This window comes from Shewanella sp. SM55 (assembly GCF_025654025.1).
In the GTDB taxonomy this organism is placed as follows: Bacteria; Pseudomonadota; Gammaproteobacteria; order Enterobacterales; family Shewanellaceae; genus Shewanella; species Shewanella oncorhynchi.
In genome coordinates, this window is sequence record NZ_JAKKRS010000005.1 from 57,672 (window position 1) to 115,342 (window position 57,671).

Consider the following 57,671-nt stretch of genomic DNA (forward strand, 5'->3'; position numbering starts at 1 on the left):
ACCTTTGTTTTTTATTTAAAATTCATTCCCAAATATCTCAAAGTTCAAGATCCAAAGTAATATCTTGTGCTAAATCAAATATTCGCAGTGGTATTTCTACGCCCTCTCCAATCCTTTTAAACGAGCTGCCTAAAAATTTCTGACTAAGTACGGCATCGAACAGACACTCGAAGGTTAAGGTCGCAGAATAATGCATTCAAAGTCTGTTCGTTGAAAATAGCGTTAAGACAATCATCTGCAATTATCATCACCGCTCAATAGTGAGCGATCCTATCTGCATTTAGCGAGGAAATCCCAATGTCGAATGAAGGTTATCATGAACCCATTACTGAACTCACAGATAAAACCAAGGACATGCACCGTGCACTTACATCACTGATGGAAGAGCTTGAAGCAATAGACTGGTATAACCAAAGAGTTGATGCGTGCAAAAAGAATGAGTTGAGAGAGATACTCATACATAATCGAGATGAAGAAAAAGAACATGCTGCAATGCTACAAGAATGGATAAGGAGACAAGATCCGAGCTTTGATAAACAGCTAAAACATTACCTTTTTACAGATACGCCTGTTGCTCACACAGCTATTGTTCACAAATAAGTATTCAATCTGGCTGTTTGAGTAAGCCATTTTCGTGAGCAAACGCCTTTAGTCACTAAGCTGCCGTTCTTATAATACAAACCTCTGTATGTGTTATTGCACCATTTAGCTCATCTCATACAACCTTGCTGAATACTAGCGTGCAAACTGTAATGCTTCGGACTTAGTGACTTTCATTTTTAGCGTGAAGGACTTCACCTAATGCTACCTTAACGAAATATCTTGCGTGTAAACCATATCTCGCGTGTAAATCTTAGGCGTACAGGACCTTTCAATCTCAGTATGGCGAGCACTGCCGTGCAAGAAAAACGAGCGATGTCAGCCATTTTTGAACGACTAAAAACATCACTCACTATTTTTAGCTACCTACGGCAATTAGAAATGACGACTCAATATTGAGGTCATACATGACTTAGGCTTTATCACTCAAATTTTACCGAGTAGAAGGAGTATAACGAGGATCAATACTACCAAACCTAATCCACCGCTCGGGCCGTACCCCCAGCTCTTACTGTGTGGCCAAGTCGGAGCCACACCGATCAGCATCAGAATCAAAACCACTAATAATATTGTTCCTATACTCATGAGAGTCTCCTAGACATTATGGATATAACTCGAACTAGAAATCTTAATCAATATGACTAAGATCCTTTTAAATACCCACATTAAGCTGCCAAACTTTATGCTTAAGGTGCTTACTTAATTGTAAAAGCCGCTGACATCAACTGTGTTTGTCGGCATCCTTAGCAGCTTCTTTTACATTACCAATTGCTTTTTGAGTTTTACCTTTTATCTGTTTCTGAACCCCTTTCATCTGCTGTTTCGGGTTGCCAACGATCTCACCAATTTTTTGCTGCACTTTGCCTGCTGCGTCTTTTATTGAACCTTCTATCTGGTCTTTGTTCATGGTCAATTTCCTTTTGTTGTTGATATAACATCTAAATAATAATGAGCGCTAACAATCAGCTATGAGCTATTGTTCATTTTTAGTAAATAGCGTTTAGTAAACATCTAAATATTTTTAGTAAAAATCTTAGTTGGTAAAATATCAGTAAAGCGACATAGAAATTAGGCTAAAATTAATTCCGCGGTGTTTTCATAAAATTGTGTGACTGGCTCCACATCAATCATACCGTGTCAACTTAGGTATTAATGCTACAATATGACATTGGTTTAAATAGGAAAATATTTTGTAGCAATCTTGAATTTTATCTTAAGTATAAATTGTGGCGATCATTTTATTTACTGAAATCTAGTATTAACCATGACTGAATTCCATTATTTAATTACCTAGTGATTTTCCAACTAAACGACATCATAATGATGAGCCACAACATCAATATAAATAACATAAAATATCTTATTAAGATAAAGCTTACCCATTAAAGGCATATCAATCTAAACTCTGTATCCAATTTATAATTTATCTAAAAGTGTGTCTGTGCGATAGCGTACACATTATAAATATTTTAATACATAATTTAACTTAAAACATCATCTGATACCTAATATAGCTACATTTGCGTATGTCATAGATGCCATTAAAAATATGAATATGAGTATTCAGTGGCTAAACTAAGAAGGAACTAAGAGGTATAACTCTAAAAACGTTAAAATGGTCTAGAGGTGTTCATAGCATCTTGTAGAACTTAGAGAACCACAGTTGGTAGTCTAAGGTTTTTAGCACCAACTAGCCTCGACTGCTGATTTTTACAATAATGCTTCTATATTCGCAAGAAGAACACGATAACCTACGTTACCATAAAATATTTGTCTACCTTCGTCGATAATATAGCTTGGACTGCCTTGTAGGTTTTGTTGTGCTGACTTTTGGTAGTTGCTCATTAATGCGGCTATAGCAGAACCATCATGAACGCTTGAGGTGATTTTTTTCTGTTCCAGCCCATAGAAATCAACCAGATCATAAAGTATTTCAAGCTTACCAATATCCAATGCGTCGATAAAAAATGCACTCCGAAATTTCAATGCCATATTGATACTGGTGTTTTTGTCATAGATAAGTTCAATGGCTTTAAGCACTAAATGAGCATTGGCCGACGTTGTCGGTCTGACTTCTGTCCATATTTTTGAGTTTGTGGGAACGTCATCACGGATAGATGCAGATTTATGTACATGCTCTGCAAAACCATTATATTGACCTTTCTGTTTCCATTGCGTCTCAATTTTTGTTTGAACATCACCAAATACATCAAGATAATGATATTTAAAATAAATTTTATTTTCTAACTTTTGATTTAACTCATCAATACGTTGTTGTGCAACCCAAGCCCACACACAAAGAATATCAGAATAGTAATCAATGATCAGGGGTTGATTCATGTTAATCCTTAATAAGGTGGCAGTTTAAGTCATTCACTCTAGTTTCAAGGCTAATCAATAATTATTGTGATGGCAGATCTACTTGTTACCCACATGAAGTCAAGGTTTCAATATCTAAACTACAGAATAAATACCGAAGCTACACTGAGCAATAGGTACAAGGATGTGATTTTTAGCAGACATACTAGAAGTCATCAATTTGTTTCATATTACGTGCCAGTAATCGCTTTTCAGCTTCTTCAAGGGACAGTATATTGCTAAGAAATTCTGTTACGGAAGGTGCAGAACTGCAGTTTTGTAGATATTCAAACAGCCCTACAATATTTTTATGATACTCAAGTGTGGCCATCGCTATTTCATCCGTATCCATCCTCTTAAACGGATGTTCACCTATGGTGTTAAAAGGAATAGCGGTTTTTTCATAATAATGCCGACAATAAGTGTTAAGTGCATTGCTATTGCCATTATCTTCGAACTGCCTGATAACCAGTGCCATTTTTTGCTCGTGGGCTGAAATATACTCCAACAGTAATCCGCTTCTTTCGCTATCATTTGTAAGTGCGCAATGTGCCGCAAATGCATGCAGCCGTTGGTGTATATTTCTAGTCCATTGCATAACATCATAAAGCGTTTCTATTTGCATATTATTCTCCTCAAAACGGGAGTCCTTGGTCTTTACTGTGAAAAGTGAATCACTTTTCTATGCATTGATGAAAGTAAACTTACTAAACAAGCCCATATTTACTATGACATTATGTCTCATTAAAAGTGCAGTTTTGAAATGATTATTAACTAAATAGTCAAACGCTGATGTCTATTATTAATGATATGAATTATTGACAACTTGTCATCAACATAAAATACTTTATAGGTCCAACAACGGCTTAATCTATATAACACCTGGTCTTTAGCTTAAAAAGCTGGCGATAAGCCACAACCTTGTAATAAGGCTAATGGCATGAGTATACCTATATTTTTCTATTGACTCTGTTCGTTGCCGCACTGATTGTTGACAATACAATGCGCACAAGAAAAAGGGTAAACTACCAACACAATACGTTGCCATTCCATAACTAGATTGAAGGGCATCATCTTCCCGCTTTCAGTTAATAACAGTATTATATTTTGGAACGAACCATAGGTGAGTTAGCCCAATATTTACCGATATCAGTACTGAGTCGTTAATACGCACGAAACAAGCCATCAAAATATTGGGAATAACAATAATAGAAGATAAAAAAGGAGTCGCCGATAACGCGGCTACTCCTTTTATTTAGCGGAAAATTTAAAAGCGGTAATTAAAGCTCAGGGTCACATTACGTGGGGTTCCGTAATGATACACGCTATATGCTTCGGACATTGAGGCAGAGGCAGACATATAAGCATAATATTTTTCATCTAATAGGTTCTCTACGTTAAGTTGCAGATCCATATTGTCAGTAAGGTTATAACGAGCCATCAGGTTGACTAAAGAGTAAGCATCCTGATCGATTTTTACTGTCCCCCCTTCAGAGTAACTATCACTCTGCCAGTTAATACCACCACCCACGGTCAATTCAGGCAGGTAATCAACAAACTGATAAGTTGTGAATAGTTTAAACTGTTTGCGAGGGCTAGTAGCCGCCACTTTTTTTCCGTCAGCATCTTCCGCTGTAAACTGCGAGTAGCCAGCCGTGATATTCCACCCATCGATAAACTCCCCCACCACTTCTAACTCAAAGCCTGTACTCTCAGTACCTTGAGCAGCTTTGTAATAAGTGGTTGGAGTACCGTCAACAATGATAGTCCCAGCGGCTGTTGCCAGATTATCCTGTTCAATCTTAAACAGTGCCACAGCAGTGTGCAGACGATCATCTAGATAAGCGCTCTTTAAACCAATTTCATAGGCTTTACCTTCGAGTGGATCTAAATAATCACCGTTAATATCCTTACTGTTCTGCGGATTAAATATTTCGGTATAACTGGCGTAAACACGATGCTCTTCGTTTATGTCATACAAGGCGCCAACATAAGGAACGAACACGCCATCATCACCAAAGTTAGTATCAGTACCATAACTGATCCCTTCGCGGTTCCAACTAGAAATACGGCCACCGGCAATCACTTTTAAATCATCGGTAATTGTCAGCCGCGTTGCTGCGTAGAAACCTTTCTGCTCGGTATCCATATTTAACTGGCGATTGGCATTTGTTGACCATTCAGGCTCTTCAAAGGCGTTGCTTTGCCAATCATAAAAGTTTTCAACTGCCTTTGAGTCCCAGCCCGTCATATTCTCACGGATGGGTTCATAGGTATCTGCATAGGATTTCTGTTTGCTGTATAAGGCACCAGTCACAAATTGATGCTCACGGTTAAAGAGTTGGTAATCGCCTTTCAACTGAAAATCGAAATTATCAGAGTTACTTTCACCATGGCTGTGATAACGCTGGCCGCTCAATCCTGCACCGGTTTCTTTATTCAGCAAGCCAGACATATAGATCATTTTGGTGGTGGTTTCATATTCCATGCGATTATAGTTCGCCACCAACTGCCAACCATTGCTGAAATAATGGTTCAAGTTAGCAAAATAGTTGATGTTAGTCGTTTCCCAACGGCTCCAATCTGCCGCTGTTGTAGTAGAAACATCCCAATCAGTAACTGAACCATCGCTGAATACTGCTGGTAATGCACCCCACATCGCTCCTTTGGGGTTATTGTTATTGTAACTACCGCCGACGCGCAGCATAGTGTTGTCAGTAATGTCTGAATCAATTACGCCGTAAAGAATGGTCTTACGGTCTTGATAAAGATCCTGATAAGAATCGCTATTGACATATTTCGCGACCATGCGACCACGTACACTGCCACTGTCGTTGAGGCCATTAGAAACATCTGCGGTAACTTGTTTTTTATCCCAGCTACCCGTAGCAACATCAACATAGCCCTTAAGTTCGTCACTGTCGGCATGTTTGCGCACTAGGTTGATTGAAGCAGAAGGATCCCCTGCTCCCGTTAGTAAGCCTGTTGCACCACGCACCACCTCTACACGCTCGTACAGAGAGATATCTGACACAGTCTCACCTGCATCGCCCCCCAAACTCCAAGATAAAGGTACGCCATCGATCTGGTAATTCTGAACCGCAAAACCACGGGCCATAAAGCCATTTCGAACGTTATCTGTTTTAGATGAAGACAAACCTACTGTGTTATTAACCACATCAACAACGGTATTGAGTACCTGATCCTGGATCCGTTCAGCGGTCAAGATGCTCACTGACTGTGGCGTTTCCTGCAGTGACAGCCCTAAACCTGTGGCGGTATCAATGGTTCGACTCACAGTGTACTTGCCCATCACTGTGATTTTTTCAATATTTTGATCATTTGCATCTGCTGCAGAAGACGGCTCTGCAGCCAAAACTGACAAAGGGTTTAATGCCAAAGTAATGGCAGACGCGAGAGGTAGTAGATAAAAGCGCATAGTAATTTAGGGAGTTTATTTAGGATGAACATACGGTAACACTATTGCGAATCACTTTCATTTGTATTTTGGTGATGTATATAACAAATTCATCATTTATTAATGAGGAATAAACGTCCCCGTTGTGTTTATGCCTTCAAAAGTGAGCGTTTACGGTGAAAAAGGTTATTCTTTACCCGTATTCGGTTAATCATTCTTAATCTACGCCACTAAAAGCGACCCTGAGATTATTACTCCATAGGATCGCCATTAGTGTTTAGTTTTTATCTCATCAGTGTGTCTGTACTATTAGCTCGGCAGGCAGAGGCCACTTTGCCACTTGCCACTCACCTTGCCAATTCTCTATCAATATCCACAGACTATCGGCGGAGGTTAGCGTCTTAGTTGCGATGGCGTGTACGTGTTGGCCATGCTTATTACCGTGTAAAATACCATTCTCGCTGCGCTGTAAATCTGCTATTGGCAAAGCCTGCGTTCCAATATTGGCATAGCCTTGGCGTATATTGCCTACCTCACCTTTTTCAAAAACCAACATAAAATCTTTCACATAGTCATCATGATGCACATAGGGTGCTTTTAGATCTAAGGGTAAAGGGGCTATTTTAAATTCACCTAACTCTTGAGCCTGCCAGGCCGGTGGAAATGTAGGTGTTAGCGACTGATACAAAAACAATAGGGGGAGCAATAGAATAAACCCACTCAGTTTATATTTATTTTTTTGCCAAAAAGTTGAATGAATGAAAGCCATTAACGTACCTCCTCTAACCTATCTGCCACAGTACTGGGGGATTCCATTTTTTTAATTGCACGCACATTACGCAGTCCCCACATCATAAATCCCGTGATTGACATACCCGATAGGATCACCCCAAAAATAAACCAAATGATTTTTGTCCAGATACCACCTAAGGTACCGTAATGCAAAGGATCTGCGATATGCATTAGCGTTTGTATTCCTGTCATCGTCTCGGGTGATGTCGCTCTTGCAATCTCCCCCGTCCAAGGGTTAATGCTGAGGTTGTAAGAATACTGATCATAAAAAATGTGCTCGCCGCTACCGCTCAGATGATACATGTCACGATTATGCTCGGGTTTCATCACATAGCTTGGTTGAAAGTCTGGAAAGTGCGTTTGCGCTAATGTTAAGGCTTGTGCAAATGACACGCTTGGATCTGCGGGATTCACATCACCCTTTTGGATAAAGGGCAATTGCTCAGCAGCAACCAATGGCGCATGTGGCTCGATATCAATATCTGCATGCCAAAAAATGGCTTGGACTAAATACCATAATCCGGTAACGGCCATAATCGCGATAAACCAAATAGACCACACACCAGACAATTTATGCAAATCGGCCAATAGTGTCTTTTTACCTTGACTCACTCGCAATTTCGGAGCAAAAAAACTTCGCCAAAAACGTTTATAAACAATGAGTCCCGTCACTAAAGACGCGAGCATAAACAGCGCCATCGAACAGACAAGGTAATAGCCCAAGCTGTAACCGCTTTGCCAAGGAAATAATAACCAAGCATGTAAAGATCTGATAAAGCCGGCAAATGTCATGCCTTCATTAATCTGTTGGATCTCACCAGTGTATTGATTGACATAGGCCATGGCATAGGGTTTATCCGCGTCACTGAACATGATCACATTGACCATATACGGTTCTAAGGTCATAGCACCAGAGACTGCCGCACTTGGGTAGGCTTCCTCAACAATCGTCATTAATTCACTAACCGGTTTTACGGGTAAATCATTAGGGTTCAACGCCCTCGATGCTGGATTCGTTAACCAAGTGATCTCATGACTCAGTACCGCAATCGTCCCCGTCAAGCAGATAAAACAAAATAACAACCAAATTGGGAGCGACACCCAACCATGCAACATAAACCAGAATCGGTTACTGATCTTCGCCATTTGTGACTTTCCTAACACTTATCGTATTTCGCGAGTGTAAAGGTAATGCAAATTGTTATCAATACGATGTACTGGGAATTGTTTTCAATTAGAATGCCGATCACAAAATACTATGATGGGGAATCATGATGGATAAAACCTTGTTAGCAGCGCTCATTTCGAGCCTATTGTTAGCGCCGAGTTCCTACGCCGACGAAACTCAATCAGACGCAGACGCCAATATCGAAGTGATCAGTATTAAAGGTAGTCGTTTAGATAAAGCTGCTACAGCAACGGGCTTACCCTTAACACTGAGAGAAACGCCGCAGTCAGTGACGATTATAGATCAAGAATTTATTCAGAGTTTTTCTCTTAACAATGTTGCTGACTTAATGTTTTTAACACCGGGTATTTCTGCACAGAAAGCAGAAACTAACCGCTACTTTTTCAGCGCCCGTGGTAATCCAATCACTAACTTCCAATTTGATGGTGTGCCCGTTAACTATTCTAGTTTCTTCAATGATGCTTCGACCGATACGGTTATCTTCGATCGAGTAGAAGTGGTTCGTGGTGCAACCGGATTATTAACGGGTGCAGGAGAACCCTCGGCCGCCATCAACCTCATTCGTAAACGTCCAAAATCTTCACCAGGAGGTTACCTCAGTGCAAAAGTAGGTTCATGGGACAGTTATCGTGTAGAAGGTGATAGTTCAGTGGACATAACAGAAGATGCCGATGTCCAAGCACGTTTTGCCGCCGCCTATGAAAAATCAGATAGTTTTACCGATCTAGCCGAAGATGAAAATCTGCAAATTTATGGCGTCGTTACTGCAAGATTAAGTGATAGCACATTATTCACTTTGGGCGCGGACTATAGTGACCGCGATCCTAAAGGCTCCACTTGGGGAGCGCTGCCACTGTTTTATGCCGACGGCAGTTTAGCGAGTGACCTTCCCCGTTCGACTACCACTGCAGCATCTTGGTCTAGTTGGAAACGCCATGGTGCGAACGTTTTTTCTACTTTAGAACACAACTTCGATAATAACTGGGAACTCAAACTCGACATAGAACATCGTGAGGATAAGATGGATGGACACTTGCTATATTTATATGGCTCCCCAGATAAAACCACAGGTTTGGGGATGAGTGCATTGCCTATGATCTACCAATCAACCCGTAAGCAAGATGCGGCGCGAATATTTGCTTCAGGGCCATTCGAACTATTGGGTCGAGAACATAAGCTAACAACCGGCCTACTCTATTCAAAACAAGATATTAGCGCCGACTCTTTCTACACCACAGATGTTTTAAGCGTAGGCAATTTCTTTGAGTGGGATGGCTCGATTGCAGAGCCAAATTATCCATCGATTCCCACCAATGAAGAGACTGAAGAGATCCAAAAAGGTGCCTATATTGCTACCCAACTCAATCTGCACGATCAGATCACACTGCTGTTAGGTAGCCGTATCAGCCAATATAAAGTCGATCCAGGTTATGAGCACAATGATGTCATTACGCCGTATGCAGGATTGATTTACGATATCAGTGACAGTGTGTCGATTTATACCAGTTACACTGAGATTTTTCAGCCTCAAGATGCCAAAGATGCTAATAACAAACGCTTAGACCCGACAACTGGCAATAATATTGAACTTGGCAGTAAAGCCGATTTTTTCGACGAAAAACTCACCGCCAGTGTTGCAGTGTTTAAAGTTCAAAAGGAAAATGTGGCGGAAAAAGATCCTAACATTAAAGACCCACTTCCTGATGGTAGCTTTCCAATGCGCGCAGTGGATGGCACCAGTAACCGTGGTTTTGAAATGGAACTAACGGGTAGACCCACAGAGGATTGGGATCTGTACTTCAGTTACACCTACAGTGAATCTGAAAAAGCCGATGGTTCGGCCTTTGGCACACATTTGCCTAAAAACTTAGTACGATTATCTTCGCTCTATCACTTTGATGGCGCTCTAGAAGATATCACATTAGGTGGCAACTTAAGCTGGCAGAGCAAGATTTATGTAGAAAACGCGGGGCCTAACGGCGAAAGCTCTGAACAAGCCAGTTATTTCCTTACCAATCTTATGGCAAGTTATCAACTCACTGATGATGCGATTGTTCGTTTGAATATTCGAAACTTGTTTGATGAAAAGTACTACTCGAGTATCGATTTCTACAATCAAGGTTTCTTCGGCGAACCGCGAAATGTCGAACTTAGCCTGAGTTATAATTTTTAGTCTAATTGTTAATCGCCAATACCGCGCATCACTTTTATGCGCGGTATACCTAAAGCTAAACTATCCTGCGTTAAAACAGCATCCGGTAAACTTCAATGGATTAACCCTTTGGGCTCAGTGGGATAATCCATTACAATGAAGTCCATTTTGAGTTCGTAAAACAGATGTTCCGCCTATGCCTAAGTCTCACACCCACATGCATCAACATTTGCAGATGCCACATGCTAAATTAGATCTGCAAGCTCTAGTGGGCACTCTTGCCTTTGAGCAAGTGACCATTATTGGTAATGCTTCCGGCGATTGGCAGCCTGCGACCACAGGTACGACATTTATTTTTAACGGTACTCAATGGGCTGAAAACAGCAATGTAAATAATCAGATAGTAAATATCGCCAACGGTGGTTTTGCTGAATCAAAATATGCCTTTGTGGTACAAGGTCATCCACAAAGTGGTCTGCTTACGCAAGCCTTGACACAAGTTGCGATTGAATTAACGCCTCAGCTTGGCTGCTGGCCTTCATCTGGCTTAACCACAATAGTATTGATGCAGCAATTGTCTCAGCATGTGCAAGTGCAGCGGATGTCGCTGTTTCCGAGTTTATCAAGACCCAATGATTTACCGCCTGACGATCACTTACCTTGCATGGTGCATAATTGGTTAGGCGAACGGCGGATTGCCCAGGCTTTGGTACCATCGCTCGACTGGCCTGAATTTAGCTTAGCGTCCGTATTTTTACCTCGCCTATCCGCAATAAACCAAATGCAACCATGCCAAGTCGCACCTAGGATAAACGCAGGTAATCCCTTTGATTTACTTGAGCGTTTACAAGAGTCGAGCTTATTAATCGCAGATGCGCTAAATCCAGCCACGCGGCAGATGCAACTTGAATGGCTAATCACACTGGCGCATACACCCATCAACATTTGGCAGCAATTTGCTCATCCTAGCCAGCTCATCAATACTGAAGCTTTATTTTTCAACCACATGCCAGAATCAAAATCCAGCAATTGGTATTTAATGGATACTCAGGCATCTCAATATCTTGATGCGATTCGCCATAGTTTGGCCTATTGTTGGCAAACGTTGTCGACTAAGCACGCGAGCTTGTGATTGGCAATCAGTCTTCAAACGGCTCGTGACCCTCCCCCCTGTCCACTGCCATTCGCATTCAAAACACATTCAAAATACCTAAGGCGAATGTCGTTTTACCTTTTACCTTGCCCTCTACCGACGCTAAACCAACCTCTGTTTAAATGCATGACTCAAAACGTCAACACGCCCTAGTTAAGGGATTTTTACCCAATGCGATCCCCAACGGTTCAAAGTAATTGATCAGCGCCTGAAAAATCACTTGTCTGTGGGTCTCATCGGGATAAGCCCCCTCCTTTGCCATTGTTGAGAAACGGGTTCCCGACACTAAATACGGATTCGAAATATCAGTATAGGATTCAATACAGGCTTCAAATGCTCGCGCCATCATCTCCGTTGGCCGAGAGAAGTACTGCATCCCATGTTTTTTATCTAATGCAATCGCTCGGCGAACATAATCATGGGGCTCATCACCCTGTCCACTCAACAATGTCACTTTGAAGATCTCAGATAATCGAACATTTAATGGATGCTCTATAATGGGCAGATCGGATAGCCAAAGATCGCTCGCACACTGAAACCGCTTATTAGTAGGTTTGAATGATTTAGCGGCAATATAATGGTCAAACGCATGCCAAAACTCATGGGCTAAAGCACCTGCACCTGCATTTTTAGCTAATGCCAACTCTCGGGTCGCGGGTGCATAATGGGCCTGAACGCCCTTTTGGCCGCCATGACCAAAGGCCAGGCTGACGGTTTCTCGCAGTCCTAAAGTCAAAGGTGGCAATTTTAAGATAAAGGCCAGATCGGCGAGCGAATCAAACACTAAATCTGCAGCAATGCGCGATTCATCTCGCGTCACCCAGCGGCCCACACGCACATGGCTAAAACCAAAGGTTTGTTTAATATCAAGAAAAGTGACTTGCTCACCAAATCGATAATCGGGTCCATGGCGGTTATATTGCTGATTGATTAACACGGCTTCCCTTGAACCCTTTGCAGTGAGAGACACATTAAGCTGGCTATTTTAGGTGAAAATGCACAGGAACAAAACGCTGCATTAAGTGCAATATCAAGTTAAGAATAGGAGCCAAGCAGCGCTTACCCTTGGTTTGGTATCGCGATGCTTAGATTTCGTCAACCACAGGGTTCGTTAAGTTTTAGCCGTTAATATCACATCATCCCAAACCACGACACGATTTCGCCCCGTAGTTTTAGCGTGATACAAGGCTTTATCGGCCTCGGCCACCAGCTTTTCAGCATCTGAACGGCACTGACTCCCTATTTCAATCGGTGAAGGCACAGACTGAAGCGCTAAAATACCGCTGTTTTCTTCGATGGCATGATGAGTAATTACAGGTGTTAACGCACTCACTCCTGCCGAAAATTGATAGTGAAAATCGGCGACTATCGCTGAAATATTTTCATTCGCAAGCGCTGACATCATACGCGTCACAATTTTCTGCGCGACATCGATCGATGTTTCTGGCAGTAATAGCGCAAATTCCTCACCGCCGAAGCGACCAAAGATATCGTATGGGCGCGTGCGAGCACTGATAAATTGGGTAAAATGCTGCAGTATCTTGTCACCCACTTGATGCCCATAGCGATCATTAACGAGTTTAAAATAATCGATATCCATCATGACAAGGCACAAAGGTAACTGTAGACGACTCAAGCGTTTGATTTCATGCTCTAACTGCTGGAAAAAATGCCGTCGATTGGCAATACCGGTTAATTCATCGGTGAGTGCGAGTCGATTCAACTCAGTCTGCGCATTCCTTAGGGCAAATTCGACCTGTTTTAACTGGGTAATATCGGTGCAAACAATGACCATATCGCCATTGTGATAGACCTGCTCAGAAAGTTGCAACCAGCTACCGTCGACCAGATCCACTTCAAAACGTCGAAAAGCTGATTTACGTTGATTCGCATGAATAAGTTCAAGCCATTCCTCTATGGTTTCATGATCAATTTTAGGCCCTTGCTTATGGGTAAAGGCAAAGTGCATCATGTCGTCAAAATGCCGGCCAGCCATGTCTTGATCAACAAAACCAAACATTTTCGCAAAGGTATGGTTATAAAAGATAAAATGATTGTGCTTGTCCAAAACAGCGAGGCCATTCTCGCTTAGCCGTAAGGCTTCAGTTAAAAAGGGGTAAACAGACTCAAGAGATTCTTTTTCCATCGATTATTCCTAGCAATGACGCTTTTAGAGAAGATCTCCGACATGTTTAGATTAGCAGCGTTCTACACTAATCACAGCGTCTTTGTCTTTACCCCCATATTACCGCAACGGGATTGGCTCTACCGCGATGTAAATCCCACACATTCGGCAAATAAGCTTTAAAAACCAGATCCAATGCTTTGATAATTTACGATTTTACGGCCAATTTACTGAGAAATATTTCAGCACTAAAAGGTTTCTGCATGAAATGTACCTCAGGGAATAATGCTAACTCAGGAATATCATCGCTATCATTAGCTGAAAGCAAAAAGAAGCGACAGTGATGCTCAAACTGGGTATCACTGGCAAGGTTTTGTAATGTTTGTTGCATCTGTTTGATAAGTTGCAAGCCATTCATATCTTGTAAACGGTAATCCACAATAACAATATGTGGCAATGAGTGAATCAACATCTTAAGTGCTTGCGCTGCGTTATCAACACTGAAGGTTTGAAAATGATAGTGCTCTAGCATGGCTTTGCAAATCTCAAGGTTAAACAGATTATCATCTATGATTAACACTTTTTGTTGATCATATTGAATCGTTAATCGTTCTTTCACCTCGGTAAGTTGGCAGGGAAAATGTAACAGCACTGTGGTGCCTTTGCCCTTTTGACTGCGCAACATAAACTTACCGCCAATTTGCTCAAGCAATCGATTACAAGTATAGAGTCCTAATCCCATGCCCGATGTTGTTGTATATGAGTTAGATGCGTGCATAAAGGGATCAACTAAAGCGCGCTGTGCTTCCTTTGACATTCCCTCGCCAAAATCGCGGATCAGTACCCTAAGCATAGGACTATGGTCTTTATGGTTACGTTTAAGGCGTAAGTCCATATAACAATGCACTTCGCTACCCGTACTGTATTTAAAGGCATTATTGATAATGTTAGTCATGAGTTGGAATAACTTAGTCCCATCGAGCTCGATAAACTTCGGCAGAGACTCATTCACGACAACCTGTAAACGTTTACCCGATGTCGCACTAAAAGCACGATAGTAATCCTCAATATTGCTCAGATATTCGTGCAAATTGACTAAATGCCGATTCAATTTTAACTGCCCAGCTTCAGCCTTACTGTAATTCAACGTATTTTCGGCAACCGAGTAAAGTAAGTTAGCTGACCAGGTCATTTTATCGATAATTTCGTCCAGTTTTTGTGGCTGTGAGCGCGCTTTTTTTAACATGCGACTGTAGCCAAGAATGGCATTGATAGGAGTGCGGATCTCATGATTTATGCTGGAAAGTACTGCTAATCTAGATCGATTATCGAGCTTAATCTGCTCTACAATATGCTGATTTTTAGACTTAAAGTACAAAAGAAAAGACAGAGTAATACCAAGAGAAGCAATCAGTAAGATAATCACGATTAGCTCGACAACCTCTTTTTGTGGCACTTGATATTCTATGCGTAAATCTACACGGGTTTGGTATCCAGGAATATCCAAAGTTCGGCTATCTGAGTAGCTAAACATTGAAAATATGCCTGTGGAAAACTCATGGTTACAGGATGAACTTTGCAATAACGATTGTTCAAATTGATAGCTAATACATACACCCTGCTCCTGCTCAATCCGCGCTAATATCCGCTGATGAGAAATGGCATAGACTAAATAAAGCATATTAGGCCCATCGATATTAACAACCGCTAACGTGTAATCGGCAAGGCTAGCCTGAAGTTCCCCTTTACTATTCTTGACTAATTTAAGTGGCTTAAGTTCTGGCGCCATTGTCTGATCAGAGATATAGGCCAGTTCAAGTTCGGGGGTCAGTGTAAAAGCGACAGCAGATTTGATCTTCAGTAAGTCCTTTGCAAAAACCTCAAATTCCTGTGACGTTACCTCACTCGAAGCATAAAAAAACGATTTTAGCGCATCCAACATAATTTCATGTTGTAAGAACATATCCCGTGAAGAAGTAAAAACCGCTTCTGCTTTTTTATTGTAAATGGAGTCAAATTCATAACGTGAGTGGGACAAGGTTAACCACAGCACCAACAGAGTGACCCATAAACCACTGAACATATTGATACAAGCGCTATATTTAAAGCTCATTAGCGTAATCCATTACGGCCTTTAGCAAGCTGCATAACTGATATTCAAACAGCTCTCGCTCGCAAACATCCATGACAGACAGCATATCTTTAAGCTGCAAGTAGCGCGCAATACCCGTAAATTGATGTTTCAGGCCTTCGATACTGTCAGAAGATTCATATTGTTCTAGCTCAAGTCGCATTCGCTGTAATTCAGCAATCAGTGTCAATCGCAGTCGCGATTGCTGTTCTTGGCTGTATTGCTCAAAGAATACAGATAAGGCCTTGGGTAACTCAATATTAGCATTCATACATTAGGCACTCCTATTATATTGAGCAATCCAATCAATAAGATAACGACCTTCAATCGGGGGACTGTACAAATAACCTTGGGCAACATCACACCCCAACTCAGAGAGAATTAACTCTATTGCACTTGTCTCAACGCCTTCTGCAACCACCTTTACGTGCATCTTCTGCGCAAGCGCGATGGTGGACTCTACGATGAGATAATGTTGGTGATTGATATCCATATCGGAGACAAAACTTTTATCAATTTTGATCTCTTTAAAGGGAATGGCATCAAGACGATCATAAGTAGAATAACTTTTACCGAAATCATCAAGGGAAATATCAATATTATTGATGATCAGCCGTGCAATTGAGTTAAGTACTCTATCTTGGTTAATGATTTCCTGTGATTCGGTGAGCTCTAAAATCAAATGGATTTGTTTATACTCACGACCACATTCGATGATGTACTCAATGAGTTCATCACAGGTCAAATCATCTGCGGTAATGTTAATCGACAGGGCAAACGCCATTAATAACGGTTGGCGCGACCAACATTGCAATGCTTGGGAAATAACCATCCGCGAAAACAAGCTATTTAGCCCCTGCTGATTCACCAGTGGCAAAAAAACGTCGGGATAAATATAGCCATTGGATTGATCGCAAAGCCGCGAAAGCACTTCAAAACCGATGATCTCCTTTGTTTTAAGGTTAATCTTAGGCTGATAACACAAAATTAATTGTTCATTTTTGAGCAATTGCCGCACATTGATATTCGCCGCCATGTCTTGCACGATAGACTCATCTTGATGGACACGGTTTCTATCGTCGGAGGCGTCTAGCAATGGCGTTAAAATGTCATTCACATTGATAGGTTTAGCAAATACGCCAAGCAAGTTGAGTTTCAAACCCGTGATAATGCTATCCACCAGTTCTAAAGTCCGTTTATCCGAGGAGCTTATCACCGCAATCGGAATGACTGTAAATCGGGGCTCGGAGGCCAACATATTAATCACCGCAATACCGTCACCTTGATCCATTTTTAAATCTAAAATGACTAAATCAAGTTTTGCTTCTACAGCTAAGATCAGTTCAATTCCGTGATTACCATTACTGGCTTCATAGATCTCCACATTGTCCTCTGCTAAGTACTTATGGATATCAGCTTTCATGGTTTCTCTAATAAAGCGTTGATCATCTATGATGAGAATATTCATATATTGGTCTCTAACTGCATAAAGAAAATGGGATCGATCGTCTGGGATTTGGATGTAGGGATAACAGAAAGCTTGAGTAAATTACGATTCGCCATGACTTCTGTGCGACTGGAGAAAAACGAATAGTTTTTGACTGGTTTGAAGCCGCCTTCTATCGTTCTTACTTTAAATATGGGCAACTTAAATTGCGTCAATTTTCGTTTTAGTGACTCATCACAGATATTAAAACTCAAAAACTTAAGTGAGCGACTCGTGGCCAATTCATTGAGATAAACAGACATCATATAATTTTCAATATAAGGCGTTACGCCAAAGGAGGAGAACACCATTAAGGTATCTGGCAAAGCTTGACTGTTATGGTTAATGACCTCAAACAAGTCCACCTCATCATTCATAAATTCGAGGGCAATTTTGCCTTGAGTGCGGCAGAATAGACTGTGTCCAATGATTTGATCGCCAAAGCTAAAAGCCACCACCAATGAGAGTCCACGAAAAAAAGGTTGAGACAACTTACGGCTCACAAAGGATAAACGCGGGTTACTTTCATAAACCAAGCTAAGTTGCAGCAGGGTCATAAAGTTTTGATGGTGGCTTTCGATAAACTCGACACGATAAGGAGTATTACGGTAGTACGGATGATCACTGCGTTCTATGGTCGATTCAAAAAGGTTAATTAACGCTAAACCTTCGTTGATGAATTTTTTGTCCTCCCGATAAATATCAAACAGTTCAGAGCCAAATATTTCAACGATTTCAGACTGTTTAGCTAGGGATGGAATGTTAACTCCCCGCTCCCAACGGCTAATAGTGATGGAATCTAACATATCGAACAGGCAGCTTTTTTGCCTGAGCAGACTACATAAATCTTCTTGAGATAAATTATTCTCACTGCGGGTGTGTTTTAAGAAATTGGAGAATGTCTGTGCACTTGTTTTGCTTTGATAGGAGATAGGTGTACAAATCATATCGCGTTCCATCTGAATTTTTTATTTTATCTAGCAGCTCCATATACGTCTTATGGTCGATGTCATCTACTGGCTCTGGATGTCTAAATGTAAAAGTAATCCAAATGCGTTGAAGTTTCTCGATGAAATAAAGTCCAGTGATTTTTTCGTCACTCATCACTCAGTTCCTCCATCTCAGCCTTTTATTCACCACGTTTTTTGCAATAGGAAAACGAGTATAAATGCCATTGTTTATCTGAGACCATGGCACAGTCAAAAAAGCGATGGAAAAAAGTGTCTAGTTATTCGTTCGGTTAAATCATTGCATCATAGATAAAACCGCAATCAACAGACCCCCCTATAAAACCGCATAAAATATAAGATTCACCAGCAATGGCCACAAAACGCCAAATTGATTATTTATGCGCTAAAAATTCAAAATACGGGATATAACTTCGGGGTTTTTCTCACTGAACCACGTTTTTCACGCATGGTTATTCACGTTTGGAATAGGCAAACCGCGACAGTATCAGCTTAGAGATATTATTAGGATAGTTTTTAATAGCTTATGGCTTAAGCAAGCCAGCTGCGAAAAAGTGGGGAATTGGCCAAAGGAACGCCTATCATCACTGGCGTCGCAGAAGGATAAAGAAGTGGCAATACTGTCGCTAAGTCATAGCGTGCTTTGATTAAACGGGTCTCATCGGCAAGTATCAGCGAGTTGGGCAAAGTTTAAATCCATCTCGGCCAAACAACGTTTTAAGGTGGCTGGGCTCATTGTCAGTTTTTCAGCTATGTCGGGCAAACTTAAGTTATCCCGCATTAGACACAAAAGAATACCAGCCGCTAAGCCTAACCGCAGTTCGAATATAGTAGTGATTGACATATCCCTTGGCGCTGAATGACGGCAGCGCCGAAACCTATGGTTTGACCGTTACGCATCTGCAAGTCGGCAGCGGCGTTTGGCAACAGGGAATGCTGGTGGAGCAAGACGGCTAAAACTACTTACCCAATGATAATCAAACATTTAAATGGTTACCTTGGAGCTGTATCGTCAAACACCTTGACGTTAACTCTGGACATTTAAGCGACGAAGATGAACAAAAGGCACAAAGTATAAAGCACAGGAGTTAGAGAAGGCGCTGGTATTGGTCGTAAACATGAGCAACCGGCACCATCTGATTGCAAATTGATGAATTAACTGGTTATGCACATGATATGCAAATCTAAAACTATAATCCCCGGTATTTTTCTCACCTCAATGCAATAAAGTGAATAGTTAATCATAAAAAAGAGGTTGGCTGTATTCAACAGCTAACCTCTTCTCTTTAAATCAGGCGATAAATCAGATGTTCTATCATACAACTAGAGCCATGACTTCAAAACGACTCTTACAAAAGCTAACTCATACCAGAGCTAATTTTTTACGGGTACGAAAATAGCAAGCTGAGGTTAGTCACTGTAAATAACGAATGTAAAACTAACGCCTGTGAAAAACCATGCCCACTCAATCCGACAGACGTGAGATTAGCCGCGTTTAGTGCCCCACGGATCGTTGTCATCCGTCGATGGGCTTGGTCCTGAACGTTCAGCCATTCTTGAATCGTTTCTTGGCTCGTTTCTGGGTTCGCTGCGGCGCTGTGAGTTGCTATTCGATGAACCATATCCAGAGCCGGTGCCACGTCCACCCGTAGGTTTTTTGCCTGAGCTTTTACCTGAACCATTACCAAAGCTCTTACCTGAGCCATAACCAGAGTTGGGACGTTTATTACCCGCTTCGTACTCGGCGCTGGCTTGTGCCTGCATTTTAGCGATAGATTCTATGGTGAGTTCCATCGGTTTACGCGGCGCGATACCTGAGGCAAAACCTCGTTCGCGTGGCTTAAGATCAAACTGCTCACCGACGGCTTTAGGCATACGCTTGAATCGATACAGGTAAAAGTTTTCCACTTTCTCCCGCGCCCACTCAGTCTTCTTGAGGAAAATAATACAGGCCTCAATGGTCGGGTTGGTGTTAAAGCAACCTAGCTTTAATGCCGCGTATAAAATTTTCCAGCCATAAAAATCGACTAACTCAGTGATCATTGTCTCGAGTTTGAGGCCGTGTAATGGGTTGTTCTGTTGCTCTTCAATCATGGGAATTCCAAGTTCAGCCCTATTGGCTGATTTTACTGTATTAGTTTACGGTTTTGAGTTGTTAAACGAGTGACTCAATTTGCTACTAAAATTCGCGATTAGAGAAATCACTCAAGTTATGAAGTCATGAGCCACTGACGTTGTTACGGCAATAGCATAGGGCGTTAAGCCTTGTTACTTGTAATGCTTAGATCTTAAATCTTACGGACCTAAAGCCTCCAAACTGAGCCATTAAATATTAGCCGTAAAATCTGCTGCTCGACAAAACTGCGGGAATAATAACGGTAAATAAGCTAAACGCCTTCTTTTATTTGCGCTAGCGAGGTTTGGCATCGGCTTTAGGGCAAAGAAAATACGCCGCAGCTGACAGTTTTAATCTACATATCCGCGATATCACGCTAACAGGTATGAACTCAGCATCAAGCTCAAACCCGTTTCTAAATTTTACCTATGATCCGCTGATGCCTTGGGTCAGCCTCAAAATAAACGCAACTGAAACGGCTCGATTTATAGCTGCGCATCACATCCTTGCTCGCATCTTTAGCCCTTAGTCTGTATACTCCGCGACCTTATTATCCCAACTTTAATGTTTTGGCTTAGAGTGGGTGAAGCGCATGTTTCATTTTGAGGCTTGTTTGTCACAATCCCCGTTAGCAAATACCTAGGAAAGCTCCTTTGATCTCTACCGCGAACATCACGATGCAGTTTGGCCCTGAGCCATTGTTTGAAAACATTTCAGCGAAATTTGGCAACGGTCACCGCTATGGTTTGATCGGCGCGAATGGCTGTGGCAAATCGACCTTTATGAAGATCCTCAGCGGAGCGTTAGCGCCAACCTCTGGCAATGTGTCCATCACGCCCGGCTTAAAAGTCGGTACCCTAAGCCAAGATCAGTTCGCGTTTGAACAATACAGTGTGATCGATGCGGTGATCATGGGGGATGTTGCCCTGTGGAAAGTCAAACAGGAACGTGATGCAATCTACGCCAATCCGAATATGACCGAAGAAGATGGCATGCGCGTTGGCGATCTTGAAAGTGAATTTGCCGAAATGGATGGCTACAGCGCCGAAAGCCGCGCCGGTGAAATTCTGCTCGAAGCGGGTATTGAAGAATCTTTCCATTACGGCTTAATGCAACAAGTGGCACCGGGTTGGAAACTGCGGGTATTGTTGGCACAAGCACTATTTGCCAACCCAGATATTTTGCTGCTCGACGAACCAACCAACAACTTGGACATACATACCATTAGCTGGTTAGAAGCCGAGTTGAACAAACGCAAATGCACCATGATCATTATTTCCCATGATAGGCATTTCTTGAATGCCGTATGTACCCACATGGCCGATATCGATTACGGCGAACTGCGCATTTACCCTGGTAACTACGAATACTTCCTCGCCCAATCATCTTTGATCCGTGAACAATTATTATCGGGCAACGCCAAGAAGAGTGCTGAAATCGAAGAACTGCAAGACTTCGTTAACCGCTTCGGTGCCAACGCATCTAAGGCAAAACAAGCCAGCTCGCGCGCGAAAAAAATGGACAAGATCAAGCTTGATGAAGTGAAATCATCAAGCCGTATTCACCCTTCTATTCGTTTCGATGCTGGCAAGAAAATGCATCGCCAAGCACTGATCCTCGAAGATTTGGCCCACGGGTTTGATGGTGAGCTGCTATTCGAAGGCGGCGACTTAATCCTCGAAGCCGGTGCAAAATTAGCGATTATCGGCGAAAACGGCGTGGGTAAAACCACTTTCCTACGCTGCTTAGTCAATGATTTAGAACATAATAAAGGCGTGATCAAGTGGTCAGAAAACGCATCAATCGGCTACTGTCCACAAGACAGCAGTGACGAATTTGATAATGACTACACGTTAATGGATTGGATGTCACAGTGGCGCCAACCTAAGCACAACGATCTTATGGTACGCGCCATGTTAGGCCGTCTGCTGTTCACCGAAGATGACGCGAACAAGAAAGCTCGTAACTGTTCAGGCGGAGAGAAAAACCGCTTGTTATTCGGTAAGTTAATGATGCAAGACATCAATGTGCTGATCATGGACGAACCGACTAACCACATGGACATGGAAGCCATCGAAGCACTCAATAATGCGTTGAAAGACTTTGAAGGCACTTTGATATTCGTCAGTCATGACCGTGAGTTTGTATCGTCACTCGCAACACGTATCATTGATATTAAAGATAAAAAAGTGATTAACTTCCAAGGCACTTTCGATGAGTACCTTTCAAGCCAAGCAGAAATGGAAGCGAGAAAAAGCGCGTAATGTTGTGCTTTGATAAACCTTAATCGGCTATGTCAGCTTGATTAAAAGAGTCGTCATTGGAGAACCTACTGACGACTTTTTATCGATATCTAAAGAGCGATATGATTGGTAAAACATGAAGTATTGCTGCTTTGGGCCTTGGATACACAGCTGTCTATTCGTTATCTAGAGTGCTATAATTCATGCACTTAATTGAGGTTGATCCTATGAAAACTAAATCAAAAAACACACAAGTGACTCAAAATCGACTCTATCGCGCTGTGGCCAGTTCAACCGCTATTGAGACGGGTAAAACTACGGCTGAAGTTGAAGCAAAATTGAAGGCCAAAAAAAGCCGTTTCAGTCATTTGACCTTAGCCTAAACTTCATTCGTTTTTAGCGCTGAGCACATCGTTTACCAAACGAGCCATATGTTGATAATCCCCACCCAACCCTGCTTGAATTGACTTAAAATAAAAATCTCTATTTTGTTCCCAAATCCCATAATCAAGTGGGAGATAACCCGCCTTTACTGCCATCACATCGAGTATCAAACGTGACAAACGTCCATTTCCCTCTCTAAATGGGTGAATTAGGATAAATTCCACATGACTTTCAGCCAAGTAACTCACAACTTCGTCTCTAGAAAACGAATTTAAACCATTGAACTTGCTTAAATATTCCTTTTCAAACTGAGTGAGAGACTTAAGTATTTGAGCCGCTGCCGTAAATTCGAAACCACCTTTTCCCATATTGACTGTACGCCGCTCACCAGCCCAGTAATAAACATTACCGAGCCATTTTCGATGCCACTCAAAGAGCATACCAACCGATAGATGCTCGCTTTCAATAACACCAGATTGAAACACGTACTCATAAAGCTTTAGTAACAACTGAGTCTCTACCTCTGCCATATCCTCTTCATCGGTTATCGCGAGTTTGTTACGAAGTATATGGCCGCCGGAACCGGGTTCGAATTCATCCTCGGTAGTGCCAATATGATATTTCGACATGATAATAGACCCGCTAACTGTAATAACTAATAGAAAAGCAAATATCCGAGTCACAGACAACTTAACACAACTACTCGATGAGATTGACCACACAAGTCTTTGAAATAGGTATGTAGAAACTATGGGCTATAAATTAGCTTATTAATTTTTTTAACCAATATCTCACGATTTTTAGCCAGTTTAAAAATTGTCGGCAAATGTCGAATGACTATCGGCTCAGACTCGAATACCGCATCGCGATCTTTGGCCTGAATATAATCACGGATCTGAAGCATCATCTGTTTATTAAATGCCCAAAGTGAATGACCTTTAAACTCAAGGGAATAAAATGCGTCATTGGGCCATTCAAGTCGATGTTTCTGTTTTGCCATACACTGATAACAACAAATAAGACCAAGATCTGTACCATCTGTAAAAGCACTGTTTGCCCTATGTTCCCAAGTCGAAGTACCTTGGTATTTTTCTGGCAATTTTTCCCGCCAAGAAGCATCCAATAGCGGAGGGAAAAACAGCACACCTGGCCATTTATGGGCAAACCTTTGATTAAACTGCTTGATCTCAAACTGCCAACCCTCAAATAAATGCACATCTTTTTTCTCTAAACGAAAAACATGGGCAAAGGTAAAAGTGGCGCAGCCAGCACAATGGGGGCAAGTAACCTCAACTCCGTTTGGCAGGCTAAAAAACTCATAAAATCCTGTCATTGATACGACATTCCAAATGATTTAGAGACTAATTTGGAGCTCATCAATTTTCCAACCACCTTCATTTATCATGCTAATTCTTTGTTTTTCATTCGCCTCCGATGCATTACCACAGAGATCTTTTTGTGCATATTCAAGAACGGCCGTATCCCCTTCTATCATCTGCGACACTAAGGTGAGTGCTTTGCACTTGGCAGCCGCTTTTGAAAATGAAAGATAAGATGCGATCACTTCATCGCGGGACAGCTTCATCTGCTGCATATACTGTGGGAACTTAGACTCAACATCCGCTTGCTTACGTTGGGTATAGTAAGCCTTGTCCTCTTGATAACTCATCCCCTGCTGTACCTTAGCATTGTACTCGTCATACACTTCGCTCGGCGATTTAGGCGTTGTACAACCTATCAGCACAAGGACAGATATGGGCAGTAAGAAAATCGATTTCATCATCGAACCTCCAAAACTAGACATGTATTATCAATAAATTCCATGGTGCATTCATCTGCTTGTTGTCACTGAACGAGTGCGCCATATATATCCACCAAATACTCCTTATTCTCTTTGAAATCAATTACCTTGGCAGGAAGTAAACCTTTACTATCAACAGGTAACAAAATCAATGAAGATAAAATGTAATGCCACCAAGATAACATGTAAATAGTTCATTGATTACTTTAGCTTGGCAGCGTTGCTCATTCAATTGCAGCACAGTTGCTTACCTTGGCGAGTGCTAAAAATAAGTGCCATAAAGCTGTGAGCATGCTCTAAATTGCAGTATTTGACAGGTCATTGTCTAATGCATTAAAAGGCACAAAGGTCTTTTTATCGAACCAGAGAGGCGAGCGATTTTGTCCTGCAAGCTGATAAGCCCAAGTAGTAATGGCTTCAGAGCGATCACTCTCACAGACGAAATATCGACTGAGTTCAGAGTGTAACGTTTGGCCATGCCGGATAATATTTTGCTCATACCAGTTATCTTTATGGTGCTGAACGGCAAGATGATCGCGTTTTTGATTATTACAACTGCTATGTGCGAGGACAAAATTATGGCCTAAATCATTAGGATATCGTGCCCAAGGGATAAAATGATCCACTTCGCCTGTTTCTTTTAATGATTTTTGGCAATAGAAGCATTGGCCTTTTTGGATATCAAGCAGTACAGGTCTAGCATGGGTGATCGTCTGTCTGTCGCTACCAAACAGAAACTCACTTAAATTGCCTTTACTGCCTATAATCACTTGATTTGCTGGAAACTCGGCGATTTTTTGTACCCATTGAGTACGAGCCAATGACACCACTAAATCGTGAAATCGCCTGAAGCAAAATGCGATACCCGGATTCAACTCGATGTAATTTTTCGTTTTATCATGGGGATAAAGAAAACATTCTTCATTACGTGACAAGTTTTGTAAGCGCCATAAGGGGCCATCTTTAAACGTACCGCGCGTTTTACGCAATAAAGCTGGATAACTAAGATGCGCTTTTAACTGGGATAGACTGTTAACACCTTGATGGCGTAGTTCAATCAAACTGTTGATCAAGGCTGATTGCTTTCCACTATTTTGGATCAAGACAAAATACCCATCATTGGCACCAAAAGGCAAAGAGTGTTGCCAGTAAAGTTCAATAAACTTCTCTACCAAATCATCAATACTGATGGCGGTTTTCAGCGCAGGATCGGCATTGAGTATTAATGGCCGTTCGATACAGATATCGGCGATCGCATGCAGTAAGGCAAATTTGTAAGTTGCAACGAAATCCCCTTCAACTAACAGACGTTGTAAATAGCTAATAAATTCAACTTGTCTTCTCGCATCAATCGGCATTCAGTCGCTCCTGAATAATAACGCTTGCTTCAGGTGCATTTACGTTTGGCATCAGTTTGGGTGTAAAAACTAACGTCTGCCAATGCACTTGTGAGCGACCGAGTTTATCGGTTTCATCTTGGCTCAAATCTAAAAGTCGTAGCTGACAATCTGCAGCAAGTGTGAGCAGTTCATCGGCACTGACTGGGTGCATAACGCGCGCATCGGGGCTTGGGCCATGGCGCAAACTGATGACTAAAAGTCCAGTCGAATTGAGTAAGCGTGAGAGTGTTGCTAGTGCAAGTGGGCGCTCTGAGGGAGATAAATGCATCCACACAGCGCTGAGTAAAATCAGATCAAACTGTTGCGCTAGGCCAACCACTTTTTGCAACTGAGGTAAACCATCCTCAATCCAACGCACGGGTAGATCCCGAGTTAACACCTGCCCCATTTTCGCTAAAACAACCGCAGGTTCGACTGCAATAATTTGTGTCTCTTTGCCCTCTGTTTTTCGGCTAAATAATGCACATCCCGCCCAGAACCTGCTCCCACATCCAATATCGACAATGTATTTTTGGTAAGTAGAGGCAAAAGATGATGCAACCAACTCGAATGCACTTCTTCAAAGGTTTTAGACAAATACTGTGCCGCGAGTATTTCGGCGTGGTCATTATAAAACACTGTGCTCACTGACAACGATCCTTTTGCAACAAGTGATTGTTTTTACAGACGCTAACTTATCACAGTCGTATTTGATAAAAAATATATGTCATCATTATCATGCTGTTTTGCATAAAATATTTAGCATTATGTTGTTCGCGATCACTGTGCTGATTTCGGCTATTCGACCCAAAATTCTTATCAATACCTATGCAATCTCAGCATTTCCCCGTCGTTTTTGTCGCAGTGGTTTACACTCTATGAGTTAGTGTAAAGATAAGTGCAATTGATTGAATCTGTTACATGCTTCTCCAGAGCAGTTTCCATTTCAGTGTTGGAGTGAACGGGTTTTAACGTCTTGGCGTAGCGTCTACATAGAGATTAAGACCTAGGGCTCAATTATTTAGGATATCTATTGCCTATGAGTTTTGAAGATTCGTTAGAGCAACTTAAACGACAGTTTTTACATGCACTGCCGGATAAAAAGAAACAAATCATTACCTTGTGGATTTCATTGCGTAAAAATTGGGACGCACACATGCTGTCTGCCGTGTACCGAGAGGTGCATAACTTAAAAGGGTCGAGCGAGACCTTTGGGTTATCAGATACCAAACACATAGTCGATAAACTGGAGTTGCTGCTTAAGGGGCTGCTCAATGCGCCAGCCCCCGAACTTCCTACGATCAAAGGCTTAGATACCCTCTTCCACCAGTTGTTACAAAACAATATGCGCGGCCAACCGTCGGCGCCAGTAGTAGAGGCGCAAATGCAGCAAAGCCCCTATAAACCGTCAAAGGCGCGCCATGAGCACCATATTGCCATCATAGAAGACGATGGGAATGTCGGCGCTATGATCACAAAGCAGCTGCGAGAGTTCGGTTTTAGTGTGCAGCATTTTTTGAATTTCACGAGCTTTCTGGTGGTGCAAAATAAAACGCCCTTCGATCTGATTTTATTAGATTTAATTCTACCAGATTGGACTGAAGAGGCCTTGTTCGAAGCTGCCACTGAGTTTGAGAAGAACAATACCCGAGTATTTGTTTTATCCTCGCGGGGGGATTTTGACATGCGGCTATTGGCCATTCGTGCCAACGTCAGCGAATATTTTGTTAAACCTGCGGAAACCACTTTATTGGTGCGCAAAATCCATCAATCTCTCAAGATGTCAGAGAAACAGCCGCTTAAGGTGTTACTGGTGGATGATCAACAATCTATGGTGGATTACTTTTCAAGCCTGTTACGCAGCCATGGTTTGATGGTAAAAGGGTTGTCCAGTGCCGAGCAAGTCTTGCCTGCCCTTGAGCAATTTGAGCCTGATTTGTTTATCTTCGATTTGTACATGCCCGAAGTGAACGGGCTTGAGCTGGCAAAGATGATCCGCCAATTGGATAAATACACCTCGAGCCCAATTCTCGTGTTGAGCTCTGATGATACGATGCAGAATAAAGTCAGCATCATACAAGCGGGATCAGATGACTTAATTTCAAAGCAAACCGCGCCGAGTTTATTCGTCGCGCAGGTGATTTCCCGTGCGCAACGGGGTCATGACATTCGCAGTTCGGCTAGTCGCGACAGCTTAACTGGGCTGTTAAACCATACCCAAATTCTGGTGGCTGCGAGACGCTGTTTTAACGTAGCGAAACGGATTAACTCTCAAGTTTGTATCGCTATGTTCGATTTAGATCACTTCAAAAAGGTCAACGATACTTATGGTCATTCCGGTGGTGATAAGGTGTTGTTGGCATTTGCCCATCTGCTACAACAATCCTTACGTCAAACTGACTTTACCGGCCGCTACGGTGGTGAAGAATTTATGTTAGTGCTGCCAGATATGCAAAAACCACTGGCGATTGCCAAGTTGAATGCGATCCGTGAAAGCTTTAGCCATATCGTATTTGTTGAAGATGGCGTCGAATTTAAGGTGACGCTCAGCGGCGGTTTAGCCTTTTCGGATCAATGTGAGGAATTTCAAGATTGCCTGTTACTGGCAGATAAAAACCTTTACGAAGCTAAGCGTTTAGGCAGAAATCAACTCGTGGTTTCTACGACTGACTAACCCTAAACAGAATGCGCCACTGCAGCGCACAAATCAGTTCGGCGTAATGCTCTTCCTGCGAGACTCACGCTCTATTCGTCACTTTTGAATCCCACTCCGCGTGGGCGGTCACAGTGAGCTTAAATGGTTAATGAGCTTGCTCGGCATCTGCGATAACTCCACCACATAATCTACTGCACGGCACTTTATTGCTTCTCGTGGCATGCCAAATACCACACAACTTTGTTCATCTTGGGCAAATGTAGTGACTCCTTTTTGGTGTAGCGCCACCATGCCTTCGGCGCCATCTTTGCCCATACCGGTTAAAATCATCGCGCTGATATTGGGCGCGGCACATTGGGCCAAGGCCGTAAACATCACATCGACCGAAGGTCTGTGGCCACTGACCTTTTCATCTTGGGTTAATTTGACTTTATAACTGCCACCCACTTTGATGATCTCAAGGTGATGATCCCCTGGTGCAACATAGGCATAACTGGGTAAGAGTCGTTCCCCATGCTCGGCTTCTTTGACAGTGATCCGTGACTGTCGGTTTAAACGTTCAGCAAAAGTGCGGGTAAACCCCGCGGGCATATGTTGGGTGATCACTATCGGCGGCATAGCCGCGGGTAAATGTTGTAATACATAAAGAATGGCTTCAGTACCGCCAGTAGATGCGCCTATCGCGACTAAATGCTGTGTCAGGGTTGTATTGGCCAATACTGGCCGCTTACTTGAAACTGGGCGTACTGGCTCAACAAATTTCTGCGGCTTGATGATTTTGGCTTTCGCGGCAGATTTGATCTTATCTAAAATCAAATCCTGATAATCATGGATACCTTGGGGCGAGTCTAATTTCGGTTTAGGGATAAAATCCACCGCACCTAAGGCCAAGGCATTAAAGGTTGCATCCGCGCCCTGCTCGGTTAACGATGAAATCATCACTACTGCAGTGGGTCTGGCTTTCATCAAGCGGTCTAAAAACGTTAAACCATCTACTTTGGGCATTTCAATGTCTAAGGTAATCACATCGGGGCGAAATTGATTCACCAGATCCTTGGCCTCGTAGGCATCGGCAGCGAGCCCAACCAGAGACAGTTCAGAGTCAGCCTCAATCATTTTACCGAGCAAGCTGCGCATCAGCGCAGAATCGTCAACAACTAACACTTTGATCGTCATAACTTAATCACCAAATAGTTCAACGTCGCCGCCCGAAGGTAAATTACGAACCCGTAAACGGTACTCACTTTCCCTGTCAAGAATTGTACTGTTATGCATGGATTTAATTTTGCGGACTTTCACTTTTCCCGAATGGGGGAAAAAATACACTTTGCGCGGATACACATCGAGTAAATCGGCAGCAACGATAGGGATATTTTCCAGATTGAGGTATTCAATCACAAACTCAGCATTACGCTCACCAATGTTGTGCACAGTAAAACTACGTAACATATTACCGCCCCCAAACACCTTAGCTTCGAGTGAATTACGCTGTGCGCCAAGCTTGAGCAAGTCGTTGATTAACAACTCCATGGCATACACGCCGTAACGGGCTGAATCGGCGAGCACCCCAGTACAATTACTATTGTCACTTGGCAATAAAAAGTGATTCATTCCGCCAATTTTGAGCTTAGGATCATACAAGCACACTGAGACGCAAGAGCCTAACACTGTCACTATCATGGTATCTTCACGGGTCGCAAAATACTCGCCGGGTAATATTTTTACCGCATCGCAACCAAAATGATGATCGTGATAGCGATTCGGCTCTGCAATAGCATATTCGATATTAGGTTTTAGCACTCATGAGCCCCTTCACTGGCCGATAGGTTGTTTGACCAACGGCAGTGATGATTTGCGGGAACATATTAAAATTTTCCGAATGTCCCGCAATATAAAGTCCATCCTCGCTAAGGGAGTTCATCATGTGTTTTAATATGACTTCCTGCGTTTCTTTATCGAAATAAATCATTACATTACGGCAAAAAATTACATCCATTGGCGTTTTTAGCGGCCAAAAAGAATCGAGTAAATTGATGCGGGTAAACTTGAGCATCTGCTTTAATTCGGGCACCACGCGCACATTACCCAACTGTGAACCGCGTCCGCGGTGAAAAAACCGTTTCTTACGGATATCGCTGACAGTATCGATACGATCTAAGGGATAAATGCCCATTTCAGCCTTTTTAAGCACGCCGCTGTCGATATCGGAAGCAATGATCTCGATAGGCGTTTTAAAACTGTTGAAATGTTCAGCGACGACAATCGCAATCGAGTAAGGTTCTTCCCCTGTGCTACTGGCCGCACACCAGATCCTGCGGGTATCTGGGTTATCGATTAAATACTGTTTTAACACCTCAAAGTGATGCGGCTCCCGAAAAAATGCTGTTTGATTAGTGGTTAACGCATTGATAAATTCTTGGTGTTCGTTTTCATGGCTTAGCAGATACTCAAAATAAGCCGAAAAACCGGCTAATTTCAATGTTCTGATCCGCCGCACTAAACGGCTATACACCATAGCATCCTTGCTATCGGCGAGTTTGATCCCCGCTAAGCGGTACAGCGTCGTCCTCGCGGTATTAAAGTGCACCGAGGTATAGGCAAACTCTCGTTCCAATGGTTTGTTTTCACTCAATTAAAATTCTTCCCATTCATCTTGATCTTGCTTAATGGGCTTCATCGCATTGGTTTTAGGTTTCTCTGTCACTCTGGCTCTTGCCATAGGTTGAAGCTGCTGTTTGATGGGTTTCATCGCCTTCGCTTTGGGCGCCGCTAATCTCGCGTTGCTGCGTCTTGGGGCTTCATCTTCGTCGTCCACGCGAAAACTGGCGACACTGTCTGAGAGTTGCTGCGCTTGGGATTGCATGCTTTCCGCTGCGGCGGCCGCTTCTTCAACCAATGCCGCATTTTGTTGCGTCATTTCATCCATTTGCACTACGGCTTTGCTGATCTCATCGATACCGATGGCCTGCTCATTAGAGGCTGAGGCAATTTCCGCCATGATGTCGTTCACCCGTTTAATGGCGATGACGATTTCCTTCATGGTATCGCCGGACTTACCGACAAGGCTGTTGCCACTCTCGATTTTAGACACAGAATCCGAGATCAGTGCCTTGATATCTTTAGCGGCATTGGCCGAACGTTGGGCTAAGCTGCGCACTTCTGACGCGACCACCGCAAAGCCGCGGCCTTGTTCGCCCGCCCGCGCCGCTTCAACCGCAGCATTGAGCGCTAAGATATTGGTCTGGAAAGCAATGCCATCGATAACACCAATAATGTCGGCAATCTTACGCGCCGATTCATTAATCGATGCCATGGTCTGGACAACTTGCTGAATAAGCTCACCGCCATCCACAGCGACTTCAGCCGCTTTAGAGGCTAAGGCATTGGCTTGACTGGCGTTATCCGCATTGAGTTTCACTGTACCAGTGAGTTCCTCCATGCTGGCCGAAGTTTGCTCTAGGCTCGAAGCTTGCTCTTCGGTGCGGCTGGATAAATCAGCATTACCTTGGGCTATTTCTGCCGAAGCGGTATTGATGGTATCCGCGGCTCGTTGAATATCTTGGATCATGAAGGATAACTTTTCAGCAGTTTGATTTGAGTAATTTTTCAAATCATCAAAGGTGCCTTCATAGTCGTTATAAATACGAGTGGTCAAATCACCATCCGCAAGCGCCATCAGCACCCGAGCCACATCTTGCAATCCACGTTCCGAGGTTTCAATTAACGARTTTAAATTGTTCGCCAGCATTAAAAAGAAACCTTGCTTGCCATCTGTTTCCGCCCTTTGGGAGAAATCACCCGCCGCTGCGGCTGTGACTATGCGGGAAATTTCCTGCTCGGTTTGGACTTCAATGGTGCGGTCGAGCCATTCAACTACAGTGCCTAAGCGCTCACCTTCTTTAGACACTATGGGGCTGGCCGTTAAGCGAAAATGGCAACTCGCGACCTTAATAAGCGATTCATATTTACGGTCTAATTTATCGAGTAAACTTGCTTGGTGAGCAGGATTGCGGTGGAAGATATCCATCGAGCTGCCGAGGATCTTATCTACGGAAAAATGCGGTAAGGCTTGTCTGATCTCACTTTCAGAATGGCGCAACATAGTTTCGACCGAGCGATTCATATAAATGATCGTACGGTTAGCATCGGCTATCATGACGTTGGTACTGGTATTATTGAGCGCTTCGAGGATGCGCTGGGTTGCTCGCTCGGCTTCGATACTTTCGGTGCGATCTATCCACTCAACACCTGTACCTAAATGTTTATTTTCAGCGGTGATAATCGGTGTCAGAATCAACCTAAAGGTACGTTTGCCTATGGTGATTTGCGCGGTATGGGATTGGGTTAGACGCTCTAATAAATTACGCTGATGTGCAGGATTTTTATGGAAAATGTCGATATTACTGCCGATCAGTTTGGCAACCGAGAACTGAGGTAACTCTTTACGAATATCGTCCTCTGCCTCTTGCAGTAAACGGACGACGGCTTTATTCGCATAAATAATATTGCGCTGACTGTCAGCGATCATAAAGCTGTTGCCACTGTTATCAAGTAGCTGAAAATAGCGCTGACGCTCTTCATCCCTTTGCTCACGCGCCTCATCATTGCCAAAAAATTTGAAGATACTCATTATTGTTACTCCTGATCAGTCAGACTATTTGCATCAATTAGACCCAGCTCATCACTGCTGATCAGAGCCTGAATATTTACTAAAATGATCATCTTATCCTCGACCGTGGCTAAGCCTTTGAGGTAGCGGCTATCGAACGCCACCCCAAATTCTGGGGCAGGTAAAATTTCCTCCGCCGACAGCTTAATCACATCGGAGACGGCATCGACCACTATGCCAACAATACGTTCAAACACGTTGAGCATAATAACGATAGTGAACTCGTTATAAGTGGCTGTTCCAACAGCAAATTTCATCCGCAAATCCACTATGGGCACTATGTCACCGCGTAGATTAATCACGCCTTTTATAAAGCTAGGGGCGTTGGCGATTTTAGTGACCGACTCATAGCCGCGGATTTCTTTGACGGACATAATATCGAGGGCATAGTGCTCTTCGCCTAACATAAAGCTTAAAAACTCCACCTCATCATGGGCGTTGTATTCCACTTTGGCGGTCATAGTTGATCGACTCTCCATGGCTATTTCCTTAATTTTTAATGTGCAGAGCGAGTGATTCGACATCGAGAATCAACGCGACGCTGCCATCGCCCATGATGGTGGCGCCGGAAACACCGGGGATCCTACGATAATGTTTTTCAAGACTTTTAATCACCACTTGCTGCTGGCCAACTAAGGCATCAACGCACAGGCCAAAGCGCTTGTGGTTGCTTTCGAGCAATACGACTATGCCCTCTTCTGGGCAGCGGGCATTGGGCTCAATTTCCATCAGCTGATAAAGATTGAGCAGAGGTAAGTACTCTTCACGTACTTTTAAGAGTCTTTCTTTGGCGAGAAATTTAAGTTGTTCCGTTTGCGGCTGAATAGATTCTATGATGTGCACTAAGGGCAGAATGTAGATCTGATTTCCCACAGAAACCGTCATACCATCGACAATGGCGAGCGTGAGTGGCAACTGGATTTCAAAGGTTGAGCCTTGGCCCTCAGTGGACTCAATATCAATGCGTCCGCCTAAGGCTTCAATATTACGGCGCACCACATCCATACCAACACCACGGCCTGACACATCAGTGACTTCCTCCGCAGTTGAAAATCCTGCGGCAAAAATCAATTGCCAAATTTGCTTGTCGCTACTGTTATCAGCCACTTGCAAACCATTTTCCCGCGCCTTTTGAATAATGCGTTCACGATTTAAGCCTGCGCCGTTATCGTGCACAGCGATAACGATATTGCCGCCCCTTTGACTGGCTTTAAGGGATAACACACCTACTTCGGATTTACCCGCTGCGAGCCGTTTTTCAGGTTTTTCGATACCGTGATCTAAACTATTGCGCACTAAGTGAGTCAGCGGATCGACGAGCTTTTCAATCATGCCCTTGTCTATTTCTGTGTTGCCACCTTCAATCACGAGATTGACGTTTTTACCCAGTTGCTCAGAAAGATCCCTCACCAAGCGGTTGAAACGGTTAAACACAAAAGATACCGGCAGCATACGCACCGACATCACAGCTTCTTGCATCTCACGGGTATTACGTTCCAATTCATTGAGTGCGGTCTTGAGTCGCTCACCTAAATCGCCCGTCATCTCGTTACCAATGAGGGTCAACATGGACTGAGTGATCACCAGCTCGCCCGCGAGATTAACCAAAGTATCTATCTTAGAGGTTTCGACCCTTAAGGTGGCATCCTGAGCCGACGCGGCTGATTTTTTAGTCGCTGTTTTCACTTCTGCGGTATTGGGCTTTGGGGCAACAGATGAGTTTGATGTTGCGTTTGAACTCAGTATTGCTGGCGAGCTTGCTTTCACAGAAGGACTCGTAGGCACGGTTGAAATGGGTGCGGTGGACTCAGTCGCTTTGGCTTTAAATAAGGTGTTTTTGGATTGGCTACTTCCAGTTTCCTTGGCTTGATGTGCTCGAGTGGTCGCTGGCTTATAAACCTTCTGCACTAGCGGTTTTGAACTTAATAACTCGATTTCATTAGCGAAGGATTCTGGCGTTAATGCTTCAAAAAAACCAAAGCCTAACTCATCATCGTCAATTGTCACATCACACAGCTCAGCAATACACTCTTTATTATTTGCCACACTGTCAGCGCTGATGTCTTCCGCTTGATAAGCCTCATCAAAAAATCCAAAGTCTTCACCTTCGATGGCAATATCACGTGCCATTTCATCTTCAAAAAATCCAAAACCCAGATCTTCTGCCTCCACTGGTGCGGTCAGTGTTGCATTTATGATGGGAGTGCTAGCGGCGTCGGTACCATTACGTATCGCAACTGATGAACTAAAAGGCTCACCATTTAACGCTGCAACCAACTGGCTTTTACTGTATTCGACCTCCTGCCAATCAATCTGCTCTTCTTCGCGGTACAAGCTCAAGATATGGGATAACGTGTCCACAGTACTCAGTAGTAAATCGATAATGGATGACGTTAATTGGAAGTTACCCTTACGCGTTTTATCCAGCAGGTTTTCCATCACATGGGTGACACTGGTTAATGCAGTAAAACCAAAAATACCACTGCCGCCTTTTATAGAATGTGCAGCACGGAAAATGGTGTTCAGTTCTTCAGGATCGGGAGAAGCAAGGTCCAATGCCAATAGCAATTGTTCCATATTTTCAAGATGTTCATGACTTTCTTCAAAAAAGACCTGATGGAACTCGGCCATATTGATGGACATAGCGCACCCCGTTGCAGTTAACCCAGCACTTTAGCCGTAATAGCCAACAACTTTTGAGGATCAAAGGGTTTTACCATCCATCCCGTCGCACCCGCGGCTTTCCCTTGGGCTTTCATATCATCGCCCGCTTCCGTGGTGAGCATAATGATCGGCGTACGCATAAATGCCGACATAGCACGTAAGGATTTAATTAAGGTCAGCCCATCCATTCGAGGCATGTTTTGGTCTGTCAGAATGAAGTCAAATCTCTGCCCATTACAGATATCGAGGGCTTCTCGACCATCTTTGGCCAGTACCACTTGATAATTAGCTGATTTAAGGGTCGCTTCGACCATTTGTCGAATCGCTGCGGAATCATCAACAATTAATATTCTTTTACTCATGCGCTATTCCATTATGACTTTAGTTATATTCCCTGGCGGTACTAATTCGTATGTCTTAGATAATGTTTTCACCAGCGATAGACCGCGCCCAGACAACTGAGGAATGTCCGCCATCAAATTTTCATCACCCTCAAAGCCTTTGCCACTGTCAGCCACGCTAATATGTAATTCATCCTGCGATGAACGCCAGATGATGCTCACTTTTACCCAATCATTTTCCGTGAGCCTATCTGCAAAACTGTCCCTAATACTATGGTACAGTTCGAAGCCTTCTGGATCATTTTTTAGTCGAGAATCTAATTTTAGTACACCATGATCAATAGCGTTGCTAAATAACTCTGCGACAACAGTAAAAACCCGTTGACAGAAATTGGTCGCAAATCCCAATATACTGAGAAACTGATTCAATGAACTTAAATAATCAGCGCTGAGTAACATAGGCCCTGCAATACTGACATCCCAGCAGAACTCACCATCCATAATGGCTTTAATACGACTAACATCACGATCTTGATGCCAAGTGTTTAATCGTTCAAAATCTAAGGTACAAATAGTGATGTCATCAGCAATATTTTCAGCAGAACAGTACTCATGCATATTGTTCTCTAAATATTTGACTAGACCACCTGACAAATGAATAAATAGATCTTTTAATTTATCAATGCCAAATGGATTGCCATCATGGGTATATTGCTCTATTAAACCATCACTAAAAAGGCAAGCATGCCCATGGGATGGTAAATCAACCGTAACAATATCCGCTATAAAATTATGCGGAGGTAAAATACCAAGGGCCATATTTGTCGATTTAAATTTATCGATGGATTGATTACTGACTGAACGAGAATGGTCAGTTTCTTTAATATTGTGGTTTGTTAAACAGTCAACTCCACCAGTTTTAATATATACGGGGGGCATACCACCATTCCAAATGTGTAATTTATTACGATTAAAATCGGCTTCTAAAATAATACAGGCAACAAATCTGTCTTCAGGGTTTTCTCGGTGGAGCTTAGCATTCAGTTCATAAATAAAAGTAACTAAAGAAAATCCCTTTGAAACCATGGCCCTAAATGTACTGGCAACACGCATGATGGGCATGGCGGCACTCAGGCCATGACCCGTTGAATCGGCGAGAATTAAGAAGAAATTGCCATTAGGCGCTATGCCATTGAGGATAATATCACCGCTAAAATTAGCACTGGCTTGGCAGTAAGTATGTACAAAATCAAAGTCAGTATTATCAATATTGACTAAGTGCTCAAATAAATGCCGGGCCATGTGTTCTTCTCTGGCCTTTTCATAAAGCATTTTTTCAAGTTCAATTCTTTGATGCTCTACTTTATGCTGAAGTTGCACCCGGGTAAGTAAACATTCAACCTTATACCAAAATATTTCAACATTTATCGGTTTAACAACAAAATCCAAAACCCCCATTCTAAAACAGGCTAACACGGATTGATTTTCTTTTGTCTCGCTCATGACTATAACAGGTGTTTCTTTTTTATCCTTATTTAACTTGTCCAGTAACGCCAGTGCGGTACCATCCTTTAACCAATAGTTAATCAAAATTAAATCAACCGTATTTTGCGTTATTTCAAATAAACCTTCTTCTAGATCACTACAAACAATGACGTTGTACCCTTTGCTATGAATAAAATCACTGATCCTTTGACTCGCAATAGCGTCATCATCGATAACTAAAATAAAATGTTCCGGCTGAGTAAGCGATACCATAATGAGTGTTACTCTATGATGTAGATTTTCTGCATATTGGCAATACTAAGGATTTCATTCGCCTGACCATGTGCACCTTTTACAGACGTAGAAATATGTAACTCCAGCGCCTTACGATGCAGCAGTACCATCATGCCTAAAGCAGAACTATCGAGGTAAAGCACTCGACTAAAATCTAAAATAATATGGTTAACCTCTGGAAGCGTTAAAATATCTTGATAATCACTGGTGAATTTCTTGTGGTAATAAAAGTCAAAGCGCTCTGGCAATGAAATAACTTTAATATTTGACATTTTGTTATCCCTAATTAAAAGAGTTCAATTTCACCACAGGTAATTTGATCCCTTGAAACGGGATTATGAGTCTCCTGACGTCGGCGACTCATTTGTATTGTGATGTCATCCCCCTTAATGCCAAACTCCTGTTGTGACATAGTGGTGACACGATTGAGCGATTCTTTTAAATGGTTTAGGGACTGATTTGTGTAAATCAGGCTTTGGGAAGTAATATCACTGAACTGCAATCCCCGAATAGTATCCGAGATGGCTTGTTCTAGTTCATGTGCCGATGAATCGATACGTTCAATCACTTGAGAATCCTTCTCTGCTTTAACGATAATCTGCCTTAGTGCAGTATCTATATCCTTTTTGGCATCAATAATATAAGTCATATCTTGGGCGGCGACTTTACTCACGTGTACGGTTAATTGCTCAATCTGAATTTGAATTGATTTAAGCTGTTTTTGTATGCTTTCACTAAAACCTGCGCTACGAGTGGATAAAGCGCGCACTTCATCTGCCACAACGGCAAAGCCTCTACCCGCATCACCCGCCCGCGCCGCTTCAATTGCCGCATTTAAAGCGAGCAAATTAGTCTGGGACGAGATTTGATCTATGTCTTGCAAGGCTTTCATTGCTTGAGGCATAGACTCGTAGATGAGATTCACTTTTTCCAACAACTCCATAGTTGATGCCGACATTTCTATGGTGGATTGAATAAAGCGCTCTAACGTCATTGAGGTATTGTTGGCAAATTGCTTCATTTGATCTGAATGGAATAACTCAGCATCATCAGTGCTCTTAACGAGATCTGAAATAAATCCTGTCTGCTCCGTCATTAACCGCCCTAAACCATCGAATGACTCACCGAGCAAATTGACTGCGTCACCTTGCACCGCTAGCACACTATCAATGTTAGCCTCGCAGCCGTTAAGTGTCGTGATTGACTCTTGATACAGATTGATATGGGCTTGCCAATCCGCGGCAAGTTGGTTGTTGAAGGACTTATCATCATGCTGTTGAACTGATTGCATTTGCTTGTGCTGATAAAATTGCCACAGCAACATAATCAACACGGAAATAATCGGCCCCATAGCCCAGAATGTCATTAAGCTAAGCAGATATCCAATGCCTGCCGCACTCACTGCAACGACCCCATCCTTGTATGTCATATCTATTTCACAATAATTGTACAGTGATTAAAAAGTAGTTTCATATTGGGTGATTTTCAAACACGAAAGTGAAATTATTCACATTGTTACGTGTCGCAATGCGGAAAATGCAGTTATCGCGATAGAAATCCCCAGCATTGAGCGCTAATTCTCAGTAAATTGCCGTAAATTCATGATTTGCTAATAAACTTGTCTTAATGGAACCCGAAACTTAACTGTGCAGTCCTCATACCCTAGGTTACACTGGAAGCGTCATGAATTGGGATGGGATCGCTTATGAGTCAACGTACATTAAACTCCTTATTTAAACCGACTTCCGTTGCCATTATCGGCGCTTCGAATACCGAAAAACGCGCGGGTAATGTGCTGATGAAAAACCTACTATCGAGTGGTTTTTCGGGGCCTATCATGCCAGTCACCCCTAAGTATCGGGCAGTGATGGGCGTGCTCGCCTATCCCAATATTGAAGCCTTACCCATCAAACCCGATTTAGCGGTTATTTGTACCCGCGCTTGCCGTGTGCCCGCCATCGTTGAAACCCTTGCGCAATTTGGCTGTAAGGTGGCCATTATTATGGCAGCGGGAATGGCACAGGAATCTAACGAAGATGGCGTGAGCCTGCTCGACCTTGCCATGCAAAATGCTAAGCGTTACGGGATGCGCATTCTGGGGCCAAATAGCTTAGGAATGCTATTACCCCCATTGGGATTAAACGCCAGCTTAGCCCACGCCAGCGCCCTACCGGGCAAAATAGCCTTTGTGTCTCAATCGGCAGCTATTTGTACAACGGTACTCGATTGGGCTAATAACAAAGGTATTGGCTTTTCCTCCTTTATCTCCCTCGGTGATGCCACCGACATTAACTTTGACGAACTGCTCGATTACCTTGGCCGCGATAGCCGCACCAGCGCCATCATGCTTTATATCGACTCGGTGAATGAGAAGCGCCATTTCCTCTCGGCTGCTCGAGCCGCTTCACGCAATAAGCCAATTCTAGTGATTAAATCGGGCCGCAGCGCCGAAGGTGCCCGCGCCGCAAAATTGCATACGGGCGGTGTTGGCGGTAACGATGCAGTGTATGAAGCGGCGTTTCGCCGTGCAGGTATGTTGCGGGTTAACGATTTAATTGAACTGTTTGCCGCGGTTGAAAGTTTAGCGCATTCCAATCCGCTGCAAGGTGAGCGCTTAGGGATTATCAGTAATGGTGGCGGTCCTGCCGTATTAGCTGTGGATGAACTCATTATGCGCGGCGGTAAACTGGCGGAGTTATCAGAAGATACCATAGCAAAATTAGAAGCTGTGTTACCGAATACTTGGTCAAGGCAAAATCCCATCGATATTATTGGTGATGCGAACGCGTCACGATATGCTAAAGCCTTGACTATCTTGATGGATTCCAATGAACTTGACGCTATTTTGGTCTTGCACTCCCCTTCAGCACTCGGTGAAAGTGTTGAGATTGCTGATACTTTGGTGAGTGTGATCCACGCGCATCCCAAAAAGAATCGTCTCAATATTTTGACGAACTGGAGCGGTGAAGACTCGGCTTATCAGGCACGAAAACGCTTCACTAAGGGCGGTATATCTACCTACCGTACACCCGAAGGTGCTGTGGGTGCCTTTATGCACATGGTTGAATACCGTCGTAACCAAAAACTGCTGCAAGAAGTGCCGCAATCGATCCCCGATAATATTCCGACAGATAGCCTCACGGCGCGCAAATTACTGCAAGCGGCTCAAGCTAAAGGAAAATCGGTACTGGAAACCCATGAGGCCAGCCCTATTTTGCGTGCTTATGGACTTAACACCATAGACACTTGGTTTGTGAAAGATGCCGATGAAGCGGTGGCCATTGCGAATGAAGCGGGCTATCCCTTAGCGTTAAAAGTGCAATCCCCTAACATCTTGCATAAGTCCGATGTGCACGGAGTGATGCTCAATTTAACCTCGGCTGAAGATATCCGCCACGCCGCGAATGCGATTACCCAGAGGGTGCATCAAGCCAATCCCGAAGCGATCATTGAAGGCATGATAGTGCAGAAAATGGCGTTGACCGCTGGCGCACAGGAAATCCGCGTGGCCGTGATAAGCGATCCCGTCTTTGGTCCGGCGATTTGCCTTGGCGAAGGTGGCTCAGAATGGGACCCCACCAATGATGCTGCCGTTGCCCTGCCACCCCTGAATATGGCACTGGCGCGTTATATGGTGATCCAAGCGTTAAAGACCCATAAGTTAAAGGACAGACATTTACCACTGGGTCTAGACATGAATGCCCTGTGCGTTATGTTAACGCAAATATCCCATATTATTATCGATTGCCCTGAAATCGCCTCGTTAGATTTAAACCCAGTACTGGCCGCGGGTGAAAACATCACTCTGCTCGATGTGAATATCCGTTTGCATGATGCCAATGCCGACAGTTCATCGCGGATGGCCATCATGCCCTATCCGAAGGAATTAGAAGAATTCGCCGAGCTTAAAAATGGCCTTAAGGTAATGCTAAGGCCGATTTTGCCCGAAGATGAACCTAAACATTTGGCCTTCGATAATTCGTTATCCGATGAAGACAGATACAAACGTTATTTTGGGGTGCGATCGAAAATGACCCATGAAGAAATGGCGGTATTAACTCAAATCGATTACGCCCGTGAAATGGCCTTTATCGCCACGGCTAAGGGACCCGATGGCGATGACATCACTTTAGGTGCCGTGCGTGCATCTATTGACCCTGATAATACCGAGGCCGAGTTTGCCATGGCGGTGCGTGGCGATCATCAAGGTATAGGGTTAGGCAAATTGTTACTCGAAAAATTGATCAAATATTATCAGGCCAACGACACGCCCGTGCTCACCGGCTTTACCATGTTTGAGAATCGCAATATGGCCAGTCTTGCCAAAAGTCTCGGTTTTAAAGTGACCTTCGATATGGAGGAACATTTGATCAAAATGCACATGGATTTAAAACCGCCCAGTGATCAATAGCACCTACCCAGACGAACAAAAACGCCGCAAATCATTGCGGCGTTTTGTTATCCTAAGTAAATGATTATTTAATGAAATAGCGACCGAGCTAATACTTAACGCCTTGAAACATCGACACTCGTACCCACATTCTCAGCCTCTAACACAGTTACGGCCTTCGGACTTAGCTTGGTACAGTGCTTTATCGGCGCGACTAAACAGCGTTTCAGCATCATCCCCCTGTTGCAATGAGGCCATCCCAATCGAGACAGTAATCGCGCCAAGGGAAAGTTTTTTGTCTTTCCCTACCGTTAAGCGCCGCTCAGAAATACGTTCACGCAGATTTTCAGCCACTTGCAATGCGTCGTGAAAATGGGTGTTAGGTAGCACCACCACAAATTCTTCGCCGCCATAACGCGCAACAAAGTCATCCCCACGCACACATTGCTTTAAGGCTAATGCGACATAGGCCAATACTTTATCACCCGTTAAATGACCATAGGTGTCGTTAAAGGCTTTAAAATTATCGATATCAATCAGTAAGAGACTACAGCGGGTCTGGTGATTTTGTGAACGGTAGATTTGATCCTGAATACTCAATTCATAGGCGCGGCGATTATGCAGAGACGTTAATTGGTCTGTCATAGCCGCGAGGCTAAGATTTTCCATTTCAGATTTAAGATTTTGTACTTCTTGACCCATGGTACACAGACTTTGCTCCATCTCACGGTTGTTGATAAGTAGCATCTGCATCTCATCGACCACACCATCAACCAGCTCGTTCAAGGTATTGATATCGGGATTAGTCTGTAATCGCAAACCAAACTCGGCTAATGAGCCAGAAAATGCCGCGGTTCCTTGACTCAACTGGCTGATTTTATTCAGCAGGCTATTGATCAATATTTGTGTTTCAATCTGAACATTTTCAATCACTTCTGGTGACTGTTCTTGGATAAAGGTTTTATAAAGACTGGTATTAACTTCCTTGGTAAAAGAGACAGAATTCGCCAAAAAACCATCAATCGCGCGATTTAAATCGAGATTTGTACCTGCAAAATATTCATACCAAACAGTGTAATTTTCAGGAGTAACAGGAATATCGAGGGCAGACATTTGCGGCACGGCCAAACGCAAAATTTGCGCGGCAGAATCAAGTTCTTTATTTTCTGCAGTAGAAGACATAAATCGCGAACCATAGATTTGTTATGTTTTTGTATATATTAAGTTAACTCAACTGATTCAATTTGGATATGGGAGAAATCAATTATGATGACAGGGAGCAAAAGAAAAGAGGATGTTGCCATCCTCTTCCTCATCATGGTGTCGAACCAACTAGAACGAGCAAAACCTCGCGACAATTAAGTCCACAATTAACCGCGGCAGCGAGCAAAGATATCTAATTCAGGCTGATATACCTCAGTTTTGATATTCATTAGTCCCAATAGACTATCGAATAAATTGTCATGGGAGAAACCACCTTTCGCCGCATGCTCAGCCAAACAGTCCATATCCAAGTGATTATCTTGGCTAAAATCTTTTGACACCCAAGCAAGCATAGGAATGCTCGTCTGCTCAATCGGTGCAATACTGTAAGGCGCACCATGTAAATACATGCCTTTTTCGCCTAAAGACTCGCCATGATCGCTCAGATACAACATGGCTGGATCAAATTTATCTTGTTGGTTTTCTAACTTTTTAACCACTTCGCTAATAATATAGTCAGTGTACAAAATACTATTGTCATAGGTATTCATCAGCTCATCTTCACTGCAGTTTTGTATATCACTGCGCTGACAATCCGGTGTGAACTTACGGTGTTCTGCTGGATAACGTAAGAAATAAGTCGGGCCATGACTACCAATAACATGCAATACAATCACAGTATCTTTGCGTTCTGCGTTGGCTAAGGCTTCATCTAATTTGTTCAGTAACACTTGATCGAAACAATATTGGCCAGTGCACAACTTAGGATCACTGTTCAAATCAATGGTTATGTTTTCAACTTGGTCACACACCCCTTTACAGCCAGAATCATTATCAAACCACTGCACTTTAATACCACCATGGTCCAACACATCAACGGCGGTGTCTTGAGCATAGGCACGGCGTGAATCGTAATCTTCCCGTCCCATGCGAGAAAACATGCAAGGCAAAGATACCGCCGTTGCCGTGCCACATGAATGGGTATCTTTAAAGACTATTAATCCTTGGTCTTGGGTATGGGCGTTGGTTGGCTTGTCGTAGCCATAATACTGATAACTCATTGAACGCGCGGTTTCCCCCACGACGAGGACTAATAAATTCGGTTTACCATTTGAGTTGGCACTGACATTTTTTGCATCGAGGCCAAGTTGCTGATATTCCATTGGCGTTTGCAAGTACTGCACATTGATGTACTTAGACACAGCACCGATAAAATATGTCGGCACAATATAACGTTTTAGCTCGTCGTTGTTACGGCCAAAGGCCGCGTAATCTTGAAAATAGAAGAAAGCAATAATGCCCAGTCCCGCCAACATCGCCAGCATAAAAAGCACTTTATGCAGTAGTTCTTTTAGGAAAGGTTTGTACTGAATATCCGCTTTATAGATAAGGTACGCGGGTAAAATCCCAGTCAGTAACATATTCATTATCGAAGCAAAATTCACATACATGAACGCTTCGGCATGATTGGTTTGAAAAGTGTTTTCTATCATGCCGTAATCGAAGACGACATTGTATTGGTAGGCTGCGAAGAACACACTCGATGATAACAAGGTGAGTAAGATGAAAAACGGTTTAACGAGATACTTCACCGTAAATAAGGAAAATATAAAACTGAGTGCAAAGGTTAAAAACAACGGCACAGTAGCGATGAAGATAGGATCGACATCAGGTTGTTTTTCAATGCCTTTCTTAATGATGCCAAACAATGGGATATTGAAAATACAGACGTAAAATAACGCTGTGATAAAAGTGAATCGATTCACCGATAGAGTCTTAAATCTTGCTAACACTGATAGCTCTCACTCAAATTAGTTGTTTGTCGAGAATAACTTAGTATTCTTAAGGTAGTCTTAGCCCTTTGACAGTGAAATTTTTTCGCAATAGTAGCAAGCTCTCGGCAATGGCTCAAATTATCTGTGGGTATTGTTAACATTAAATAATAAACTTAAAAAAACGGCCGAACCTCAATAAGTTCGACCGTTTTCTGCTCCCCAACCTATTAGGGTCTTTCTCGGTTTTACCAGTGAAGAGTTAACAATTCATGCTAACCCAGCGGTAATTATCTTAATTGCTGTAATAAGTAGGCAAACGCCATTGAATTAAGTTCCGCGGCTTGATTATTATCTGCAGCGCCGGCGTGGCCACCTTCAATATTTTCGTAGTACAAGACATCAATTCCCATGTCTTTCATCTTAGCAACCATCTTACGGGCGTGACCTGGGTGAACCCTGTCATCACGGGTCGATGTGGTGAAAAAGACCTTTGGATAATGCACGTCTTTATGCAGATTATGGTATGGAGAGTACGTTTTAATGTAAGCCCATTCCTCAGGAATATCCGGATTACCGTATTCGCCCATCCAGCTGGCACCGGCGAGTAACTTATTGAATCTAAACATGTCAAGTAAAGGCACTTGGCACACGACAGCGTTGTACAGATCCGGTCTGCGGGTAAATGCCGCCCCCATTAACAGGCCACCGTTGCTGCCACCTTGGATGCCTAAATGTTTACTTGATGTGATTTTACGGGCAATCAAATCTTCCGCTATTGCCTCGAAATCCTCATAGGCTTTATGTCGATTTTGCTTTAACGCCGCTTGATGCCAAGCTGGGCCATATTCGCCACCGCCACGAATGTTAGATAACACATATACGCCGCCCTGCTCTAACCAATTCTTACCAATAGTGGCCGAATAGGATGGATGCAGTGAGACTTCAAACCCACCATAGCCATAAAGTAGCGTAGGATTAGTGCCATCTAACTTAAGATCCTTAGCCATCACCACAAAGTAGGGTACTTTAGTGCCATCTTTAGACGTCGCAAAGTATTGCTCAGTTTTAAACTTATCCGCAGCAAACTGTTGCGGCATACCTTTAATTTTCTTCGGATTTAAGGTTTTTGCATTAACCGTATAGAGGCTTGAAGGCTCAAGAAAACTGGTGTAATTCACGAAAAAATCATCACTGTCTTGCTCAACGTCCATTACCGTCAGGGCGCCATTCGCTTCGAATGGGACTTGGGTGCTTTGCCAAGCGCCCTTTTCGTCTTGCTCATACCGTACTAATTTGCTTTTCACGTTATCGAGCCAATTAACGAAAATCGCACTCTTACTAAAACTAAGCTGCGCTATCGATGCGGTCTGAGTCGGGCTCACAAATAAACTGAATTTGGCTTTTTGGGCGATAAGATCCGCCACATCGGCATACACGACCGCGCCTTGCTTAAAGTTACCGTCTTTGTTGATTAAATCGCTCTTTAACTCAATAAATAACTTACCTTCAAAATAACCTTTAATCTCAGCATCTTGAGGTAATGGCAACCCTATGAGTTTGCCATCTTGATAGACATATTGGCTGGCGGTATAAAAAGTATGTGCCTCGGTGACTAAACTCAGCGGTGTTTTATCATCGAATAAAACCCAGCCTGATACAGCGACAGAGGTTTTGTCACCAGTGAAAATCGGTTTCGCTTGCTCGAGTGCTGTACCACGTTGCCAGAGTTTCACCTCCCGTGGATAACCTGAGTCAGTCATGCTTTGACCATCACCAAAATTAGTACCGACAAAGGCGTGGTCTTTATCTATCCAGCTCAGACTTGATTTGGCTTCTTTCAAAAAGAATGGCTTATCTTTGGTGGCAACAAAGGATTTAGTATTTAAATTAAATTCTCGCACTTCCACCGCATCGGCACCGCCGCGGGAAAGTGAGACAAAACAGCGCTCATTTTCGGGATACTGACAGCTAATATCCTTAAATACCCAATTGACGGATTCAGCTTTACCTAGGGCATCGATATCAAGCACGGTTTCCCATTTGGGATCGGGTTTAGCATATTCTTCCAAGGTAGTACGGCGGTAAATACCGCGCACATGGGTGTCATCCTTCCAAAAGTTGTATAACTTGTCGCCAATGTGGGTCGCGTAGGGAATGCGTTCTTTATCGTTCAGGATGGCGAGACTGTTCGCCACTAAGGTATCAAAACCTTTAAACGCTTTAATTTCAGCGGCAGATGCAGCATTTTGGGTTTTCACCCATTCCATCGGCTTTGCGCCTTCAACATCTTCTAACCAAATGTATTTATCTTCTTCTGCGTGAAGTTGACCGCTCATACCGAGCACTCCTGCAATGCACCAAGGCAGTAATTTATTATTCATTCTATTCCTTTTAAACAAAGTCCATCTTGAGATCTGCCCTTACATTACCTTAATTAATATCCAGTTCAACTATTAATCCAACAAGAATGTAACAAAAGGTAAGGTACTGTAATAGCAGATGATTAATCTAGAATGAATCGCGTTTTTAAAAATGTCATGCTATAAAAAAGCGTCCACGAGGGACGCTTTTTAGTGGATGAAATAGGGTAAATTAAAACTCGTTATTCATACGAGACAACAAATTGAGCAGTACGATTCGTTCCTCACTGCTCATTTTAGCGGTGAGATCTGTGGTGAGTTGTAGATGTAATGCATCATGTTCGAGGAACAAAGTTTGGCCTTTTTCGGTTAACTCCACCAGAATCGAACGACGATCGGTTTCATGGGGACGACGTACAACCCACTCAGCTTCTACCATTTTGTCGATTTGGACCGTTAGTGTGCCTGTTGTGACACCAATTTTATCCGCCAGTTCTTTCATCCTCATAGCGCCGTGCACGCCGAGTAACTCAATGGTGTGCACCTGCGATAGGCTAAAACCTTTGTCACGCACAATGGCGTGTTCCCAAGACGACAGCTTTTCATAAAATTCAATAATCACATGATTTAATGCATGATCTGTTGAATGTGCAGCCGTTGAATGAGCAGTCGTTGAATTCAGGTTTGATGAATGATGATGTTCAACAGTCATTTAGGCTTCCTTAGCCATACACTCGCGCTGACGGCAAGTATGGAGTTCAATAGTGATATGGGCCAATTCAGGAAATTGTGACAGTAACTGATTAAAATAACTGACATCTTTCGGTGAATGGGACACGATAGACACCATAATAGCATGGTGATCGGCACTCACTCGCCAAAGATGTAAATCGGCCACTTGATGATCCGGTACGGCCTCAAGGGTTTCCACAACTTTACGCTGTAATGACGCTTTAACACCACCGTCAAGTAAGATAGGACTCGTTTGCTGAATGAGTCCCCATGACCAACGGCTAATAATCACAGCACCCACGATACCCATAACCGGATCGAGCCAAGTCAGTCCCATGTATTTACCAAACAACAAGGCCGCAATGGCGAGCACTGACGTTAACGCATCGGCTAATACGTGAAAATAGGCGGCGCGTAGGTTGTGATCATGACCACCGTGTGCCTTCTGACTCTCATGCTCAGCAGCATGGTGCTCCTGTTTATGATGGCAATGGCTATGATTTTGATGACTTTCAACGTGTGCATGTGAGTCATCATGTGTATGTGAATCCACACCATGTGAATGAGCCGTATGGACGTGAACGTCATGGGAGTGTGCTTCGCAGCTGTGATGAGTATGCTCGTCTTCATGATCATCTTGATGTCCATGATCGTGACCATGAGCGTGCCCGTTATGATGCCCATGGTCGTGGGTATGGTGATCTTTGAGTAAAAATACACTCAGCACATTCACGCTCAAACCTATGACAGCCACAAATATAGCTTCGTTAAAATGGATTTGCTCAGGATTAATCAGTCGCATTCCCGATTCAATCAACATCACCAGTGCCACAAGTCCTAGCGCTATTGCGCTGGTATAACCGCCAAGCACACTCACTTTGCCAGTACCGAAAGCAAATGCAGGATCGTTAGCGTGTTTACGGGCATACGAATAGGCGAATAACGTGATCATAAAGGCCGCGGCATGGGTTCCCATGTGCCAACCGTCGGCGAGCAGTGCCATAGAACCGTAAATGGTTCCGGCAGCAATTTCAGCCACCATAGTGATCACGGTTAAATACAGTACATAGCGAGTGTTCTTCTCGCCATCGCGGTTCTGACTCGAAAACTCATGGGCGTGCTGCCACTGGGCGAGTGAGTGCCCTTGGCTGCTTCCCGTAGTAGCTTGATGCCCTGTCGCTTGCTCGGCTGTCATTGATTTCATTGTATGGCCCCTGTTCCATTTCTATCGCTATTAATGGTGAAAAACTCGTCGCTTGAATTATAGTTTGAAAATCAAAATATATGAAGATCAAATTAACTATTTATCAAGATATACTGTTTTCAAACTTTTAAACGTGTATTTGAATCCCCATAATGCATCTGCCCTCCTGCCATCAGTCGAGACACTGATATGTGAATTAAGATAGGCAGCTAGACTAGGCAAAGGATATCAGGCAAGGTTTAATGGATTAGCGCTTGATTTATGAGTAAAAACAGCTCACATAGCTGAGTTAGATTGGCTTTATTATAGCCTTATGCAGTTATAGACAGACACAGCTGTGGCTTTTCAGTGCAAGTTGAAATCCAAGTTTTAAGGTTTTTATCTAGGCTATTTCGTATATTTTTCGCATGATATGAGTCATAAAACAGCCACAGCAAAGAATTGAAATAGCTGCGAACTTAACAAAATAAGTCATTGGAAAGTGTAATCAACCCTTATTATTCAGATTGATAAAGATTATTTGAATAAAAAATCGATTTTTTATTGAATAATTTAACCCTTTTTTACCTCTGCTGCGTTTATAGGGAGCAGAACACAGACAAATTTATCGACATCAATTCAGTTCGATTAGGAGAAATAAAATGAAATTGAAGACCTTATTTAGCGTTAGCGCTGTTCCCCTTGCATTTGCACTATTGTCATTCAATGCCGTGGCGGTGAGCCCACCACATCCAACAGGGTTAAATGCGCCTATGATCAGTATTCAACGTTTCGATCCAAAAGATTACAGCGCGCAGGAAGCCACTAAGATGTTCCCTGCTCCGGCAGCAGGTATGGTGCAGCACATTTTGAGTTTACCTAAATTAGAAAACGAAGATGACTACATGGTCGAAATCCAAATTGGTCAGACTCAAATGGTTGATTGCAATAAGCATGGATTAAACGGGGAGTTGAAGGAACTGACAGTACAAGGTTGGGGTTATAACTACTATCAAGTGGATGAAATCGCTGAAGGCCCAAGCACTATGATGGCCTGTTTCGAATTGGCGAAGAAAGAAGCTTTTGTACGTATTCCAGCTGAGCTAAAAATGCGCTACGACAGTCGCTTGCCTAAGGTGTTTTATCTACCAGAAGGCGCTGAACTGCGTTTCAGAACTTGGAAAGTAGATTCAACCTATCAATATTCCAAGTAAATAGCCGAATTTAACTCTTGCGTCATCAATCAAATGCGCTTCGAGTCTTTGCTGATTGATAAAAGCAAAGACTCGAAGCGCATTAACTAGAATCGTTTAATTCTAACGACTTGCATAATTTCTATTTCAAAACCTGCCACAGTTTCTGTCTCTGGGTAATAGATGACATTGATCTTTTGTCCTTGCAGATTACGATACTTTTTGACCCGTCTAAATTTAAACGGCACGTCACAATCTTCAATCATAACAGTATGTTGTATCCACTCCGCTTTTTCCCTTTGCATATGCGAAACCACAGTCACACCTTCAGAGTGAACCAAATGTTCATGGGTGGCTAACATCTTTTTTACGGCCTTATTCATGTTCAACTCTTTTATCATCTAGTTGCGACAACAGTGACTCAACTTTCTGTTTAATTTCAGCATATCTCAATTTTTCACAGCGGCCGAAGCCACTTAACTTACGCACTTGAAAACGACTCACCAAAGGAACCGACATGCCAGCGAGGCAACGACAATAGGTATCGAGTGACAAAATCTCAATGCCTTTAGCCGTTAAATGATGTTTCAACTCACGCAAATCAGCCAATATCTGCTGATCTGTCGGCCAAGTTGGTTCCGTCGAATAGCGCAACTTAGCAAGATTGCCGCGGCAAACACTGCAATGACCGCAGACCGCTGGCGTCTCATTATCATTAAAATAACGGGATAAATTGTGGCTTAAGCACGTCTCAAGTTCAAAAAAGCGGACTAACTGCGCGATTCGCGCAATTTCTTTCTGCTCTTTATCGATAAAATAATGGTACAGCTCATCGATGAGTTCCGGACGCGCTAATGCGGCAACATCCACCCGATACACATCAGTAATTCGTTTAGTTTCTAATTCAATGAAATGATGTTCAGCTAAATATTCCAGCGCGGCTAACACGCGGCTGCGTTCATGGCCCGTCGCACTGTACAAGGCATCAAAATCTAACGCGCCCCATATTTTCTTCATCTGCGTATGATTAAAAATTTGCGTCAAAAACGCCTGCCGCTCTGGATTAAAGCGGCTCAGAATGACATGTTTATCCACTAAAAATTTGTAATTAACATCGGTGTAGTAAGCAAATAACGGCTTAACCACACCTAGAATCTCTAGCTGTACAAGTAACGTTTTTAACGGCAACTGGCGAATATTACTCGCCGTCGACACGCCATTAAGCTGACATTCCCACTGACCAGAATCTTGTTCAAGTCGAATAGCTTCAATGACTTGCGCTATACCTTCTCGCTCAGGCGTATCGCCATACACAAAATTTTCAACGGTATTGAGTCCGTCAAGATTGGCTAAAGTCACACAATGGGATAAGGCACCATCACGCCCTGCTCTGCCGATTTCTTGACTGTAGTTTTCAATGGATTTAGGCAAATCATAGTGGATCACAAAACGGATATTGCTCTTATCTATTCCCATACCAAAGGCGATGGTAGCAACCACCACTTGCAGCTTATCCTGCATAAAATCATTTTGAATTTGTTGACGTTTTTCATCTTCAAATCCAGCATGATAGGCACTGGCGACTATGCCTTGTTGGCTCAAGAGTCGTGCGACTATTTCGGCGGTTTGCTGTAACGTCACATACACAATACCAGCACCTGAGAATGATGTTATCTGGTTAACCAGTAAGGCATTTTTCTCTTGAGTCGACACGGGCAGAACAGTCAAATCTAAATTGGGTCGATAAAATCCTGTTTGTACTATGTGTTCGGGCGCGATATCGAAGCGCTTGGCCATATCCAGTTTCACTTTACGTGTCGCAGTGGCCGTTAGTAACAATACCAGCGGGATCTCAAGCTCGCGCCGATAATCAGGTAATTTAAGATAATCAGGCCGAAAATTGTGACCCCATTCTGAAATACAATGTGCCTCATCTACGACCAGCATAGACAACGGAACCGATTGAATAAACTGCCTAAAGCGTTCATTTTTGAAACGTTCCACCGACACCATTAAAATTTTCAGTTTGCCAGAGCGCGCATCTGTCATCACTTGCTGACTCTGCTCGGCGCTTAAGGTTGAATCTATGCTGGCCGCATGAATTCCCTTAGATTGTAAAAATTCCAGCTGATCTTTCATCAAGGCGAGTAAAGGCGAAATCACTAAACTCAAATGGGGTAACTGCAATGCTGTAAATTGATAACAAAGGGATTTACCAGAACCCGTCGGGAAAATCGCTAAACTCGACTTCCCTGCTAAAAGTTGTGTTATCGTTTGTGCTTGGCCTGGGCGAAATTCAGAAAAATCGAAATCCTGCTGCAATAAACTAACGTATGGATTGGTTTCCGGAATGGGATTTAACATCAACCGTCCTTTACACTTATCCTTACCACCCACAAAATTCGGGCATACCGCAAGAAAAAGATTCAGCATTAAGTGAGTCGACTAGTCTAGCAAATTTTGACGTACTTTACGGAGTTAATTAGCAACAACTGAGTTTTCAAGCCAACTTAACTGCTTATCAGGAGCGTAATTATAGGTGCAGATTTCATTGCAACACGATGATTAATATATAATTAATTTAATTTTTTAGTCAGCAATTAAATATGAAAATAAAACCGATTTGTAAAAATTCGATCCGATATCTTCTATGAAAAAACAAGACATCAGATGAATCTCAGCAAAAAATACATCTCCGATAAATTGAGCATTTAAGGTTTTCTAGCAAGATATAGATTGATCAGCGACGTCAGTTTGTCCTGAAATCTTTCTTCAAAACCATCAATGTCACGCCCTATAGAGACTAAATATTTAGTTGCCTGCTCACGCGAAAGCAGCTTATTTGCAAGACTATATTGCATCTCTTCTAAGGTTTTATCATATCTTGGGATCAACACCCAAGTGCCGACATCGACGTCAAAATGTTGCATCGCTTTCTGGGCTAAAGCACAAAAAGCCTCAATATGATCTACGCCATCAGGTCCGAGACAGCCAGGTTCAATTCGGCATAAAACCGCAATTTTCCTATCGTTTGCAATACTTAAACTCATCTCTAATGCCCCGCGTTATCTAGTCGTAAACATAAGATCTTAACAGTAATTTTACGTGTCTGCACAGATAAGTCACGGCTAACTTACCTTTATTAGATAATCCATTTTAGGCAATAGAACAACTTTAAAATCATATTCTTCAAAACATAGATCCGCGGTTATTTTGTTCTATTCATCAATAATGTCACCTACAACATCCTCATCAGTATGTTGTAAAACATTAAGCGAAATATTTTCATTATGCTCTGACAATAGGGTATCAAAGGCTTGGTCAAAACTGTCTAACTTTTGAGTTTCCATATAACGTTTTAACCTCAAAATAATATCCCTACTCAGCTCAATATGAGACTTTTTTTGCCGTTTTTTTATTTGAGATAATTCTTTACGAACCATACGCCAGCCAAAATCAGTAAAATACTGATTGAGCATTTTGTTTACATTAGTAAGCTCGTTGTCGATCCGCTGTGCCTTTTTGCGTAATCGGACCAATTCATTTAGTTGTGTTACCAACTTAGTATAGGAAACCGTTTGTAACTCAGCGTCACAAAACCAATCCGGTTTAGATGCCACAGCTTCAGGATTGATAAGGCGATAAATTAAGGGTAAGGCAAAAATTAATTCTGCTTCCTCAAGCAATAATAATTTTCTCCCTGCTGTTGGTTTGTCTTGTTGATATATCCAGGCTTGCGGTTCCATAAATACGTTTCTTTAGCTAAGCATGTGTCTAATGCAGATGAAATAAATCGGTCCTCATGCTAGTACAAATCGACAAGTATTAATATATGGTTCAACCATTTTTTGTGTTTGATATCGATTCCTTGTGCTTCATTTTGCCTTTGGCAGAAATAGCTCAACTCATAACAGGCTAAGAACCCGATAAGCGGTTGTCGTTATTAGCTTAAATTTCACCCAACACGCAAGTCTAGTTTAGCGGCATTCCATTCAAGAAAGCCAATAAAATGGTTAAACCATTCTTTAAAATTGTGATTCTTTGGCTAACCAAGTTAGAAACCACCGCATGTAGGAAGTACGAATTACATACTATTTTTGCTTTCAATTCTATATCTGCATAATTAATCGCCATTGTTCAAACGGCTTTATCTTAGCTATTTTTTAAACTAAAAAACCAACTAAATGCTATTTAATGCGCCCTATTCTGATAACAGAAGTTTATTTGAACAAATAAGCACTCTACCAGTGATAATGACGATTATCACTGGTAGATGTAGGCGTGATTTGCGTATAATTACGCCTTCTTAATTCGATATCAGGTGACTTCAACGGCATGTCTAAAATGATCCGGACAAATAGTAATGCTCAAAATAACACCAATGTATCGAATGAAAGAGTGACTAGATCAGATCATCACAATAATAACCGTACTGAACAGCCACGTTTTTTTGAAGAGACTTTCCTACCACAATCTGTTCGAAGTGATTATTTAAGTGCTGCCGAAGAAACTGAATATGAAATTTCAGCCAACACCCGCCGTGTTTATAATACGAGCTTTAGTCTATTTAGCCGTTATTGTGCGGAGCACCAACTGCAGGCCCTGCCCGCAGATCCAAGAAGCGTAATTTCATTTATTGGTCATCAAAAAGAATTGATCCAAGAGAGTACTGGAGTACAACTTTCTAAACAGACATTAACGACTCGACTCGCGGCGATTCGCTACCATCATATTCAAGCAGGATTCCACTCGCCTACCGAGCACCCTCTGGTGATCAGAGTGATGCGTGGCTTGAGTAGAAATCAATCTCGCCATGTGAGTGATTATGATCAACAACCGATTATGTATGATGAAGTGGAAATGCTCATTCAAGCTATCGATGAACAAGTGCAGCCATTAACCCGAGCAAGAGACAAAGCCATTATTCAGTTAGGATTACAAGGTGGGTTTCGCCGTTCTGAACTTGCAGATATAAAAGTTCAATATGTCAGTTTTTTACGTAATAAGCTAAAAGTGCGCCTACCTTATTCGAAGAGTAATCAGCAAGGTCAACGGGAATGGAAAGACCTGCCAGATCATGAACCTTTTGCAGCACTCAACGCGGTAAAAAATTGGTTATCACTCGCCAATATTGAGGATGGACATTTATTTAGATCGCTTTCCCGTGATGGGAAATATTTACGCCCTTATCAAATAGTAGAACATCACTCTGAAGCTAATTCAAGTTTACATAAAAATAGTGGTTTTCTCACGGGAGATGATATTTATCGCATCATTAAAAAATATTGCACAAAAGCGGGCCTACCTGCAAAGTTTTATGGTGCCCACAGTCTGCGTAGTGGTTGTGTCACTCAACTCCATGAAAATGATAAAGATCATTTATACATTATGGCCAGAACTGGCCATACCGATCCTCGATCACTCCGCCATTATTTAAAACCAAGAGACTAAAACCCAAAAGACTAAACTAGATCATGACTCGGTAAGAATCAGTTAGTCTTTTACCTAAAATAAAATAGCAATTTTAATGTTAAATATAAATCTGTCATGTTTATGAATAAAGATGATATTCAGTAATTTATATTTAAATTATTTCCAAGTTTTATATTTAAAAATAATTAAAGCAATAACTTCACATTATATATTTTTATCTGTGACACAAGATTTGACATCATAGCAGAATAAAAATCCTAATCGAGGTACTTTGACCTCAGCAGCTTAGACCATAGCGACCATAGCAAACTGCTGGTTAACATTTTTATAGCATATCGGGTTTATTGCTCACTGCAGTATTATTGTAATATAAAATCATCTTTATTGTCATATTGATACTTTAGCCTTAGTCACGAAATTTAATCCATCGTACTAGCCGGAGTAATATATGAGTAAGGCCACCTTTGATCCTACACTTTATAATAAAAGTAATAACGAGCCATTTAACCAAGTGTTGGATAAACATTTATCTCGCCGTAACTTCGTAAAAAGTGGTTTAGGCCTCAGTGCTATGACAGCTTTTGCCAGTGTAGGCTTAACTGCTTGCGGATCAGATGACGCCCCTGTTACAAAACCTGTTGATCCAGTGACACCTTTGCCACCAACAAAAAGTACCGCCAAGCTAAACTTTACGTCAGTTGCAGGTTCTCGTTTAGATGCCGTCGTTGTACCAGAAGGCTATACAGCGCAGGTACTTGCACCATGGGGCACGCCATTAAATGCAAAAGCGGCACTATGGAAAAGCGATGGTAGTAACACTGCCGATGACCAAGCGAACTCAGTCGGTATGCACCACGATGGCATGCATTTCTTTCCATTAAATGATACGGGTAATGACGGTTTACTTTGCATTAACCATGAATATATTGATGAAGTTGCATTACATCCTGCAGGACAAACTTTTGATCCTACTTCAGGTTTGCGCACAATTATCGATG

Annotated in this window: 50 protein-coding genes (1 of these 50 only partly in view); 10 read left to right on the forward strand and 40 right to left on the reverse strand. The window is 42.6% G+C overall.

Translation table 11 applies throughout. From position 1 onward, the window contains the following. Positions 1–297: 297 nt before the first annotated feature. Complete coding sequence (locus L5L91_RS08610) at positions 298–600, forward strand: encapsulin-associated ferritin-like protein (protein ID WP_263161202.1); 303 nt, start codon at positions 298–300, stop codon at positions 598–600. Between the two features lie 426 nt (positions 601–1,026). Here the strand turns inward: L5L91_RS08610 and L5L91_RS08615 are convergent, their stop codons facing one another. From L5L91_RS08615 to L5L91_RS08645, 7 genes are all read right to left on the reverse strand, one after another. Continuing rightward, on the reverse strand, positions 1,027–1,179 hold the full coding sequence (locus L5L91_RS08615; protein WP_301553935.1) for a DUF3309 family protein: 153 nt from the start codon (positions 1,177–1,179) through the stop codon (positions 1,027–1,029). A 142-nt stretch (positions 1,180–1,321) separates the two neighbouring features. Beyond that, positions 1,322–1,507, reverse strand: a complete 186-nt coding sequence (locus L5L91_RS08620; RefSeq protein ID WP_131524760.1) for a CsbD family protein — start codon at positions 1,505–1,507, stop codon at positions 1,322–1,324. A gap of 803 nt (positions 1,508–2,310) precedes the next feature. Then, positions 2,311–2,940, reverse strand: coding sequence for a DsbA family protein (locus L5L91_RS08625; protein WP_263161206.1), 630 nt, complete (start codon positions 2,938–2,940; stop codon positions 2,311–2,313). Positions 2,941–3,124: 184 nt separating this feature from the next. Next, positions 3,125–3,583: a hypothetical protein gene (locus L5L91_RS08630; RefSeq protein ID WP_263161209.1), complete on the reverse strand. Its 459-nt coding sequence runs from the start codon at positions 3,581–3,583 to the stop codon at positions 3,125–3,127. 642 nt (positions 3,584–4,225) lie between these two features. Continuing rightward, a complete protein-coding gene (locus tag L5L91_RS08635) occupies positions 4,226–6,397 on the reverse strand; it encodes a TonB-dependent siderophore receptor (RefSeq protein ID WP_263236121.1) in 2,172 nt (723 codons plus the stop codon). Positions 6,398–6,668: 271 nt separating this feature from the next. Continuing rightward, a complete protein-coding gene (locus L5L91_RS08640) occupies positions 6,669–7,145 on the reverse strand; it encodes a hypothetical protein (protein ID WP_263161215.1) in 477 nt (158 codons plus the stop codon). After that, the gene (locus tag L5L91_RS08645; RefSeq protein WP_263161216.1) at positions 7,145–8,314 is read right to left on the reverse strand and encodes a PepSY-associated TM helix domain-containing protein; all 1,170 of its coding nucleotides are present in this window, start codon (positions 8,312–8,314) and stop codon (positions 7,145–7,147) included. The genes L5L91_RS08640 and L5L91_RS08645 overlap by 1 nt, the downstream gene beginning before the upstream one ends. A 128-nt stretch (positions 8,315–8,442) precedes the next feature. Here L5L91_RS08645 and L5L91_RS08650 point away from each other — a divergent pair, with 128 nt between their 5' ends. Together L5L91_RS08650 and L5L91_RS08655 are read left to right on the forward strand one after the other, a co-directional pair. Beyond that, complete coding sequence (locus tag L5L91_RS08650; RefSeq protein ID WP_317630172.1) at positions 8,443–10,530, forward strand: TonB-dependent siderophore receptor; 2,088 nt, start codon at positions 8,443–8,445, stop codon at positions 10,528–10,530. A 175-nt stretch (positions 10,531–10,705) separates the two neighbouring features. Then, positions 10,706–11,641, forward strand: coding sequence for a hypothetical protein (locus tag L5L91_RS08655; protein ID WP_263172126.1), 936 nt, complete (start codon positions 10,706–10,708; stop codon positions 11,639–11,641). A 160-nt stretch (positions 11,642–11,801) separates the two neighbouring features. Here the strand turns inward: L5L91_RS08655 and L5L91_RS08660 are convergent, their stop codons facing one another. The 8 genes from L5L91_RS08660 to L5L91_RS08695 all read right to left on the reverse strand — a co-directional run bounded on the left by L5L91_RS08660 (position 11,802) and on the right by L5L91_RS08695 (position 20,466). After that, positions 11,802–12,599, reverse strand: a complete 798-nt coding sequence (locus L5L91_RS08660; RefSeq protein WP_263172125.1) for a CLCA_X family protein — start codon at positions 12,597–12,599, stop codon at positions 11,802–11,804. 174 nt (positions 12,600–12,773) lie between these two features. Beyond that, the gene (locus L5L91_RS08665; protein WP_263236125.1) at positions 12,774–13,808 is read right to left on the reverse strand and encodes a GGDEF domain-containing protein; all 1,035 of its coding nucleotides are present in this window, start codon (positions 13,806–13,808) and stop codon (positions 12,774–12,776) included. A 187-nt stretch (positions 13,809–13,995) separates the two neighbouring features. Beyond that, entirely contained in the window at positions 13,996–15,900 is a 1,905-nt protein-coding gene (locus L5L91_RS08670; protein WP_131524744.1) for an ATP-binding protein, read from the reverse strand. Beyond that, the gene (locus L5L91_RS08675; protein ID WP_131524743.1) at positions 15,890–16,189 is read right to left on the reverse strand and encodes a hypothetical protein; all 300 of its coding nucleotides are present in this window, start codon (positions 16,187–16,189) and stop codon (positions 15,890–15,892) included. Before L5L91_RS08675 ends, L5L91_RS08670 begins: the two co-directional genes overlap by 11 nt. Before the next feature lie 3 nt (positions 16,190–16,192). Next, positions 16,193–17,386, reverse strand: a complete 1,194-nt coding sequence (locus L5L91_RS08680; protein ID WP_131524742.1) for an EAL domain-containing protein — start codon at positions 17,384–17,386, stop codon at positions 16,193–16,195. After that, positions 17,383–18,351 (reverse strand): helix-turn-helix transcriptional regulator, encoded by a 969-nt coding sequence (locus tag L5L91_RS08685; protein WP_105253121.1) that lies wholly within the window; start codon positions 18,349–18,351, stop codon positions 17,383–17,385. The genes L5L91_RS08680 and L5L91_RS08685 overlap by 4 nt, the downstream gene beginning before the upstream one ends. 552 nt (positions 18,352–18,903) lie before the next feature. Then, positions 18,904–19,059 (reverse strand): hypothetical protein, encoded by a 156-nt coding sequence (locus L5L91_RS08690; protein WP_263236127.1) that lies wholly within the window; start codon positions 19,057–19,059, stop codon positions 18,904–18,906. 798 nt (positions 19,060–19,857) lie between these two features. Next, positions 19,858–20,466, reverse strand: a complete 609-nt coding sequence (locus tag L5L91_RS08695; protein ID WP_168827127.1) for a VF530 family DNA-binding protein — start codon at positions 20,464–20,466, stop codon at positions 19,858–19,860. A 675-nt stretch (positions 20,467–21,141) separates the two neighbouring features. Between L5L91_RS08695 and L5L91_RS08700 the strand changes: the two genes are divergently transcribed. Continuing rightward, positions 21,142–22,752 (forward strand): ABC-F family ATPase, encoded by a 1,611-nt coding sequence (locus L5L91_RS08700; RefSeq protein ID WP_131524739.1) that lies wholly within the window; start codon positions 21,142–21,144, stop codon positions 22,750–22,752. A 206-nt stretch (positions 22,753–22,958) separates the two neighbouring features. Further along, positions 22,959–23,114, forward strand: a complete 156-nt coding sequence (locus L5L91_RS08705) for a hypothetical protein (RefSeq protein ID WP_173913200.1) — start codon at positions 22,959–22,961, stop codon at positions 23,112–23,114. Positions 23,115–23,117: 3 nt separating this feature from the next. Here L5L91_RS08705 and L5L91_RS08710 read toward each other — a convergent pair whose 3' ends face one another. The 6 genes from L5L91_RS08710 to L5L91_RS08735 all read right to left on the reverse strand — a co-directional run bounded on the left by L5L91_RS08710 (position 23,118) and on the right by L5L91_RS08735 (position 26,943). Beyond that, on the reverse strand, positions 23,118–23,744 hold the full coding sequence (locus L5L91_RS08710; protein WP_219250805.1) for a Fic/DOC family protein: 627 nt from the start codon (positions 23,742–23,744) through the stop codon (positions 23,118–23,120). Between the two features lie 119 nt (positions 23,745–23,863). Continuing rightward, entirely contained in the window at positions 23,864–24,448 is a 585-nt protein-coding gene (locus L5L91_RS08715) for a hypothetical protein (RefSeq protein WP_263236128.1), read from the reverse strand. A gap of 21 nt (positions 24,449–24,469) precedes the next feature. Then, positions 24,470–24,898, reverse strand: coding sequence for a hypothetical protein (locus L5L91_RS08720; RefSeq protein WP_173244811.1), 429 nt, complete (start codon positions 24,896–24,898; stop codon positions 24,470–24,472). A gap of 314 nt (positions 24,899–25,212) precedes the next feature. Beyond that, positions 25,213–26,274 (reverse strand): HNH endonuclease, encoded by a 1,062-nt coding sequence (locus L5L91_RS08725; protein WP_173244808.1) that lies wholly within the window; start codon positions 26,272–26,274, stop codon positions 25,213–25,215. Next, the gene (locus L5L91_RS08730) at positions 26,264–26,821 is read right to left on the reverse strand and encodes a methyltransferase domain-containing protein (RefSeq protein WP_263236197.1); all 558 of its coding nucleotides are present in this window, start codon (positions 26,819–26,821) and stop codon (positions 26,264–26,266) included. Before L5L91_RS08730 ends, L5L91_RS08725 begins: the two co-directional genes overlap by 11 nt. Beyond that, entirely contained in the window at positions 26,710–26,943 is a 234-nt protein-coding gene (locus tag L5L91_RS08735; RefSeq protein WP_263172147.1) for a hypothetical protein, read from the reverse strand. The genes L5L91_RS08730 and L5L91_RS08735 overlap by 112 nt, the downstream gene beginning before the upstream one ends. Before the next feature lie 391 nt (positions 26,944–27,334). On the opposite strand from L5L91_RS08735, the gene L5L91_RS08740 reads away from it, so the two are divergent. Then, positions 27,335–28,969 carry a diguanylate cyclase gene (locus L5L91_RS08740; RefSeq protein WP_028759909.1) on the forward strand — a complete coding sequence of 545 codons (1,635 nt, stop codon included), beginning with the start codon at positions 27,335–27,337 and terminating at the stop codon, positions 28,967–28,969. A 108-nt stretch (positions 28,970–29,077) separates the two neighbouring features. Here the strand turns inward: L5L91_RS08740 and L5L91_RS08745 are convergent, their stop codons facing one another. From L5L91_RS08745 to L5L91_RS08790, 10 genes are read right to left on the reverse strand one after another with little or no spacing between them, the layout of a single operon-like run. Beyond that, positions 29,078–30,127 (reverse strand): chemotaxis response regulator protein-glutamate methylesterase, encoded by a 1,050-nt coding sequence (locus tag L5L91_RS08745; protein ID WP_105252528.1) that lies wholly within the window; start codon positions 30,125–30,127, stop codon positions 29,078–29,080. Between the two features lie 3 nt (positions 30,128–30,130). Then, entirely contained in the window at positions 30,131–30,751 is a 621-nt protein-coding gene (gene cheD / locus L5L91_RS08750) for a chemoreceptor glutamine deamidase CheD (RefSeq protein WP_105252529.1), read from the reverse strand. Beyond that, positions 30,738–31,583, reverse strand: a complete 846-nt coding sequence (locus L5L91_RS08755; RefSeq protein ID WP_263236129.1) for a CheR family methyltransferase — start codon at positions 31,581–31,583, stop codon at positions 30,738–30,740. The genes cheD and L5L91_RS08755 overlap by 14 nt, the downstream gene beginning before the upstream one ends. After that, entirely contained in the window at positions 31,584–33,581 is a 1,998-nt protein-coding gene (locus tag L5L91_RS08760; protein WP_168827106.1) for a methyl-accepting chemotaxis protein, read from the reverse strand. A 5-nt stretch (positions 33,582–33,586) separates the two neighbouring features. Next, positions 33,587–34,099 carry a chemotaxis protein CheW gene (locus tag L5L91_RS08765; RefSeq protein WP_049821692.1) on the reverse strand — a complete coding sequence of 171 codons (513 nt, stop codon included), beginning with the start codon at positions 34,097–34,099 and terminating at the stop codon, positions 33,587–33,589. A gap of 10 nt (positions 34,100–34,109) precedes the next feature. Next, positions 34,110–36,263 carry a chemotaxis protein CheA gene (locus L5L91_RS08770; RefSeq protein WP_263161261.1) on the reverse strand — a complete coding sequence of 718 codons (2,154 nt, stop codon included), beginning with the start codon at positions 36,261–36,263 and terminating at the stop codon, positions 34,110–34,112. A gap of 17 nt (positions 36,264–36,280) precedes the next feature. After that, positions 36,281–36,646: a response regulator gene (locus L5L91_RS08775; protein ID WP_028759902.1), complete on the reverse strand. Its 366-nt coding sequence runs from the start codon at positions 36,644–36,646 to the stop codon at positions 36,281–36,283. Between the two features lie 3 nt (positions 36,647–36,649). Next, entirely contained in the window at positions 36,650–38,383 is a 1,734-nt protein-coding gene (locus tag L5L91_RS08780; RefSeq protein WP_263161264.1) for a SpoIIE family protein phosphatase, read from the reverse strand. An 8-nt stretch (positions 38,384–38,391) separates the two neighbouring features. Continuing rightward, positions 38,392–38,676, reverse strand: a complete 285-nt coding sequence (locus tag L5L91_RS08785; RefSeq protein ID WP_263161267.1) for an STAS domain-containing protein — start codon at positions 38,674–38,676, stop codon at positions 38,392–38,394. Between the two features lie 14 nt (positions 38,677–38,690). After that, complete coding sequence (locus L5L91_RS08790; RefSeq protein WP_263161270.1) at positions 38,691–39,833, reverse strand: methyl-accepting chemotaxis protein; 1,143 nt, start codon at positions 39,831–39,833, stop codon at positions 38,691–38,693. A 276-nt stretch (positions 39,834–40,109) separates the two neighbouring features. Here L5L91_RS08790 and L5L91_RS08795 point away from each other — a divergent pair, with 276 nt between their 5' ends. Next, positions 40,110–42,815, forward strand: a complete 2,706-nt coding sequence (locus tag L5L91_RS08795; RefSeq protein WP_263161273.1) for an acetate--CoA ligase family protein — start codon at positions 40,110–40,112, stop codon at positions 42,813–42,815. A 132-nt stretch (positions 42,816–42,947) separates the two neighbouring features. Here the strand turns inward: L5L91_RS08795 and L5L91_RS08800 are convergent, their stop codons facing one another. The 5 genes from L5L91_RS08800 to L5L91_RS08820 all read right to left on the reverse strand — a co-directional run bounded on the left by L5L91_RS08800 (position 42,948) and on the right by L5L91_RS08820 (position 50,068). Then, positions 42,948–43,976 carry a GGDEF domain-containing protein gene (locus L5L91_RS08800; RefSeq protein WP_263236131.1) on the reverse strand — a complete coding sequence of 343 codons (1,029 nt, stop codon included), beginning with the start codon at positions 43,974–43,976 and terminating at the stop codon, positions 42,948–42,950. A gap of 188 nt (positions 43,977–44,164) precedes the next feature. After that, positions 44,165–45,790 carry a phosphoethanolamine transferase gene (locus L5L91_RS08805; protein ID WP_263236133.1) on the reverse strand — a complete coding sequence of 542 codons (1,626 nt, stop codon included), beginning with the start codon at positions 45,788–45,790 and terminating at the stop codon, positions 44,165–44,167. A gap of 269 nt (positions 45,791–46,059) precedes the next feature. Further along, the gene (locus L5L91_RS08810; RefSeq protein ID WP_263236134.1) at positions 46,060–48,153 is read right to left on the reverse strand and encodes a prolyl oligopeptidase family serine peptidase; all 2,094 of its coding nucleotides are present in this window, start codon (positions 48,151–48,153) and stop codon (positions 46,060–46,062) included. 211 nt (positions 48,154–48,364) lie between these two features. After that, positions 48,365–48,844, reverse strand: a complete 480-nt coding sequence (locus L5L91_RS08815) for a MarR family winged helix-turn-helix transcriptional regulator (protein WP_028759894.1) — start codon at positions 48,842–48,844, stop codon at positions 48,365–48,367. Next, complete coding sequence (locus L5L91_RS08820; protein WP_263236135.1) at positions 48,845–50,068, reverse strand: cation diffusion facilitator family transporter; 1,224 nt, start codon at positions 50,066–50,068, stop codon at positions 48,845–48,847. Between the two features lie 641 nt (positions 50,069–50,709). On the opposite strand from L5L91_RS08820, the gene eco reads away from it, so the two are divergent. After that, positions 50,710–51,261, forward strand: coding sequence for a serine protease inhibitor ecotin (gene eco, locus L5L91_RS08825; protein WP_263161281.1), 552 nt, complete (start codon positions 50,710–50,712; stop codon positions 51,259–51,261). Positions 51,262–51,347: 86 nt separating this feature from the next. On the opposite strand, the gene L5L91_RS08830 is transcribed toward eco, so the two are convergent. From L5L91_RS08830 to L5L91_RS08845, 4 genes are all read right to left on the reverse strand, one after another. Next, positions 51,348–51,623: a hypothetical protein gene (locus tag L5L91_RS08830; protein ID WP_028759892.1), complete on the reverse strand. Its 276-nt coding sequence runs from the start codon at positions 51,621–51,623 to the stop codon at positions 51,348–51,350. Further along, positions 51,616–53,604, reverse strand: coding sequence for an ATP-dependent DNA helicase RecQ (locus tag L5L91_RS08835; protein WP_263236137.1), 1,989 nt, complete (start codon positions 53,602–53,604; stop codon positions 51,616–51,618). Before L5L91_RS08835 ends, L5L91_RS08830 begins: the two co-directional genes overlap by 8 nt. A 347-nt stretch (positions 53,605–53,951) precedes the next feature. Beyond that, positions 53,952–54,290 (reverse strand): hypothetical protein, encoded by a 339-nt coding sequence (locus tag L5L91_RS08840; RefSeq protein WP_105252539.1) that lies wholly within the window; start codon positions 54,288–54,290, stop codon positions 53,952–53,954. A 168-nt stretch (positions 54,291–54,458) separates the two neighbouring features. Further along, positions 54,459–54,986, reverse strand: coding sequence for a hypothetical protein (locus L5L91_RS08845; protein WP_263236139.1), 528 nt, complete (start codon positions 54,984–54,986; stop codon positions 54,459–54,461). A gap of 589 nt (positions 54,987–55,575) precedes the next feature. Between L5L91_RS08845 and L5L91_RS08850 the strand changes: the two genes are divergently transcribed. Both L5L91_RS08850 and L5L91_RS08855 read left to right on the forward strand, forming a co-directional pair. Then, entirely contained in the window at positions 55,576–56,691 is a 1,116-nt protein-coding gene (locus L5L91_RS08850) for a tyrosine-type recombinase/integrase (RefSeq protein ID WP_263177182.1), read from the forward strand. Between the two features lie 430 nt (positions 56,692–57,121). Beyond that, positions 57,122–57,671, forward strand: the start of a protein-coding gene (locus tag L5L91_RS08855) for a PhoX family protein (protein ID WP_263236140.1). It continues 1,508 nt past the right edge of the window; 550 of the gene's 2,058 nt are visible here — the first part of the coding sequence; its start codon is at positions 57,122–57,124; its stop codon lies beyond the right edge, outside the window.

What these genes read in the sequence shown, in the direction of transcription:
- L5L91_RS08610 (WP_263161202.1), top strand. Translation starts at nt 298, where the DNA reads ATGTCGAATGAAGGTTATCATGAACCCATTACTGAACTCACAGATAAA.
- L5L91_RS08620 (WP_131524760.1), bottom strand. Translation starts at nt 1,507, where the DNA reads ATGAACAAAGACCAGATAGAAGGTTCAATAAAAGACGCAGCAGGCAAA.
- L5L91_RS08625 (WP_263161206.1), bottom strand. Translation starts at nt 2,940, where the DNA reads ATGAATCAACCCCTGATCATTGATTACTATTCTGATATTCTTTGTGTG.
- L5L91_RS08630 (WP_263161209.1), bottom strand. Translation starts at nt 3,583, where the DNA reads ATGCAAATAGAAACGCTTTATGATGTTATGCAATGGACTAGAAATATA.
- L5L91_RS08635 (WP_263236121.1), bottom strand. Translation starts at nt 6,397, where the DNA reads ATGCGCTTTTATCTACTACCTCTCGCGTCTGCCATTACTTTGGCATTA.
- L5L91_RS08640 (WP_263161215.1), bottom strand. Translation starts at nt 7,145, where the DNA reads ATGGCTTTCATTCATTCAACTTTTTGGCAAAAAAATAAATATAAACTG.
- L5L91_RS08645 (WP_263161216.1), bottom strand. Translation starts at nt 8,314, where the DNA reads ATGGCGAAGATCAGTAACCGATTCTGGTTTATGTTGCATGGTTGGGTG.
- L5L91_RS08650 (WP_317630172.1), top strand. Translation starts at nt 8,443, where the DNA reads ATGGATAAAACCTTGTTAGCAGCGCTCATTTCGAGCCTATTGTTAGCG.
- L5L91_RS08655 (WP_263172126.1), top strand. Translation starts at nt 10,706, where the DNA reads ATGCCTAAGTCTCACACCCACATGCATCAACATTTGCAGATGCCACAT.
- L5L91_RS08665 (WP_263236125.1), bottom strand. Translation starts at nt 13,808, where the DNA reads ATGGAAAAAGAATCTCTTGAGTCTGTTTACCCCTTTTTAACTGAAGCC.
- L5L91_RS08670 (WP_131524744.1), bottom strand. Translation starts at nt 15,900, where the DNA reads ATGAGCTTTAAATATAGCGCTTGTATCAATATGTTCAGTGGTTTATGG.
- L5L91_RS08675 (WP_131524743.1), bottom strand. Translation starts at nt 16,189, where the DNA reads ATGAATGCTAATATTGAGTTACCCAAGGCCTTATCTGTATTCTTTGAG.
- L5L91_RS08680 (WP_131524742.1), bottom strand. Translation starts at nt 17,386, where the DNA reads ATGAATATTCTCATCATAGATGATCAACGCTTTATTAGAGAAACCATG.
- L5L91_RS08685 (WP_105253121.1), bottom strand. Translation starts at nt 18,351, where the DNA reads ATGATTTGTACACCTATCTCCTATCAAAGCAAAACAAGTGCACAGACA.
- L5L91_RS08695 (WP_168827127.1), bottom strand. Translation starts at nt 20,466, where the DNA reads ATGATTGAAGAGCAACAGAACAACCCATTACACGGCCTCAAACTCGAG.
- L5L91_RS08705 (WP_173913200.1), top strand. Translation starts at nt 22,959, where the DNA reads ATGAAAACTAAATCAAAAAACACACAAGTGACTCAAAATCGACTCTAT.
- L5L91_RS08710 (WP_219250805.1), bottom strand. Translation starts at nt 23,744, where the DNA reads ATGTCGAAATATCATATTGGCACTACCGAGGATGAATTCGAACCCGGT.
- L5L91_RS08715 (WP_263236128.1), bottom strand. Translation starts at nt 24,448, where the DNA reads ATGACAGGATTTTATGAGTTTTTTAGCCTGCCAAACGGAGTTGAGGTT.
- L5L91_RS08720 (WP_173244811.1), bottom strand. Translation starts at nt 24,898, where the DNA reads ATGATGAAATCGATTTTCTTACTGCCCATATCTGTCCTTGTGCTGATA.
- L5L91_RS08725 (WP_173244808.1), bottom strand. Translation starts at nt 26,274, where the DNA reads ATGCCGATTGATGCGAGAAGACAAGTTGAATTTATTAGCTATTTACAA.
- L5L91_RS08740 (WP_028759909.1), top strand. Translation starts at nt 27,335, where the DNA reads ATGAGTTTTGAAGATTCGTTAGAGCAACTTAAACGACAGTTTTTACAT.
- L5L91_RS08745 (WP_105252528.1), bottom strand. Translation starts at nt 30,127, where the DNA reads ATGACGATCAAAGTGTTAGTTGTTGACGATTCTGCGCTGATGCGCAGC.
- L5L91_RS08765 (WP_049821692.1), bottom strand. Translation starts at nt 34,099, where the DNA reads ATGGAGAGTCGATCAACTATGACCGCCAAAGTGGAATACAACGCCCAT.
- L5L91_RS08770 (WP_263161261.1), bottom strand. Translation starts at nt 36,263, where the DNA reads ATGTCCATCAATATGGCCGAGTTCCATCAGGTCTTTTTTGAAGAAAGT.
- L5L91_RS08775 (WP_028759902.1), bottom strand. Translation starts at nt 36,646, where the DNA reads ATGAGTAAAAGAATATTAATTGTTGATGATTCCGCAGCGATTCGACAA.
- L5L91_RS08780 (WP_263161264.1), bottom strand. Translation starts at nt 38,383, where the DNA reads ATGGTATCGCTTACTCAGCCGGAACATTTTATTTTAGTTATCGATGAT.
- L5L91_RS08785 (WP_263161267.1), bottom strand. Translation starts at nt 38,676, where the DNA reads ATGTCAAATATTAAAGTTATTTCATTGCCAGAGCGCTTTGACTTTTAT.
- L5L91_RS08790 (WP_263161270.1), bottom strand. Translation starts at nt 39,833, where the DNA reads ATGACATACAAGGATGGGGTCGTTGCAGTGAGTGCGGCAGGCATTGGA.
- L5L91_RS08795 (WP_263161273.1), top strand. Translation starts at nt 40,110, where the DNA reads ATGAGTCAACGTACATTAAACTCCTTATTTAAACCGACTTCCGTTGCC.
- L5L91_RS08800 (WP_263236131.1), bottom strand. Translation starts at nt 43,976, where the DNA reads ATGTCTTCTACTGCAGAAAATAAAGAACTTGATTCTGCCGCGCAAATT.
- L5L91_RS08810 (WP_263236134.1), bottom strand. Translation starts at nt 48,153, where the DNA reads ATGAATAATAAATTACTGCCTTGGTGCATTGCAGGAGTGCTCGGTATG.
- L5L91_RS08815 (WP_028759894.1), bottom strand. Translation starts at nt 48,844, where the DNA reads ATGACTGTTGAACATCATCATTCATCAAACCTGAATTCAACGACTGCT.
- L5L91_RS08820 (WP_263236135.1), bottom strand. Translation starts at nt 50,068, where the DNA reads ATGAAATCAATGACAGCCGAGCAAGCGACAGGGCATCAAGCTACTACG.
- eco (WP_263161281.1), top strand. Translation starts at nt 50,710, where the DNA reads ATGAAATTGAAGACCTTATTTAGCGTTAGCGCTGTTCCCCTTGCATTT.
- L5L91_RS08830 (WP_028759892.1), bottom strand. Translation starts at nt 51,623, where the DNA reads ATGAATAAGGCCGTAAAAAAGATGTTAGCCACCCATGAACATTTGGTT.
- L5L91_RS08835 (WP_263236137.1), bottom strand. Translation starts at nt 53,604, where the DNA reads ATGTTAAATCCCATTCCGGAAACCAATCCATACGTTAGTTTATTGCAG.
- L5L91_RS08840 (WP_105252539.1), bottom strand. Translation starts at nt 54,290, where the DNA reads ATGAGTTTAAGTATTGCAAACGATAGGAAAATTGCGGTTTTATGCCGA.
- L5L91_RS08845 (WP_263236139.1), bottom strand. Translation starts at nt 54,986, where the DNA reads ATGGAACCGCAAGCCTGGATATATCAACAAGACAAACCAACAGCAGGG.
- L5L91_RS08850 (WP_263177182.1), top strand. Translation starts at nt 55,576, where the DNA reads ATGTCTAAAATGATCCGGACAAATAGTAATGCTCAAAATAACACCAAT.